We start from the raw sequence: 56,642 nt of genomic DNA, 5'->3' as shown, positions 1-56,642 counted from the left end.
CGACGATCACGACGTGCGGGAGCGATGCGTCGGAGGGCGTGGATGAGTGCGTCACAGGAACAACGGTACAGACCCCGCCGCCGCACGTGGTTTCCGGGCTGCGCGGCGACCGGTGCGGTCAGCGACGCGAGGGCCTCCGGTCAGCGACGCGGGGGCCTCCGGTCAGCGACGCGGGAGCGCGAGGATGCGGTCGAACGCGGCATCCGCATCGGGATCGATGCGCTGGAGTTCGGGCGTCGCGTCGAGGAACGAGACGATCTCGTGCGCCCCTCGATCGAACGTGATCGTCGTGGCGAACTCGGGCACGAGTGCCTTCACCTTGGCGTTGTCGAAGACCATGGAGTGCGCCTTGTCGCCCAGCAGCCCCGGTCCCCACTCGGGATGCACGGCGGCGATCGTCTCGGACGCGACGTGCACGAACTCGGGGTCGCGCACGCCCGCGGCGTCGGCGAGCCATCCGTAGATCTGGTTCCAGGTCGGCGCGTGGTCGCCCGTGATGTGGAACGCGTCGCCGACCGCGAGCGGGTTGCCGAGCAGCCCGACGAAGGCGACGGCGAAGTCGCGGTGGTGCGTGATGGTCCAGAGGCTCGTGCCGTCGCCGTGCACGACCACCGGTCGGCCCGCCCGCATCCGCGCGATGTCGGTGTAGCCGCCCATGGTCGGCAGCAGCGTGCGGTCGTAGGTGTGCGACGGGCGCACGATGGTCGCCGGGAACCCGCGCTCGCGCACAGCCTCGACGAGCAGGTCTTCGCAGGCGATCTTGTCGCGCGAGTACTGCCACTCGGGGTTCACGAGCGGGGTCGACTCGGTGACCGGCAGCCGGCTCGGCGGGGTCTGGTACGCCGAGGCGCTGCTGATGAAGACGTACTGGCCGACGCGCCCCTCGAAGAGCTCGAGGTCGGTGCGGATGTGCTCGGGCGTGAACGCCAGGAACTCGCACACCACGTCGAACTCGAGCGGCGAGGCGGTGTCGTATCCGAGCGCGCCGCGCACCGAGTCGGGTTGGCGGATGTCGGCGGCGAGCTCGCGAACGCCGTCGGGCAGGGGCCGGTGCCGCGACGACGTGCCGCGGTTCAGCACCGCGACCTCGTGGCCCACCGCCACCGCTCGAGCCACGCACGCGGAACTGATGACGCCGCTGCCGCCGATGAAGAGGATGCGCCTGCCGCCCGCGCGGCCGTTGCCACCCATGGCGGTTACAGCGACTCCTCGTCGGGATCGGACTGCACCGGATCGCTGTCGCCCGCGTCGAAGCGGTACTCCACGACCTTCTCGTCGTCGACCACGCGCTCGTCGCCGGCGACGTACCAGAAGATCGACTCGAGGCCGCGAACGGCGGCGATCGACGCGATGCGCTCGTCGACTTCGCCGTCGATCAGCGCTCGGCGCTCGGTCGTTCCGGCCAACGGCCCGTCGACGTACTCGACCAGATACTCGACCTCGGTGCTGTTGCTGTCCGTCATGCCTCCAACGTACGCCTCGGCGCCGCAGATGCCGAGGGGCATCCGCTCAGCCGGTCGCATCGCGCCCGGCGCCGAGGCGTGACCTAGACTGCTGCGGCGACACCCCCTACGAGCCGCACCGTCGCGGCCGGCCACGAGGTGATCCACCGATCGGAAGGCGGCACATGGGGTTCGGCGATTTCCTCTTCGGGCTCGCGGCACGTCGGCCGGGCGAGTACCGGCGGCTCCGCGGCATCCGTCGTCGCATCTACACCCGCGTGGCGCCGTTGCGCGCCGAGGTCGTGCGGTCGCCCGAGCCGATCGCGTTCGCCGATCTCGACCGGGCGGCGTTCGAGCCGATGCGCGCGGGCTCGTCGTGGGGCGGCGTGTTCGACTGCGCGTGGCTGCGGATCACCGGGGAGGTGCCCGCCGGGCTGCGTGCCGAGGTACGTGCCGGGGTCGCCGACCCGGTCGTGCTGCTCGGCATCCGCGGCGAGGGGCTGGTGTACTCGCCCGACGGCGACCTGCTCGACTCGGTGAGCACGGTCTTCCAGCAGGGCGACCACCCGCACAGCGGCGGCAAGTACCGCCCGGTGCAGGGCGTCGACCTCTCGACCGGTCGTGTCGAGTTCTACGCCGACGTGGCCCACAACGGCTTCATCCTCTACGAGGCCGGTCGCGGCGTGTTCCACGGCGCGCATCTCGCGACGCGCGACGAGACCGCCTACTCCTTCTATTACGACTACCTGACGCTGCTCGTTCTCGAGGACGCGACCGACGACCCGGCGCTCTCCGGCGAGCTGCGCGACGCGCTCGACGCGGCGTGGGCGCTCTTCACCGCCGACGACCTCGCGGGAGCCAGGGCGGAGCTCGCACCCGCACTCGCGGCGCCGTCGACGAGCGACTTCACCTACGACGCCGTCGGGCACGGGCACCTCGACATGGCTTGGCTCTGGCCGCTCCGCGAGACGCATCGCAAGGCCGCCCGCACCTACGTGCGCGCGATGAACGCGATCGAGCGGCGGCCCGACTACGTCTACGGCACGAGCCAACCGCAGCAGATGCACTGGATGCAGCAGGAGCATCCGGCCCTGTTCGAGCGCATGAAGGCCGCGGTCGCCGACGGGCGCATGGAGCTCCAGGGCTCGTTCTGGGTCGAACCCGACACGAACCTGCCGTCGGGGGAGTCGCTCGTGCGGCAGGCGCTCGTCGGCCGGGCGTTCCTGCAGGAGCAGTTCGGGCTCACCGACGAGCAGCTGCGGCTGTGCTGGCTGCCCGACACGTTCGGGTACAACGGCAACCTGCCGCAGATCCTCAAGAAGAGCGGCATGGACTGGTTCCAGACCATCAAGCTCGCGTGGAACAAGACGAACGACTTCCCGCACCGCACCTTCCAATGGCAGGGCATCGACGGATCGAGCGTGCTCGTGCACATGCCGCCCGAGGGCGACTACAACAGCCGCGCCGGCGCGGATAACCTGCTCACGGGGTTGCAGCGCTACCCCGAGCAGGTGCTCGAGACAGCACTGCTCGTGTACGGCTCGGGCGACGGCGGCGGCGGACCGAACGAGATCCACCACGAGCTGCTCGATCGCGAGCGAGGTGCCGACGGGCGTGGCCTGCGCGGCCTGCCGAGGGTGCGCACGTCGACGGCCGGCGACTTCTTCCGCCGTCTCGAGCAGCTCGAGATCGAGCACACGCACGTCGGCGAGCTCTACCTCGAGACCCACCAGGGCACCTACACGACGCAGGCGCAGATCAAGCGGCACAACCGTCTCGTGGAGCGCAGGCTGCACGAGGTCGAGGCGCTCGCCGTGCTCGTCGGCGACGACTCCCGGCCCGTGCTCGCCGGGCACTGGCGCGAGGTGCTGCTGAACCAGTTCCACGACATCATCCCCGGGTCGTCGATCGCGCGCGTGAACCGCGAGGCGATCGCGACGTACGAGCGCATCGAGGGCGAGCTCGACGCGTACACGGTCGAGCTGATCGAGCGGATGCCGCGGGCTGCCGGCGAGGCGACGGCCCTCAACCTGACGAGCTTCGCCCGTGACGAGGTCGTGAAGGTGGGCGACACGTGGTTCCGGGCGGAGGTGGGCCCGTACGCCGCCGCCGAGTTGCGGCCGCTCGAGCCGCGGCCGGCCGGCGCGGCATCCGAGCTCGCCTTCACCGACGACTCGCTGGGCAACGGCGTCGTGACCCTGCGCTTCGACGCCGACGGCGTGATCGTCTCCTGCCGCGACCGCGCCGGCGCCGAGCACGGCGGGCAGGGGCTCAACCGGTTGGTCGTGCACCGCGACCCGTACGTCTGGCCGTTCAACGCGTGGGACATCGACCCCGACTACGTGAAGAAGCCGACGCGCGTGCTGCCGATGCGGCTCATCACGAGCAGCATCGACGGGCCGACCGTCACTCGCACGCAGGAGTACCGTTCGAAGTCGGTGACCGTGCGGCAGCGCATCGTGCTCGAGGCCGGCAGCGACGTCGTGCGCTTCGACACCGAGGTCGACTGGCACGAGAAGCACCGCATGCTGCGCGCCGAGTTCCGGCCGACGCACTACGGCGACACCGTTCGCTGCGAGATCCAGTTCGGGCACCTCGAACGCGTCACGACCGAGCGCGACTCGGTCGAGCGGGCGCAGTTCGAGGTCTGCGCGCACAAGTGGATCGCGACCGAAGACGCTGCGGGCGGCTTCGCGCTGCTCAACGACTCGAAGTACGGCCACCGGGCCAAGCACGGGCTGCTGAGCCTCAACCTGCTGCGCGCGCCCACCTTTCCCGACAAGACCGCCGACCGCGGGCACCATCGGTTCACGTACGCGTTCACGCCGTTCGCCACCGGCGAGCTCGCGAAGGTCGTGCGCGAGGCGTACCGCCTGAACACCCCGCTGCAGGTGACGGATGCCGCGCCGTTCGGGCCTGCGGCATCCGTCGACGATCCCGGGGTGATCATCGAGACGGTCAAGCGGGCCGAGCACGGCGACGGCGTCGTGCTGCGCCTCTACGAGAGCCTCGGGCGGGCGACGACGACCGCGCTGCACGTGGCTATTCCGGCGCTGACGGATGCCGCGGCATCCGTCGCCGCACCGGTCGACGAGGTCGGGTTCGCCGCCGTCGAGACCGACCTGCTCGAGCGCCCGTATGGCATGGCGGACCAGGTCGACCTCGGCCGGCTCGAGTTCGCCCCGTTCGAGATCAAGACCATCCGACTGGAGGTGCGACGGTGACCCGGGCCGAGAGCACGACCCTTCCGGCCCGCACGCAGGCGAGGGCCGTCGTCACCGCTGGGTTCGGGCAGAACTTCGTGCTCACCACGGTGTCGACGTTCATCCTCGTGTACCTGCTGCAGTACGCGGGCATCAGCAGCGGCGGGCTCGCGGCCGTGACGGTGATCATCACGGTGTCGAAGTTCATCGACGCCGTCACCGATCCGCTCATGGGCAGCATCGTCGACATGACGCGGTCGCGCTGGGGCAAGCTGCGGCCGTACATCCTGTTCTCGGCCGCACCCGTCGCGGTGCTCTCGGGGCTGCTCTTCTCGGTGCCCGACGTCGACGAGCCGACGAAGATCGTGTTCTTCGGCGTCACCTACATCCTCTGGAGCCTCGCGTACACCGTGTGCGACGTGCCGTTCTGGGGGCTCATCGGCTCGGCGTTCGTCGACCCCGACCGGCGCAACCGCGTCATCGGCAGCGTGCGCGCGTTCGGCTCGATCGCGCTCGGCCTCTCGACGCTCGGCATGCCCTGGCTCGCGAAGCTGCTGAGCTTCGGCCCCGAGACCACCGGCAGCGGGTGGACGCTCGCCGTGTTCCTCACGTCGTTCCTCGGCATGGGCGTGTTCCTGCTCGCGTTCTTCTTCACCCGCGAGCGCGAGACCGCCGCGGCATCCGACGGGCTCAGCGTGCGCCAGCTCTTCTCGACGCTGTTCAAGAACCAGGCCCTGCTCACCGTGCTGCTCGCCTCGGTGCTCGGCTTCGGGCGTTTCATCGTGCAGGCCGGCGGCGCGCTCTTCGTCGTGATCGCGTACGGCGACGAGGGCGCGTTCACGCTCGTGGGGGCGGCGATCATCGCGGGCATGGTCATCTCGTCGTTCACGAGCCCGGTGCTGCTTCGACGGATGTCGGCCCGACACGTGATGGTGTGGAGCTCGTTCGTCGCAGCGGCCCTCTACCTGCTGATGTTCGTCGTCGGGTTCGCGAACCTCGCCGTGCTGCTCGTGTTCATCTTCCTGACCGGCCTCATGCTCGGCGTGTTCCTCGTGACGCAGGCGAGCATGATCGCCGACTCGGTCGACGAGGCCGAGCGGCGGCTCGGGGTTCGCAACGACGGCATCTCGTTCGCGTCGCTGACCTTCGTGTCGAAGATCATGAACGCGCTGGCCGTGCTCGTGTTCGGCGTGTTCGTGGTGGTCGCGGGCTACGAGCGCGGCGTCGAGGTGACCCCCGAGATGCAGCAGACAGTGTACCTCGCGCTCACGATCGTGCCGGCCGTCAGCTGCGTGCTTTCGGCTCTGCCGTTCCTCGGGGGGCGTCGCGTCGGTGGCGCCCCGGCGGGGCCCTCCGCGGCGGGGGCGGAGGGGGAGCAGCCATGACCGACCTGACCCGGCCGGTCGAGACGGAGGACTCGGTGCCGACGGCCCTCAAGACCGATCGGTACCTGCGCCTGTCGCTCGTGTTCCTGATCGTCGCCCTCTTCGTCGGCGTGGTGCTCCAGACCGTGGTCGTCTCGTGGGAGCCGCTGCGGTTCGGCTGGCACGTGCTCCCGTCGATCAGCCACTACTTCTACACCCCGGCGAGGCTCGTGTTCGTCAGCGTGCTCGTCGCAGCGTCGCTCGCCATGCTGGCGGTCTCGGGGCGCCGGCGCCCGACCGTCTTCCTCGATATCGCCGCCCTGTTCGCACCCCTGATCGCGATCGTGCCGACCGGTCTCGAGAAGCCTGCGGACCCGGCCGAGGCGGTCGGCCTGCACTGCGTCGGGTCGGCCTGCGTGCCCGAGGAGCTCCTGCCCGACATCCGTGCCAGCGTCGCCGCCTACGCCGTCATGGTCGTCGTGATCGTCGTCGCGATGTTCGCCGTGCGCCGTCGCAAGCGCATCGCCACCACCCCGGCCCACGTCATCGTGTCGGTGGTCGCCCTCGTCACCGCGGCGGGTCTCGCCGCCCTGACGTTCGCGCCCGGCCTGAGCGACGGGTTCCCCTTCAACCTCTGGCCGCTCGGCGAGGTCCACTTCGCCGCGGTGCTGCTCTTCTTCGGCGCGTTCGCGGCGGTTCCGATCATCTACGGATGGCGGCCGGCCGAGGCCGACGAGACCGCACCCACGCCCCGGCAGCAACTGAGCTACCGAATGGTGGCGTGGTTGCTGGGGGCCGACCTCGTGTTCCTCGTGCTCGTGTTCTTCGACGACACCTTCGACTGGGGGTGGTTCGGCGCCGTGCCGGTCGTGTTCATCGGCGAGTCGGTCGCACTCATCCTGTTCGCCTGGTTCTGGTGGGAGCAGACGATGCAGCGCTGGGACGACCTCTTCCACCCGCTGCGGGCTGCGACGATGGTCGGGTGACGAAACGCAAGCCGCGCCGGGCGGATGTCTCGACGCTCGACCTCGTCGGAGGCCCCGAACGCGTCGTGGTCGGGCTCCACGAACCCGACCGGCAGTGGGCCGAGGCGTTCCGCGAGCACCGGCGGCGCATCCTCGAGGCGCTCACCGAGGCGGATGTCGAGGTCGAGCACATCGGCTCCACCTCGGTGCCCGGCCTGGCGGCGAAGCCGATCATCGACATCCTCGTCACCGTCGACGACATCACCGCCGAGGAGGACTACCTCGATGCGCTGCTCGCGGCCGGATACGAGCTGCGGGTGCGGGAGCCCGGGCACCGGCTCGTGCGCACGCCCGCGCGCGACGTGCACGTGCACGTCTTCGAGCACGAGGATGCCGCGGTGCAGGAGTACCTCCTCTTCCGCGACCACCTCCGCTCCGACGCCGCTGACCGCGACCTGTACGAGCGCACCAAGCGGGAGCTGATCGCGCGGTCGTGGGACGACATGAACGACTACGCCGACGCCAAGACCGAGGTGATCCTCGCGATCAAGGCGCGAGCGCGGGCGGCGCGCGACGCGAGGCGGGACGACGGCACGGCGCAATAGCGCCGTGGCTGCATCCGGCCGGATCGGAATTTCTGCACGGATCCTGCGTTGGCCTTCTTCATGGGTTGGAATGAAGACGTCATCGAGAAGTTCCGCGACAGCAAGGGCACCGAGAACTACTGGGGTCCGAAGCTCGTCATCCTGCACTCGATCGGAGCGAAGTCGGGCGCCACGCACCTGAACCCGGTCGTCGGGTTCCGCAACGAGCAGGGCTGGCGCGTGGTGGCGTCGAAGGGCGGTGCGCCCGAGAACCCCGCCTGGTACCACAACCTCCTGGCGAACCCGACGTTCGAGCTCGAGGCGCTCGTCGACGGCGAGATCGTGACGCAGACCGTGACGGCGACCCAGGTTCCCGATGACGAGTGGCGCGAGGCGTACGACGCGATCGTGGCCGAGGAGGCGCAGTTCGGCGGCTACCTCGAGAAGACCGATCGCCGGATCCCGGTGCTGCAGCTCACGCCGACCGTCGGCTGAATCGGGCCGCTTTCAGCCTCCGTCTCCGATCGGGGTCCGTGGTGGGATCACCGACCGGGCGGGCGCTCCGAGGTGGTCCTCACCATTCGTTTCGCGAATGCCAGTTCCGCCTCATCGATGAGGCGGAACTGGCACTTCGATTTCGGACCTGCCGAGCGAGACCGCGGCACCGCGCCTGTGCCGACCTTCGAGCCTGCGTTGACGGGCCGTCTCGGCCTGAAGCCCGATCGTGTGCCGCGCAGCCGTTGTTGGTTGACTTGAGTCGTGTTGACTGACGACGGTCCCTCCGACTCTGAAGTAGCCGTCTGGGCGGCTCAGGCCGGTGCGGCCGTTGTTCGCGGCCGTTTCGGCGGCGAATCTCGTCGCTTCGCCCATGCCGGCGTCGATTTCTCGACTGATGCCGACTTCGAAGCCGAACGCGCGATCCGCGCGGTGCTCATGGAGCATCGGCCTCTCGACGGAGTCCTCGGCGAGGAGTTCGGCGCAAGCGGGTCATCGACGCGGCGTTGGCTCGTGGATCCCGTCTGCGGCACGCTCAACTTCGCGGCGGGCGTGCCCCTGTTCGCAGTGAACGTCGCGTTGGAGATCGACGGTGCGGTTGCGGCGGCCGCCGTCGTGGACCCGATCGCGCAGCGGGTGACCTGGACCGACGGGGAGCGGGCCTGGCAGCGAGCGGACGCGGGCGTCGATGGCGCAGGCGACCCCGACACCCCCATCGAACCCTCTCCGTCATCGACCCTCGTCTCCGTCAACCTCGAGAGCGAATACCCCGGCTCGATCGGCATGCGGCTGTTGTTCGACGAGGGATTCCGTTCGCGATTCAGCCCACGGTGCTTCTCGACGACGCTCGCGCTGTCGTGGGTGGCCGATGGCCGACAGGCGGCCTACATCACCGGCGGCGACCTCCGAGGCAGCGTGCACTGGGCCGCCGGCATCGCGCTCTGCCGGGCGGCCGGCGCGGTCGTCACCAACCTGGCCGGAGGTGCTCTGCACACCGGCGGGCACGGCCTCGTGGCGGCAGCGGATGCCGAGACCCACGCCCAGTTGCTGGCGGATCTGGATTCCGCCCGCCAGGTCGCCGAGCAGACCTGATCCCCTGGTGGCGCAGGTCACGGGGAGGGAGAGGATCGGTGGCGGATGCCGCGGGGAGGCGGCCGCCCGCGGCATCCGTCACCGTTCGGAACTAGCCCGCGAGCGTCTCGGTGTCGATGACGAAGCGGTAGCGCACGTCGCTCTTGAGCACGCGCTCGTAGGCGTCGTTGATCTGGTCGGCCGAGATGAGCTCGATCTCGGGGGCGATGCCGTGCTCGGCGCAGAAGTCGAGCATCTCCTGGGTCTCGGCGATGCCGCCGATGGTCGATCCGGCGAACGAGCGGCGGTTGGTGAACAGCGTGAACACGTTCACCGGCAGCGGCTCGGCCGGGGCGCCGACGCTCACGAAGGTGCCGTCGAGCGCGAGCAGCGAGAGGTACTTGCGCATGTCGATGGGGGCGCTGACCGTGTTGATGATGAGGTCGAAGCGGTTGCGGAGCTCGCCCCAGGTCGCGTCGTCGCTCGTGGCGTAGTAGTCGGTCGCACCGAAGGCGAGGCCGTCGTCGCGCTTGGAGAGCGTCTGCGACAGCACGGTCACCTCGGCGCCCATGGCCGCGGCGATCTTGACGGCCATGTGGCCGAGCCCGCCGAGGCCGACGACGGCGACCTTCTTGCCGGGGCCGGCGTTCCAGTGCGCGAGCGGCGAGTACGTCGTGATGCCCGCGCAGAGCAGCGGCGCGGCGGCCTCGTAGGGGATCGTGTCGGGCACCTGCAGCACGAAGTCCTGGTCGACGACGATGTGCGTCGAGTACCCGCCCTGCGTGATCGAGCCGTCGCGGTCGCGCGCGGCGTAGGTCTGGATGTTGCCCTCGACGCAGTAGTTCTCCATGCCGGCCTTGCAGTTCTCGCACTCGCGGCACGAGCCGACCATGCAGCCGACGCCCACGCGGTCGCCGACGGCGTGCTTCGAGACCTCCGCCCCGACCTCGACGACCTCGCCGACGATCTCGTGCCCGACGACCTGCGGGTAGGCGATCTCGCCCCACTCGCCGCGCACGGTGTGGATGTCGGAGTGGCAGATGCCCGCGTAGCGGATCGCGATGAGCACGTCGTTCGGGCCGACGTCGCGGCGTTCGATGGTCGTGGGCACGAGCGGCTCTGTGGCGGACGGGGCGGCGTAGGCGTGGACGGTGCGCACGGCGGACTCCTTCGGGGTCGAGCGGTGGGTGCTGCGCGCTGAGTGCGCGGGTGTCCAGCCTATGTCGGAGGCCCGGGTGATCGAACCGATTCGAGTGAAGTCGGGAGGCTCGTCGGAATGGGTCAGCGGTCGGCGAGCCGTGGGCAGGCGCGCCGGACGTGCGTCAGCGCGGCATCCGCTCCCAGCGCTCGCGGGGCATGAACGCGAGCTGCCCCTGCTTGTTCGGCAGGTCGATGACCGGGCCCGCGACGAAGCCGATGAGCGTCATGCGGTTCACCGCGCCGTCGTTGTGCACGTCGGGCTCGACGATGATGCGTCGAGCACCGGGCGACGCGAACAGGAAGTCGCCGATCACGCGCGCGATGCGGGTCGTGAAGGCGTCGACCGGGGCGCCACGGTCGCCGATGAAGAAGTGCAGGCCCACGTCACCGGGTTCGACGTCGTAGCACTCGCCGACCGGATCGTGCTCGGGCTCGTAGGTCTGCAGCAGCACGACGGGCGTGCCGTCGCGGAACACGAGGAACGCGTGGTGCGTGTCGAGCCCGTCGACGTAGGCGTAGAGGTCGCGCAGCTCCTGCCGCGACAGCTCGCCGAGGCCCCAGAACTTCGCGCGCGGCTGCGTGACCCAGGCGTGGATCACGTCGAGGTGCGCGTCGGGGTCGAGCACGAACACCTCGATCGTGCCGAGCGCGGGGTCGTGCGCCGTGTGCACGAGCTGCCCGGCGGGGCCGGTCGTGAGCCGGTCGCCCGGTCGCGTCGCGGGGCTGGGCGCCGTCGTGGTGGCACTCGGGGCGATGGTCTCGATCATGCGGGTTCCGTTCGGTCGGGGGCGGATGTCGTGGGCGGGCGCTCGTGGTCCGCTGCGACCGGTACTGCGACCTGTGCTGCGACCCGTGGCGGCGAGGCGCCGACCCACGCGGCGAGCTGGTCGGCGAAGTGGGGTGAGGCGGGATCGCCGGAGGCGCCGAACGGCACGCTCCAGCGGCTGCGGTCGCGATCGGCGAGGTCCCACGCCCAGCGGGCGACCGATCCGCGCCAGCTGCGGCGCGTGATGCCCGGCGTGGATCCGGTGCAGCGCACGGACTCGCCGTCGCCGCTCAGCGGGGCGTCGAGCGAGCGCCCGGGGTCTGCGACGCCGGGCACGTCGACGAAGACGTGGAGCGGCAGCAGCCGGTGGTCGTCGCCCCAGCGCTCGATCGGGCGGGCCGCGGCTGCGGCCAGGGCGTCGCGCACGAGCGCGTCGCGCCGGTCGGCGAGGGCCGGTGCGAGCAGCAGCGCCGGAAGCGCGGCGGCGATGCGGCCGCGGACGCCCATCCACGGGTCGAAGATCGCGCCGAACGGATGCGGTTCGTGCAGGCGCTCGAACTCGGGCAGGGCGGCGACGCGCTCGACCAGCGCCTCGCGGAAGGCCGCGAAGCGTGCGGCCGCGGGGGAGTCCGCGCCCATGACGCCGTCCCACGCGAGGAGTTCGTCGCGCGCTCGCCGCAGGTCGGCCGGCAGCTCGGCGGGCAGGTCGGCGGTTCGCGCGGCGGGCACGGCGGGCACGGCGGCGGTCTCCCCGCCGGTCTCCCCGTCGGGCTCGGCGCCGTCGAGCCCGACCCCGCTCGGCAGGAGCGCGAGCCAGTCGCCCAGTCCGCCGAGCAGTGCGTCGCCCCAGATCGGCTCGAACTCGTCGGTGCTCGCGGGGCGGCGGGTCTCGAGCAGCTCGCGGATGCGGCGTGCCCGGTGGGGTGCGGCGTAGGCGCGGCCGAGGTCGACGTCGTCGCGCGCCGGGCGCTCGTTGGCATCGACGGCGATGGTGTCGACGGCGACCGCCCGCGGCATCCGACGATCCTCGGCCGGGCGTGCGACCCGGCCATCGAGGGGCAGGCGGCGCTCGGCGTGGGGTCGGTCGGGCGCGCGCCCGACCGTCGCCGAGAGCACCTCGCCCTGCCGATCCGCGGCGAGCAGCCGGTTGACCGGGTCGACCCAGCGGCCGAACGCCGCGACGACGTCGGCCGCCGAGCGTGCGCGCAGCAGCGGGAGCAGCGCGGCGAACCCGAGGTCGTGGCCGGTGCGCGCCGGCATCCGCACGCTCCAGGCCTCGAACTCGGCGAACCCGCCGAGCCGGGCGCCGGGCAGCGGAGCGAGGTCGGTGACGACCGTGCCGCGCTCGGTCTCGATCGCCTCGACCCAGACCGGATCGCCGCCTCGCACCTCGATCAGCGAGTGCTCGACGGATGCCGCGCGCCATCCGTCGGGGCCCAGGGCCTCGATGCGGGCGTGCTCGCCGTGCCCGCCGCCGACGCGTCGCAGTCGCTCGTGGAACACGTCGACGCTGTGCGCCATCGCGTTCGTGATGCCCCACGCGGCGTGGCCCGTGTGGCCGAAGTGCGCGATGCCGGGAACGCCCGGGAACGCGAGGCCGATGACGTCGAACTCGTCGCACGCCAGCCCGACCTGCTGGTAGACGCCGGGAAGCTCGAAGAGCCGATGCGGATCGCCGGCCAGCACGGGCAGGCCCGACGACGTCAGCGACCCGTGCACGGCCCACGCGTTGCTGCCCGACGACGGGTCGACGTCGTCGGCGTACGACAGCGCGTCGACCCAGTCGCCACCGAGGGTGCGGCCGACGTGCTCGGCCCAGAGCAGGCTCGGGAACGACGAGAACAGGGCGTGCGCCACGTGCAGCACGCCGAGCGGCGCGTGCTCGGGCCAGTCGTCGAGCGGGGCGGGCCGGCCGAAGAGCGCATCGAGCTCGGCGAACTCCGCGGCGGAGGCGCCGGTGCCCGCGGTGCCCGCGGTGCCCGCAACACCCGCGCGCATGCCGCGCCGCACGCCCTCGACGTACGCCACCACGAACGCGCGGTCCTCGTCGCCGAGCGCGGCGAACGCCCGCCGAGCCGTGTCGTCGAGTCGCGCGCGGCGCGCGAACACGTCCCAGTCGAGACCCGCAGGACCGATGAGGGCGGCCAACGTGCCCTCGGCGCGACGCCGATCGACCTCGATCTGCCATCCGCGGTCGTGCGCGGTCGCCTCGCCCTGCGCGGCGGCGAGCTCGAACACGTCGCCGCCGCGCAGGTACGGGATGCCGAGCTCGTCGCGGGTGATCACGGCGGCCGGCTCAGACCGTTGCATCGGTGGTGACGGATGCCGCGGCATCCGCCCCGAACCGACGCGACCTCGCGATCGGATTCACCATCCGACCAGCGTAGATGAGCGACTCCGACTGGTTGGCGATGTCGACCATCTGCAGGGTGTTGCGCAGCTGCAGGCGGTTCAGGCACGAGTGCGCGAACGTCTCGGCGCGCAGGTCGATGCCCGACTCGAGGTGCGGGTGGGCCACCTCGTGCTCGTCGATGCACTCGGCCACGAGCGCCCAGAACGTCTGCTCGTCGAGCGTGCCGTCGCGGTGCAGGATGCCGGCGAGGTGCCGCAGCACGCCGTCGAACACGTCGGTGAAGATCGCCAGCGCCTTCTCGGTGTCGTCGACCTCGGCGATGATGCGCTGCACGTCCTCGGGCACGGGCGGCACCGCGGGCGCAGCGGGCACGCTCGTCGCGGCGGGTACCGAGGCCGCGCGCGGAGCCGACAGCAGCGCGACCTCCTCGCCGATGTCCTTCATGAACACGCCGACGGGCACGGCGTCCTCGAGGATGAGGATCAGGTTCTCGCCGTGCGGCATGAAGGCGAGGTCGTAGGCACGAAGGCAGTGCACGAGCGGCCGCAGGTAGGCGCGCAGGTACGCCCGCACCCAGTCGACGGCGGGCAGGCCGGATGCCTCGACGAGGGCGCTCGCGACCGAGGCACCCGCGGCATCCCGATGCAGCAGTGCGGCCATCGTGCTGAGCCGCTGGTTCGGCGCGAGCAGCGGAACGGGGCTCTCGCGCCAGAGCGCCGCGAGCATCTTGCGGTGCGGCGAGACGGTGCGCGTGCGGTGGTACGCATCGCCGGTGTAGCCGATCGAGGCGTGCTCGCGCAACACCCGGAACCCGGCTTCGCCGAGGGTCTGGTCGGCGCCGACGAGCCCGGCCACCCAGTCGTTGATCGCCGGCGTCACGCGCATGTACGCGGGGGAGAGGCCGCGCAGGAACCCCATGTTCTGAATGGAGAGCGCCGTCTTGACGTAGTCGCGGCTCCAGTCGTCGGCGTTGAACATCGTGCGCAGCGACTGCTGGGCGAGGTAGCGGTCGAAGCCCTCGCCGAGGAACACGAGGTTCCGCTTGGCCAGGTCGGGCGCGAACGTGATCGCCACGCGGTGCTCCCACTGCCACGGGTGCACCGGCAGCAGCAGGTAGTCGCTCGGCTCGAGTCCGGCCGAGACGAGGCGCGCCTCGAAGACGTCGAGCTGCGGCCGGCCGAGCTGCTCGCGCAGGAAGGACTGCGCCTCGAGGCCCTCGCCGAGCGCGAAGTGCGTGAACTCCCGACGCGCGGCGAGCCAGACGAGCCTGAACGGCTCGCCGGCCTCTGGCGCGTACGCCGAGTACTCGGTCACACCGAAGCCGATGCGGCCGTTGTTCGCGACGAAGCCGGGGTGGCCCTCGGTCATCGCCGATTCGATGGTCTGGAAGTCGGCGCGCGCGAGCTCGGCGGCGGTCGGCCCGCCATGCTCGAGCTTGAAGGCGCTGCTCGCCAGCGTCGACGCGATCTCCTCGAGGTAGGTCGCGAGCAGGCCGTCGGGAATCGCGAGCAGCGGCTGCAGCTCGATGATGAACGCCTGCGCGTCGAGCGGCGTCGGCGTGCCGTCGACCAGGCGTTCGAGGCTCGGCTCGTCGAGCACCCAGTGCTCGAGCTCGAAGCGGTCGGCATCGAAGCGGTACTCGACCCGTCCGCCGTCGAGGGCGAGGCGGTAGGAACGAGCGGATGCCGCGGGGCCGGCCGGCTCGGGCACCAGCAGTCGCTCGTGTGTGAACTCGGCGATCGCCTTGGCCACGAGGTGGCGCTGCGCGGTCGCCATGGCGGCCTGCGTGAGGTGCGCGGCGGGGTTCGCGGCGATGCTCGCCGGCGGGGTGAAGTCGGTGCGGGTGAGGTCGGTGCGGTGGGTCATGAGCGTCATCCGAGTCGGTCGTGGTCGGGCAGGGTGCCGAGGGCGGATGCCGCGAAGTCGGCGCGCGTGCACACCGAGAGGTTCGCGCGCTTCACGTGCTCGCCCTCGGGCACCTCGATCTCGCCGAGTACGCGGAAGCCCGCCCTGGCGTTCTTCGCGGCGATCGCCGCATTGCGCACGTCGGGCTCGACGACCACGCGCTCGGCGCCGAGCTCGTCGAAGCACCAGCGCATGACGGCCGCGAACACGGCGTCGGTGAGCCCGTGCGTCGCATGGCCCTCGGCCGGCGCGATGAGCACGTGCATGCCGAGGTCGCCGGGCTGCGCCTCGTGGATGCCGACGAGCAGCACGCGCGCGGGGTCGTAGGTCTCGGCGAGGAACGTCGCGCCGCCGTCGACCGACCCGAGCCACGAGTCCTGGTGCGGGTGGGTCGCGACCTCGCCGAGGTAGTCGGCGACCTTGTCGACGCCGAGCTCCTGCATGCCCCAGAACGCGGACTTCGGATGCGACAGCCACCGCTGCACGGTCGCGGCGTCGCCGGAGGCATCCGTCGGCCTGATCGCGATCTCGAAGTCGGTCACGACGGTCATCGGAGCACCCCCTCGGCGAAGGAGGCATCGGCTCGGCCCGCGGCACCCGGCCTGCCCGCGGCACCCGGCCTGCCGGCGACGCCCGGCCCGCCCGCGGCATCCGTCGGCACCCCGAACTGCTGGAACGCGATGCTGCGCTCGAGCGGGTAGATCTCGTGGCCGCAGATGTTGGCGATGATCTGCGCGTTGCGCCAGGCGCCGAAGCCGAGATCGGGGGCGGTGAGCCCGTGCGTGTGCTCCTCGCCGTTCTGCACGAACACGCGGCCGCGGCCGCCGTCGATGCTGTAGTCGCGGGCGACGTCGAGCCGGCCGAGCGCATCCCAGTCGAGGCGGTCGCGCACCGGGTCGAGGAACGCCGGAACCCGCGCCGAGTACCCGGTCGCGAGCACCAGCGCGTCGGTCTCGCGCTCGTGCTCGACCCCGAGCTGGGCGTGCCGCAGGCGCAGCCGGAACTGGGTGCCGTCCCACGAGGCCTCGAGCAGCTCGGTGTCGGTGAGCAGCGTCGTGGGCACCGGGCCCGAGGCGCTGAGCTCGTAGAGCGTGTCGTAGATCTCGTCGATGAGGTCGCCCGAGATGCCCTTGTAGAGGGAGCGCTGCTCACGGCCGAGCTGCTGGCGCATGGCGAGCGGCAGGCCGTGGAAGTGGTCGGTGTACTCGGGGCTCGTCATCTCGAGCGTGAGCTTGGTGTACTCCATCGGGAAGAAGCGCGGCGACCGGGTGATCCAGTCGAGGTGGTAGCCGTCGCCGGCCTCGTGGCCGGAGGTGCTGCCGGAGCCGCGCGCCTCGCCGAGCAGGTCGCGGTAGATCTCGGCGGCCGACTGCCCGCTGCCGACGACCGTGATCGACCCGCCGGCCTGCAGGCGCTCGCGGTTCGGCAGGTACTCCGAGCTGTGCACCACGACGCCGGGCAGGTCGCGCAGCGCGGCCGGGATACTCGGGGTGGTGCCGACGCCCAGCACGACGTGGCGCGCGCGGTAGGTCTCGACGTCGCCGGTCTCGAGGTCGAGCGCGCGCACGGTGTAGACGTCGGCCGCCTCGTCGTGCTCGACCGACACGACGTCGCGTCGCCAGCGGAGCGACGGCAACTGCTCGCTCGCCCACCTGCAGTACGCGTCGTACTCCGCGCGCAGCGGGTAGAAGCTCTCGCGGATGTAGAAGGGGTAGAGCCGCCCGCTCTGCTTGAGCCAGTTCACGAACGAGAACGGCGACGTCGGGTCGGCCATGGTCACGAGGTCGGCCATGAACGGCACCTGGATCGTCGCGCCGTCGAGCATCATGCCGTGGTGCCAGGCGAACCCGTCGGCGCGGTCGAGGAACACCGCGTCGAGCGCGAGCGGCTCGACGAGGCAGGCGAGTCCGAGATTGAAGGGGCCGATGCCGATGCCGACGAGGTCGTGCACGCGAGCCTCCTCGGCGGGGCGCAGCGCGTCGCCGGCGCTCATGCCACGACCTCCACGTCGCGCAGGTCGACGAGGGCCGCCGCGGCATCCTTCACCAGGTCGAGCACGTGACGGATGTCGGTGACGGATGCCTCGGGGTTCAGCAGCGTGAGCTTGAGGCAGGGCCGCCCGTCGATGACGGTCTTCGCGACGAGCGCCCGGCCCGACTCGAAGAGCACCCGCCGCACCTGGGCGACGAGGGCATCCTGCGTCTGCTCGTCGGCGCCCTCGGGGCGAACGCGGAACAGCACGGTGCTGAGCTGCGAGCGGCCGACGAGCTCGAGCTCGGGGTCGGCCGCGATCTCGTCGCCGACGACGCGCGCCAGCTCGATCACCTGGTCGAACAGCTCGCCGATGCCGTCGGCGCCCATCGCACGCAGGGTGGTCCAGAGCTTCAACGCGTCGAAGCGTCGGGTCGTCTGCAGCGACTTGTCGACCTGGTTGGGCTCCTCGTTCTCGAGCGGGTTCAGGTAGTCGGCGTGCCAGGCTGCTGCGGCGAGGTCGACCGGCTCGCGCACGACGATCGCGCTCGACGAGACCGGCTGGAAGAAGCTCTTGTGGAAGTCGACGGTGACCGAGCGGGCGCGCTCGATGCCCGTGATGAGCCCGCGGTGGCGCTGCGAGACGAGCAGTCCGCAGCCGTACGCGGCGTCGACGTGCAGCCAGACCTCGTGCGCGTCGCACAGCTCGGCGATCGCGGCGACCGGGTCGATGACGCCGCGGTCGGTCGTTCCGGCGGTCGCGACGACGGCCATCGGGATGCGGCCGGCCGCGCGGATCGCGGTGAGGGAGGCGGCCAGCGCCGCGGCATCCATTCGCCCCTCGCCGTCGTCGGGCACGCTCACGACGGCGTCGTCGCCGAGGCCGAGCAGCAGTGCCGACTTCTCGACGCTGAAGTGGCTCGACGCGGTGGCGAGGATGTTCAGGCGCGGCAGCAGCTCGGCGCGCGAGCCGCCGTGCTGGGCGAGGGTCCACTCGCGGGCGAGCAGCAGGGCGTGCAGGTTCGACTGCGTGCCGCCCGAGGTGAAGACGCCGTCGCCATGCTCGAAGCCGATGCGCTGCGCGGTCCAGGTGATGAGGCGACGCTCCATGAGCGTGCCGATCGCGGACTGGTCGTAGGTGTCGACCGAGGGGTTGACCGCGGCCAGGATCGCCTCGGCGGCCACTGCGGGCAGCGCGACCGGGCAGTTCAGGTGTGCGGTGTACGCCGGGTCGTGGAACCAGATCGCGTGCTCGAGGAAGAGCTCGTCGACCTCGCGCAGCGCCTCGGCCGTGCCGACCCCCGCCGACTCGAGGTCGACCACGTCGACGAGGTGCTGCAGTTCGGCGCGGCTCGCGCCCGAGAACGGCTGCGTGACGGATGCCACGCGAGCGGCCACGAGGCCCGTCGCACGGCCCAGAAGTTCGGTGTACTCGGGCACGGTCGAATTCATCAGCAGATCGCGCATGCGGTCGGCTCCCCTTGTCGGTCGCGGTCGGGCCGGATTGGCCGGGGGTTAGCATAGCCTTACCTAATAAGAGCCGTGCAACATGACGAAGTGTTCCGTCCCCCGTTTGCGGGGTATTCCGTGGTGAAACCCCTGATCAGACGGATGTCGCGGCGCGCCACGCCCGGGATGTCGAGTGGTCGCGATCTGCTGGATGCCGGGCACTTGAAGCCGCAGATCGTGACCACTCGCGGATCGTCGGCGGCGCGTCGGAGCGAGTCTTGCGCGTCATGCGCGGCAACATCCGGATGGGTGCTCGCGGGCCTTGATTAGGCTCCCGACGTGACCGAGACCACCGCTGCAGCACCGGCCGACGACGGCATCATCCTCGACTGGTTCATTCCGCTCACCGGCGACTCGCGCACCGACCTCAGCCAGGGCTCGGCGATGACCTACGCGGGGCAGTCCGCCGCACCGGCGAGGCGCGAGCCCGACATCGCCTACCTGTCGCAGATCGCCCGCTCGGTCGAGCAGCTCGGCTTCCATGCCGTGCTCATCCCGACCGGCGGCCGGAGTGAGGAGAGCTGGGTCGCGGCGAGCTCGCTCTCGCAGCACACGCGCGACCTCGACTACCTCGTCGCGTTCCGCCCCGGGCTCATGTCGCCGACGCTCCAGGCCCAGGTGGCGGCCACATTCCAGCGGTACAGCGGCGACCGACTGCGCGTGAACGTCGTGGTCGGCGGCGACGACGCCGAGCAGCGCAAGTACGGCGACCGCATCGGCAAAGACGAGCGGTACGCCCGCGCCGCCGAGTACCTCGGCATCGTGCGGCGGCTGTGGAACGGCGAACGCGTCGACTTCGACGGCGAGTTCCACACGATCGAGGGCGCGCAGATCCCGAAGCTCGACGTGCAGCCCGAGATCTACCTCGGCGGATCGTCGGATGCCGCGATCGACGTCGCGGCCGAGCACTGCGACGTCTACCTGACCTGGGGCGAGCCCCCGGCGCAGGCCGGCGAGAAGATCGCCCGCGTGCGGGAGGCCGCCGCCGCGCGCGGACGCACACGTCATCGCCCGCCCGACGAGCGAGGAGGCCTGGCGGCTCGCCGACGAGCTCGTCGCCGGCCTCGACCCCGAGGTCGTCGCGAAGGCCCGCGAGTCGTTCCTCTCGTCGGCCTCGGTCGGCCAGCGCCAACAGGCCGAGCTCGTCGGCGGCGGCCTGCGCCGTGAAGACCTCGAGGTTCACCCCGGGCTCTGGGCCGGCATCGGCCTCGTGCGCGGCGGGGCGGGCACCGCGCTCGTCGGCAGCTTCGAGGAGGTCGCCGCGCTCATCCGCGAATACCGAGCCGTCGGCTTCACCGAGTTCGTGCTGTCGGGCTACCCGCACCTCGAGGAGGCGTACTGGTTCGCCGAGGGCGTCGCGCCGCTGCTCGACCTCGCGCCGCGCCGCGCCTGACACGGACTGATGCCTTAGGCGCTCGGCTCCACGACGGCGAAGAAGTTCTCGGACGTGGTGGTGAGGATCGCGCCTGAATCGATCGCGATGACCCTGCCATCATCGTGCTCGTCGAACCCCCTGAGCGCTCGGCCGCTCGGAACGTGCTCGATGCGCGTCGACTGCCCATCCTTCGCCACGTACCGCAGGTCGACGACCGTTCCCTCGAGACGCGTGACACGCAACCCCTCGAGATCGTGGCGCGTCACGTGCAGGCCGCCGTCGGGGGCCACGATGCAGGTCCACGCGACCGCGTCGCCGCGATGGAGGGACTCGCCGCAGCACGCGTGCTCCCAGCCGCCGACGAACACCTCTACGCGCATGCGACCAAACATACGCGGGCCGAAGAACGCGGTGCGCCGTGCAAATTCTCATCCCGACGTTGATCACGGGCCGCACCCCGGTCTCGACGCTGACGGTCGGCCCGTTCGGCTCGTGGCTGTTCGCGCCCTTCGGGTTGTTCAGCACGGGGCCTGCGGTGGCATCCGACTCACCGGTCGTCGCGGTGTTCCTGCTCTTCGCCGGAATCTGGCTCGTCGCCACGGTGATCCCGGGGTTCACGATCGCGATCCGTCGCCTGCACGACTCGAATCTCTCCGGCGGATGGGCGCTGCTCGCCGTCATCCCGCCCGGGGGACTCGTGCTCCTGCTCCTCGCCACCAGGCGGTCACGTCCCGAAGGCGCCCGATTCGATCTCTGAGTCAAGGTTCTTCCCGGGACGGATGATTCTCGGCGCCGGCTCCACAGCCTCGACAACCGATCGGCCGACTGGGGCAACCCTGTGCGTACCTGATTCGCGAACACGAGATCGAGCGAAATCCCACCGTCTCCTGTGTGGCGACGCGGGTGGCATCCTCGGGCTTGCTCACGGACGCGCCCTACTATTGGCGCGTGCGCCCGAACACCGCCCTCATCATGACGGCCTGCCTGATGCTGCTCGCCCTCACTGGATGCGCTGCCGCTGAGGAACACTCTCCGGCGGTATCACCCAGTTCGGATCCTTCGCCGACGGCCTCCCAGGCGCCGCCCCCGGAAGCTGCATCCGCGACTTCGGAGAGTTTCGCCGCTGTGCTCGCATGCATGGAAACGGCAGGATGGGAAGTCGTCGCCGTTGGAGCCGAGCAGTTCACCGTTCCCGGCCAGACCCCGGAGCAAACACCAGCGATCCGCGAGGACTATCAATCCTGCAGTGCATCGACCGGATGGTCAGCCGAATGAGCACCGGTGGCAAGGTCAGCACTCGGCGAAGCGGATGACGCTCCACTGCCTGATCCAGCGCCGGCACGAGGACCTCCGATGATGGCCATCACTGCGCAGACACGGTTGGCGCGCGGACGAAGCCTCGGGCTGACCGGGGCAGCAGCGATCGTCTCGGCTGCGGCGTTCTGCTTCTTGTGGGGCGCCCTCTTCCTGATGTTGCTGACCTCGGGGGTACCCGCAGACGATGATGCGCTCGCTGGCGTCATAGGGGCAACCGCGATCCTCGCCGGCCTTGCGTTGTGCGCCTGGGCATCATGGACACTCAGCGTCTACCGGGCTGTCGGACCCGCATGGGCGATCCTGCTCCCTATCGCGCTGAGCGCAGGATGGGCGGCAGCCACGCTCGGCATCGAGTCGAACTCGGATTTCTTCATCGCAATCGGTCCCCTTCCGGCACTCCTCGCGTTCTGCGTAGTCAGCGGCATGACCATACCCATCGGGCTTGGGTTGACGCTCGTCTACCTGATCCTGAGGTTCTCGCCGGGATCCCCCAGCTAACGAGTGGGTCACAGCACCGCCGCCCGACAGACGGTCCCTCACCGTGCACGCATGAGGATCCCTTTGCGCGCACGAATCGCGCCGACGACAAGCAGCACGACCCCTCCGGCGAGCGGCCCGGTGTTCATGCTGATTCCTCGGCCTACTCAGGTGGTCCGGCTGATTTGTTCGGAGACCTGTCAGCGGGCCAAAGCAGCGAGTTCACGCGCTGCGGAACATCGAATCGTCGAACAAGCACCGCGACCGTGACGAACACCACTTCGAGCACCAGACCTGCCACGACGAGGCCCCAGCCGAACGGCGTGACGGTCAACGCGATCATGAGACCGCCGAAGATGATGACCCCGCACATGATGACGTTGAAGAGCGATCCGAGTCGACCGATGGGGCCGAGCAAGAGGTCGCGACGGGACTCGGCCGAGATTGGCGGGATGACGCGTCGGGCGAGTTTGAACTCGGTTTCCGACCACTCCGCCCCGTCCCACCACCGCAACATGTCGTTGGCCACGGGGTCCACATACCAACCGGGAGCGGTGGATGCCGACGGTGGCGGGAGCGAGTTCACGGGATGGATTCTCCCACGCCGCCCGGACGCGCGCGGTGGCCGATTATTCAACTCCTTGGAAGCCGCTTTCGACTGCCCCGCGCAGATGCGGAGCGCACATAAGGCGATCCTTCGCCGTGCACGAAACTGATCCTTCAGTAGCACCCTCGTTCATGGTCGGTAGTCCTCGAACTCCCAGGCACCGAGTCGGCCGAGGCGTTCCGCGATCTCGGCCCAGTTGTCCCCTTTCACGCGCTCGACTCTGAGTAGGAGCCAGTCGTGAAGGGCCCTCTTGTCGAACTCGTCCAGGTTGACGATGACGTGATGCCTGGCGTCGTAGATGCCACCGGTGGCGCTGCACGCGCGTGCGAGCCATTCGGGAGTGCAAACGGTGATGTCGAAACTCTCCTCGCCGGGGCCGTCAGCAGGGCCGACGGTCAACCGGGTGTGGAGCCTGAACTCCGTTGGCTCAGCCGCCAAACTCGCCGGATCTGGCTCGAACGCAAGGTTTCTCAAGGTCGCGCGCATGAGTCGATCGTGCCAGGTGCGGGCGCCTGGTCAGAACGTCGCGAGATGGCGCGCATCTCGATTCGCGGAGCGCAGAAAGGTCACGCGTCGCGCGCGCAGCGGAACCCGATGTGCGACATGCCCGTGTCTTCGGCCTGCGGTGAGCGGGCCGCGGGCCGGAACCGCAGGCAGTAGTCGGGCGAGCAGAGGTGCGACCCGCCCTTGAGTACGCGGCGCGGGGTGCCCTCGAACCCCTCCTGCGCGCTCGCCGCGGCGAGCAGGTTCTCGCGCTTGCCCGCGTCGACGGGGGAGTCCGAGAGGCGCAGGTGCCTGGGCGTGTAGTAGTCGCTCGTCCACTCCCACGTGTTGCCGATCATGTCGAAGAGGCCGTAGCCGTTCGCCGGGTACGACCCGACCGGGGCCGTGCCGCCGACGCCCTGGTTGTCGTACGGGAACCGCCCGAGCCACGAGTTCGCCTGTGGCACGCCATCGGGATACGGCTCGTCGCCCCACGCGAAGCGCGCCCCGTCGACGCCGCCGCGGGCCGCGTACTCGTGCTCGGCCTCGGTGGGCAGGCGCTTGCCGGCCCAGGTCGCGTACGCCGTGGCATCCTCGAAGGCGATGTGCACGACCGGATGCCGCAGCCGATCGTCGATTCCCGAGCCCGGGCCGAACGGGGCGCGCCAATAGGCGCCCGGCTGCCAGCGCCACCAGTTGCGCCAGTTGCGGAGGTCGACGGGCCCGGCGGTGGGCGTGAAGACCATGGCGCCGGGCACCAGCGAAGCAGGGTCGGCACCCGGGAAGTCGCGAGGGTCCATCGGCCGCTCGGCGACCGTGACGTAGCCCGCCTCGTCGACGAATCGCGCGTAGTCCTCGTTCGTGACCGCGTACCGGTCGATGCGGAAATCCGCGACCGCTCGCTCGTGCACCGGGCGCTCGTCGGGGTAGAACTCGTCGCTGCCCATGCGGAACGTTCCCCCGGTGATGAGCACCATGTCGTCGGCCACATTTCCACCGTAGCCGCGACCGGGGTGCCGGTGCTTGACTGGCCGTCGGGGGATCGACGACGTTCGCCCGACCGACATCGAATGAGGGGAACGCATGTCAGACAAGCCGAACATCCTGATCATCTGGGGCGATGACATCGGCATCACCAACCTGAGCGCGTACTCCGACGGGCTCATGGGGTATCGCACCCCGAACATCGACCGCATCGCCGACGAGGGCGTGCGGTTCACCGACTACTACGGCGAGCAGAGCTGCACCGCCGGCCGCGCCGCGTTCATCACGGGGCAGAATCCCTACCGCACGGGCCTCACGAAGGTCGGGATCCCGGGTGCCGACCTCGGCCTCCGGCACGAGGACCCCACGATCGCGACCGCGCTCAAGGAGCAGGGCTACGCGACCGGGCAGTTCGGCAAGAACCACCTCGGCGACCGCGACGAGTTCCTGCCGACCCAGCACGGGTTCGACGAGTTCTTCGGCAATCTCTACCACCTGAACGCCGAGGAAGAGCCCGAGCACCCCGACTACCCGACCGACGAGGAGTTCCCGGGGTTCAGCGAGAAGTTCCGTCCGCGCGGCGTGCTGCACTGCTGGGCGAACGACGACGGCACGCAGCGCATCGAGGACACCGGACCCCTCACGCGCAAGCGCATGGAGACCGTCGACGAGGAGTTCCGCGACGCGGCCGCCGACTTCATCCGCGCCAGGGCCGACGAGGACACGCCGTTCTTCGTGTGGTTCAACTCGACCCACATGCACTTCCGCACCCACACCAAGCCCGAGAGCAAGGGGCGTGCGGGGCGGTGGCAATCGGAGTACCACGACACGATGCTCGACCACGACGACGTCGTGGGGTCGCTGCTCGACCTGCTCGAAGAGCTCGGTCTCGCCGAGAACACGATCGTCATGTACTCCACCGACAACGGGCCGCACATGAACAGCTGGCCGGATGCCGGCATGACGCCGTTCCGCAACGAGAAGAACTCGAACTGGGAAGGCGCCTACCGCGTGCCCGCGATGGTGCGTTGGCCTGGCCGCATCCCGGCGGGCACGGTGCTCAACGGCATCGTGAGCCACAACGACTGGTTCGTCACACTGCTCGCCGCCGCGGGCGACCCCGACGTGGCCGAACGGTTGGCCGCGGGCACCGAACTCGCAGGCAGCGAGTACAAGGTGCACCTCGACGGGCACAACCAGCTCGACTACATCACGGGAGCGGTCGACGAGAGCCCGCGCAAGCACTTCTTCTACTGCTCAGACGATGGCGACCTCACCGCGATGCGGTTCGACAACTGGAAGATCGTCTTCCTCGAGCAGCGCGCGGAGGGCACGCTGAACATCTGGGCCGAGCCGTACACGCACCTGCGCGTGCCGCGCCTGTTCAACCTGCGCACCGATCCGTTCGAGCGTGCGATGCAGACGTCGAACACCTACTACGACTGGTTCCTCGACCGGGTGTTCCTGCTCGTGCCCGCGCAGGCCTACGTCGCGAGGATGCTCCAGTCGCTCGTCGAGTTCCCGGCCCGCCAGAAGCCGGCCTCGTTCACCATCGACCAGGTGCTCGAGAAGCTGCAGGAGGCCACCTCAGGATCGTCCTGACCTTCGATGCCGATGGGTCGCGTGCGGCGGATGTCTCGCGCGACCCATCTCCTGCAGCCCGGCCTACTCGACGGGCTGACGGATGCCGCGGGCGGCCGCCTCGGGGCCGGTTCCGTCGCGGGCGGGCGACGCCGTAGAGTTTCGGGCACCAACCCGAGGAGTCGCCCGTGCCCGACCTGACCGCCCGACCCGACCCGATCGCGCCGATGACGATCGACGAGATCGACCCGAGCCTGCATGCCGCACTCGCGAAGGTGCCGACGCTCAAGCTCGAGAACCCGCTGATGCTCGCGATCATCGGTCGTGCGTCGAAGCTGCAGCCGGGCGCGCACGTCGACGGCGTCGAGCGTCGGGTTGTGCACGACGGGGCGGTGCGGGTGCGCGTCTTCACGCCGGCTGGGCCGAACGGGTCGGCGCTCCTCTGGATCCACGGCGGCGGGCTCGTGATGGGCTCCGCCGCCGGCGACGACCGGTTCTGCGGCGAGACCGCGCGCGAGACCGGCGCCGTCGTGGTGTCGGTCGACTACCGGCTCGCGCCGAGGCATCCGTTCCCGGCGGCGAACGACGACGTGCGCGACGCGTACGCCTGGATCGTCGGGCACGTCGCAGAGCTCGGCGTCGACGCGGCCCGTATCGCGATCGGCGGGGCGAGCGCGGGCGGCGGGCTCGCCGCCGCGCTCGTGCAGCGCCTCCACGACGAGGGCGAGCCGGTGGCCGCGCAGTGGCTGTTCTGCCCGATGCTCGACGACCGCACGGCCGCCGATCGGTCGCACGATCTGCGTCACCATCTTGTCTGGAACAATCGCTCGAACCTCGTCGGATGGCGTTCGTACCTCGGCTTCGAGCCCGGCGCCGCCGAGGTCCCGGCATACGCGGTGCCCGGCCGCCGCACCGATCTCGCGGGGCTTCCGCCCGCCTGGCTCACGTGGACCGACCTCGAGCTGTTCGCCGCCGAAGACGCGGCGTATGCGCAGGCGCTCGCCGAGGCAGGCGTCGACGTGTCGTTCGAGATCGTGAGCGCCGCCCCGCACGGCTTCGACGTCTGGGGCGGGCAGACCGAGCTCGCCCAGCGGCTGTTCGTGGGTGCACGCGAGTGGCTCGCGCGGCAGCTCGCGGTCGGCGGGCCGACGGGTGCCGGAGAGCTCGACGCCCGGCCCGAGGCATCCGTCGACTGAGTGAGCGGATGCCGCGTCAGCGCGCGAGCTGCGCGAGGTGTGCCGCGAGCTGTTCGGCGACGTCGACGCTCGTCGGGTCGTAGAGCCACTGCAGCTGCAGGCCGTCCCACAGGGCGATGAGCCAGACCGCCTCGAACACCGGATCGAGGTCGGCGCGCAGCACCGGCGCCGCAGCCTCGAAGAGTGCCGTGAAGCGGGAGATGCCCCACTCGAAGCGGCGCTCGAAGTACGCGTGTCCCGGATGCGTCGGGGCTGCCGCCTCTGCCGAGAGCACCGCGTAGAGCTCGATGAGTCCGGGTTCGAGGTCGGCGGCGATGCGTGCCGACTCGGCGAGGCCGTCGAGTGCGCTGAGCGGGTCGACGACGGCGGCGAACTCCGAGCGGATGTCGATGGTGGCGTCGCGTCGGGCGATGACGGCGGCGAGCAGCTCCTCCTTGCTCGAGAAGTGGTGCACGAGGGTCGACTTGCCGATGCCGACCTGGTCGGCGATCTCGCGCAGGCTCGTCGCGTGGAACCCGCGGCTCGCGAAGAGCGCCGAGGCGTCGGCGATGATCTGCAGGCGGCGCACGCGGCCGGGCGCGTATCCGACGTCGACCGGGTCGGACTCGAAGAGGGGGAGTGACGGCGACGACGGCACGAGCCCTGGCGGCACCGACTCGCCGCGCAGTTGTGCGAGGTGGGCGTCGAGCAGCGTGGGCAGGTCGAACCGACCCGGCAGGTAGAGGGACATGAGCTGCAGGCCGTCCCACGCGGCCGCGAGCCGGATGGTCTCGCCCATGGCATCGGTTCCGGGCGGCAGTTCGCCGGCATCGATCGCGGCCTGGAACAGCACGGAGGAGCGGGCGCGCAGTTCTGCGTGGCGCTCGCGGAAGTGCTCGTGGGCCGGGTGGGCGTCGCTCGTCGCCTCGCCCGCGAGCACGGAGAAGAGCGGGAGGTAGCCCTCGATCCCGGCGTTGCGCCTCGCGACCTCGCCGAACGTGCGCAGGCCGTCGCCGTCGGGGCCGAGCATCGAATCGAGCTCGGCCTCGGTGATGGCGGTGAACTCCGCCACGACCGCTTCGAGGATCTCGTCCTTCGATGCGAAGTGACGGATCACTCCAGGATGCGAGAGGCCGGCCTCGGCCGCGATGTCGCGCACCGAGACCGCCCCGAATCCCCGTTCGATGAAGAGGCGGGATGCCGCGGCGACGATGTTCGCGCGGGTGCGGGCGGTGGCGGCGGCACGGGTGACGGGCGCGACCGCGCGCGCCGCGGCATCCGTTGAGATCACCTGCGTCATGCCAGCCCCCGATTCGCCTTCTCCCCATCCTCGCACAGCTCGTTACCAGCCGTTCGAATTTCAGTTACCAATCGGTCGAGTTTCGTGTACCCTCATGCGAGAGCCAAAGACGGCTCGGTTTTCGCGGAAGGAAATCACCATGACAGAGTCGTCACTCATCACCCCGGGTGCGCCCGGCCCCGAACTGCCCGGCGCGAGTGCCGACAGCACCGGCGCGGCAGGTCAGTCCGGCAAGACGCCCAAGGGCTACATCCCCACGCTCGCGCTGTCGAACTTCGGCCTCTTCCTGGCCCTGCTCACGCCCGTCCTCGTCTCGCTCGCCTTCAAGGTGCAGCACATCACCGGCTCGGCACAGGAGGCCACGAACGCGCTCGGCCTCATCATGGGCGTCGGCGCGCTCTTCGCCCTCGTGTGCAACCCGCTCGTCGGCCGGCTCTCCGACCGCACCGTCTCGCGGTTCGGCATGCGCCGCCCGTGGATGTTCGGCGGCGTGCTCGTCGGCCTCGCGGCCTTCGCCCTGATCGGCGTCGCGACCGACGTGTGGGTCGTGCTTCTCGGCTGGTGCATCGTGCAGGCCGCGCTCAACGGCGTCATGGCCGCGTCGACCGCGACCGTGCCCGACCAGGTGCCCGTCAACTCGCGCGGCAAGGTCTCGGGCATCATCGGCCTGACGACCCCGCTCGGCATCCTCGGCGGCAGCTTCCTCGTGAACTTCCTCGCCGACGACCTCAGCCGCTTCGTCGTGCCCGCCCTCATCGCGACCGTGTTCGTGATGGTCTTCGTCTTCACGCTGAAGGACCGCGTGCTCACCGAGAAGCCCACTGAACGCTACGGCGTCAAGGAGTTCTTCGGCTCGTTCGTGTTCAACCCGCGCAAGCACCCCGACTTCGGCTGGACCTGGCTCACGAAGTTCCTCATCTTCTTCGGGTACGCCGGCATCGCCACGTTCCTGCCCTTCTACCTGACCGAGCAGTTCGGCCTCGGCGAGCAGGAGGCGATCTCGACGATCCTCATGGCGAACCTCGCGTCGATGGCCGCGATGGCGCTCTCGGGCCCCATCGGCGGCATCCTCTCCGACAAGATCGGCAAGCGCCGCCCGTTCGTCGCCGTCGCCGGCGGTGTCATGGTGCTCGGCCTCGTCGTGCTCGCGTTCGCCCCGAGCATCCCCGTGGTCCTCGTCGCGCAGGCGATCATCGGCTTCGGCGCGGGCGCCTTCATGTCGGTCGACACGGCGCTCGCGACCCAGGTGCTGCCGAACCAGAAGGACACCGCGAAGGACCTCGGCGTGCTGAACATGGCCAACGCGCTGCCGCAGTCGATCGCCCCCGTGATCGCCCCGGGAATCATCGCCTTCGGTGCCACCACGTCGCTCGGCGGCTACAGCACCTTCTACCTCTTCGGCGCCCTCGTCGCACTCGCCGGCGCCGTGCTCGTCTACCGAATCAAGGGAGTGAAGTAACACCATGACCGACACCATCGAGACCCCTGCCACTGAGAACGCGGATGCCGCGGCATCCGCTTCGACCGGGGCCCCCGTCGACCCGACCTACCGCGACGCTTCGCTGCCCGTCGACGAGCGCGTCGAGAACCTGCTCGGCCAGATGACCCTGCAGGAGAAGGCCGGCCTCTTCTTCCAGACCATGATCGCGATGAGCCAGGACGGCGAGCTCGCCGAGGCGAACCCGATGTTCGGCCTGCCCTCGAACCACGACCAGGTCATCGGCAAGGGCATGACGCACTTCAACGTGCTCGGCTCGGCGCCGTCGGCCGAGCTCATGGCGAAGTGGCACAACGCGCTCCAGGAGCTCGCCGCGTCGACCCGCCTCGGCATCCCCGTGACGATCTCGACCGATCCGCGCCACTCGTTCAGCGACAACCCGCTCGCGGGCATGCTCTCGGGCCCGTTCTCGAGCTGGCCCGAGACCATCGGGCTCGCGGCGATCCGCGACGAGGCGCTCGTCGAGCGCTTCGGCGATATCGCACGCCAGGAGTACACGGCCGTCGGCATCCGCGTCGCCCTGCACCCGCAGATCGACCTCGCCACCGAACCGCGTTGGGGCCGTCAGGTCGCGACGTTCGGCGAGGACGCCGAGCTCACGGGCAAGCTGGGCGCCGCCTACATCCGCGGCTTCCAGGGCGAGTCGTTCGGGCCGGGCTCGGTCTCGACGATGACCAAGCACTTCCCGGGCGGCGGCCCCCAGATGGACGGCGAAGACGCGCACTTCGCGCACGGTCGCGAGCAGGTCTACCCCGGCGGCGAGTTCGAGCTGCACCTCAAGCCCTTCGAAGACGCCTTCGCGGCGGGCACCCGCCAGATCATGCCGTACTACGGCATGCCCGTCGGCACCGAGTACGAGGAGGTCGGCTTCGGCTTCAACAAGTCGGTCATCACGGGCCTGCTGCGCGAGCGCTACGGCTTCGAGGGCATCGTCTGCACCGACTGGGGACTCATCAGCGACGCCGAGATCTTCGGCGAGCCGTTCCCGGCACGCGCCTGGGGCGTCGAAGACCTCACCCCGCGCGAGCGCGTCATCAAGGTGCTCGAGGCCGGCGCCGACCAGTTCGGCGGCGAGGCGATCCCCGAGCTGCTCGTCGAGCTCGTCGAGTCGGGCGCCGTCAGCGAGGAGCGGTTGGATGTCTCGGCGCGCCGCCTGCTGCGCGAGAAGTTCGTGCTCGGGCTCTTCGACCAGCCCTACGTCGATGTCGAGCACGCCGGGCGCGTGGTCGGCTCCGACGAGTTCGTGGCCGCCGGCGAAGACGCGCAGCGCGCCTCGATCACGGTGCTCACCAACACCGTGCCCACGGGCGCCGGTTCGCCCGTGCTGCCGCTCGCGACCGGTCTGAAGCTCTACGTCGAGGGCATCGACGCGGCCGTCGCCGCCGAGTACGGCACGGTCGTCGAGACCCCGGGCGAGGCGGATGTCGCGGTGATCCGCACCCACGCCCCCTTCGAGGAGCGCTCGTCGACGTTCGAGAACTTCTTCCACCAGGGGTCGCTCGACTTCACCGACGAGTCCGTCGCGCACCTGCGTGAGGTCGCCGCGGCCGTGCCGACCGTCATCGACGTGCACCTCGACCGCCCGGCGATCCTCACGCCGTTCGTCGACGACGCCGCGGCGATCGTGGGCAACTACGGCGCGAGCGCCCGCGCGGTGCTCGACGTGCTGACGGGTGCGGCGAAGCCCCTCGGCAAGCTGCCGTTCGACCTGCCGTCGAGCATGGCCGCCGTCGAGGCCAGCCGAGAAGACGTGCCGTTCGACACGGAGGACCCGCTGTTCCGCTTCGGTCACGGACTGAGCCTGTAGCTGTTCTTGCCCGTGCGGTCGAACGGCCGCACGACCGCCCGATCGGGGGGCTCCGGACGCGTTCCGGAGCCCCTCGACCGTTCTTGTAGAGTCGCAGCACGGTTCGGCCCGCCGAGGTGCCGGCGACACGGAGAGGTGCGCACCCGCATGTCCATCGAGATGCAGACCGCTGAACGCGAGATCACCGAACGGGTCGCGCTGTGCGGGGCCGACGGTCGCCTGAACCCCGCCGCCGTCGGGTGGAGCCGCACGCCGCTGCACGACACCTCGGGCATCGGCCTGGGCCGCACCACATGGGGCCGCAACAAGCGCTGGGAGTACTGGGCGGTCATGACGCCCACGCACGTGTTCGCCCTGACGCTGTCGTCGCTCGACTACGCGGCCGTGCACGCGATCCTCGCGTACGACCGTCGCACCGGATCCGTGGTCGCGAACCGCGAGGCGACCGTGCCGCTCGGGCGCGGTGCGACGCTTCCGGCCTCCCTGGGCGACGGTCCGGCGCAGGCGGTGGCGGCGAACCTGCGCATCGACATCGAGGAGGGCGCCGACGCGACGCGCCTGCGCGCGACATCCGACGGCCTCGACCTCGACCTCACCGTCGACCGGCCGACCGATCACGACTGCCTGGCCGTGGTGGTGCCGTGGTCTGCGACGCGGTTCCAGTACACCGTGAAGGACCTCGGGCGGCCGGCGCACGGCCGGGTCGTGCTCGGCGACGAGGTCATCGACGTGACGGCGGATGCCGCGTGGGCCGCCCTCGACCACGGCAGGGGCCGTTGGCCCTACAGCCTCACCTGGAACTGGGCGGCCGCCTCGGGCACGGCGTCGACCGGCGAGCCGCTGCAGCTGCAGTTCGGCGGGCGGTGGACCGAGGGCACCGGATCGACCGAGAACGGCGTCATCGTCGGCGGGCGCCTGCACAAGATCGGCGAGGAGCTCGCCTGGGAGTACGACCCGGGCGACTTCATGCGGCCGTGGCGCATTCGCGGCTCGCGCCTCGACGTGCAGTTCGCGCCGTTCTGGGATCGCGTCAACGACACCGAGCTGCTGGTCATCAGCACGCACGGCCACCAGTGCTTCGGCACCTTCTCGGGCTGGGTCGAGGTCGACGGTCGGCGCATCGAGTTCGCCGGGCTCGAGGGGTGGGCCGAAGAGGTGCGCAACCGGTGGTGACCGTCGGCTGAGATCACCCCTTGTGGTCGGGGTTGCGCACCGAGATCGCGTCGCGCGGCTTGAGGATGACCAGCTCGGGGGCCTTGGTCACGAGGAGCCACACCGGCAGCACGATGAGGCACATCGGGGCGATCACCGCGGTGTCGCCCGTGAGCGCGGCGCCGATGAAGATGGCGATCCAGCCGTCGCGCGTCGCGGCCAGCACGATGCCCATCACGGCGCAGGCGACCGCGAGCGAGATCGGGAGGTCTGGGATCACCGCGGTGGCGAAGAGCCCCAGCGCCGTGCCGACGAACACGACCGGGAAGATGCGGCCGCCGCGGAATCCGGCGCTCGCGGCGACGAGCATCGCGACGATCTTGATGCCCGCGAACGCCGCGAGCTGCCCCGTCGCGTAGGCGCCCGGGTCCTTGAGCAGCTCACCCGTCTCCTCGAGGCCCTTGAACAGGGTGATCGGCCCCCCGAGGATGCCCAGGAGGCCGAGCACCATGCCGCCGAGCGTGGTGAAGACGATCGGATTGCCGAGGGCGTGGAACGCCCGGTGCAGCACGGGGAACAGCCAGGCGGCCGCGATGCCGAGCAGTGCGGCGCCCGCCGCCACGACCAGGCCGGTGAGCAGGTAGATCGGCTGCAGCGCGCCCATCGGCTCGAGCGTGAAGGCGAGCTTCTGGCCGCCGAGCAGGTCGGTGGTCAGGGCGCCCGCGCCGGCGGCCGCCACCGGCAGGAAGAGGCGGTCCCACAACGAGCCGCCCGACTTCATCGCGCCGACCATGCCCGTAAACACGAGCGCGGCCGCGACCGGGGTGCCGAAGAGCGCGCCGATCGTGCCCGCGACGGCCAGCGCCGCGATCTGCTGGGGCGGCACCTGCTTCGCCATGCGGCCGATGAGGGTCATCGCGAGCACCGCGTTGATCGCGATGATCGGGTTCTCGGGCCCGAGGCTCACGCCGCCCGCGAGGCTCAGCGTCACGACGATCACGAGCGAGGGCAGTGCCTTGAGCTCGGGAAACGGGCCCGAGAGCTCGGTGGTCGCGGAGTCGGGTCCGGCATGACCCGGCATCAACCACACCACGGCGCCAACGGCGAGGCCGGTGAAGGTCAGCACGGTGAAGATCCACCACGGCGTCGCCTCCGAGGCGCCGAAGGCGCCGGGCAACGTGTCCCAGAGGAACGATTCGAGCAGTTCGGCCAGGCTGCTGACCGCCCAGAGGCACACGGCCGAGCCCACGCCGATCAGGATGGCCGGAATCGACAGCAGCACCAGCTGTCGTACGCTCGGCCCGGTCGCCTCGGCATCCGTCATGTCGCCCTCCCCGCGTCAGGCCCATCCTGCCCGACCCGGGCGCGCGGGCGCGAGAGCTCCGGCCTATTCGGTAGGTGACCTAGGCGAGGTCGACCTCGACCGAGACGGGCGGGCCCTCGCGGTAGTCGCCGAACCGCGCCCAGTCGAGGCGCACGAGCACGAGCTCGAACTCGGGCTTCGTGAGCGAGCCGCCGAACCACGGGAAGGCGGCTGCATACGCTTCGGCAGCCCGGCGCGCCTCGTCGCTGCCGGGCTCGAGCACCTCGGCGATGCCCTGCGCCTGCAGCGTCGTCTTGTCGGCGCCGCCCACGACGACCGCGATGCGCCCGTCGCGGCGCAGGTTCGCGATCTTGCGCGAACCGCCTCGCGCATTGAACACGAGCTCCCCGCGATCGGTGGCCGTGATGCTGAGGTACGCCGACTGCGGTGCGCCGTCTGCTGCGAGGGTGCTGACGACGGCATCGCCGTGGGCGCGGACGTAGTCGATCATCTCCGGGCGATCCATAGCGTCATCGTAGGACCGGATCGCCTCGAGCGGCATGGGCCCGGACCCGCCGCGGGCTACGACTCGAGCGGGTCGATGAGCGTCGGGTCTGCTGGGTCGACGGCGCGGGAGTTGTTCACCCGACGGTCGACCTCGTAGGTCGAGATCGTGGGCGCGAGCTTGTCGGACTCCGCCGCGAGCTGCTCGACCATGTGCGCCTTGCCGCCTTCGTCGAGCTTGGCCGGGTCGAGGTATTCGCTCCAGAAGTCGGCCTCGAGGAACACGGGCATGCGGTCGTGGATCTCGCCGGAGGCATCCCGTGCCTCGCGCGTGATGATCGACGTCGAGACCTGCCACTCGTCGTCGACCTTGCGCACCGTGTAGATGCCCGCGGCCGCGAGCAGCGGCGTCTCGCCGTGCAGGAACCAGGCGCGCTTCTTGCCGGGCTCGCCCGTCCATTCGTAGTAGCCGCGCATCGGCACGAGGCACCGCGACGACGCGAACGCGCCCTTCCAGAGGCCGTTGGTGGCGACCGTCTCGATACGCGTGTTGAACTGCGGCCGCTTCGCGTCTTTCAGGAACGCGGGATGGAAGTTCCATGCGGCGGCGTCGACCATGCGGCTGATCTCGCCGGTCTCGCGGTCGGCGCGCTCGCGCACGATGGGGATGACCTCGGTCGGCGCGATCGAGTACTGGGGCCGCCAGTCCCTGTAGTCGCCGCCTGCGGCCACGAACTCCTGGATGAGTTCGTCGACCTTTGCGTCATTCGCGAAGCGCCCGCACATGCGCCAAGTCTGCACCCGACCGCCGACATCCGTGTGCCGTGTTCTGGCGTTCTGCGCAGGCTGTCAGCGGGCGGGGCCAGACTTGAGCCCGTGATCGCGGAGCAGACCCACTCGTGGAGCCCGCGGCATCCGACCGATCTCGCGCGGACCGTCGGCGTGCTGCGGCGAGGGCCGGGCGACCCCACGTTCCACCGGGGCGTCGACGGCGCGTTCTGGCGCACCACCCGCACGGCCTCGGGGGCGGCGACCGTGCGGTACTCCCAGGCTGCGGCCGGCGAGTTGCGCGCGCAGGCGTGGGGCGAAGGTGCGGCCGAGGCGGTCGCCGAAGCGCCGGCCGTGCTCGGCGAAGACGACGACCCGAGCGGGTTCGCCCCGCTCATCCCGCTGCTCGACGAGGCGCACCGGCGGTTCCCCGGCATCCGCATGCTGCGCACGGGGCGCGTGATCGAGGCGCTCGTGCCCGCGATCCTCGAGCAGAAGGTCATCACGCTGCAGGCCCACGACTCGTGGCGGTTCCTCCTGCACCGGTTCGGCGAGCCGGCCCCCGGCCCGGTCCCGCCCGGGCTCACTCGCCCGTTGCGGGTCGCGCCCACGGCCGACGTCTGGCGGCGCATCCCGTCGTGGGAGTGGCACCGCGCCGGGGTCGACCCGCAGCGGTCGCGCACGATCGTGATCGTCGCCCGTCACGCCTCGCGCCTCGAGGAGGCCGCCGCGATGAGTCCGACGGATGCCGCGGCGCGCCTCATGCTCATGCCCGGCGTCGGCGTGTGGACCGCCGCTGAGGTCGCCCAGCGCGCCTTCGGCGACCCCGACGCCCTCGCGGTGGGCGACTACCACCTCTCGAACTACCTCGGCCACGCGCTGTGGGGCCGCGACATGACCGACGACGAGATGGTCGAGGCGATGCGGCCGTGGGCCGGGCAGCGCCAGCGCGTCGTCCGACTGCTCGGGGCCGCCGGCGTCGCCGGCAAGCCGAAGCGCGGCCCGCGCATGCCGTTCGTCGACCACCGCGCGATCTGACTCCTGTCCGCGCGCCCGCCCGCGCATGCCGTTCGTTCACCACCGCGCGATCTGACACCTGTCGCCCGTGCGCCTGTCCGCGCGCGCCTGTCCGTGTCCGTGTCCGTGTCCGTGTCCGTGTCCGCCCTACGGCTGAGCCTGCGGGCAACGACCGGCGACCCGGTGATCGCCCCTCGCTCAGCGGTATGCCAGTTCCGCCCCATCGATGAGGCGGAACTGGCATAGAGAAGAAGGGAAGGGAGCGCCGTGGGACGGTGATCGCCGCGCCGCGGGAAGGCGAACGCCGCGCTCGCTCGGCATCCGGGGCCGATGCGCGGGGCCGCTCAGCGGTCGAAGCGTGCTCCGGCCGCGTTGCTCGGCAGCATCGCGATGATGTACACGATCAGTCCTCCGCCGAACGGGATCAGGGCGAAGAGGAAGTACCAGCCCGGCCGGCCGGTGTCGTGAAGTCGTCGCCAGAAGAGCGCGAGGTTGGGCACGACCACGGCGAGCGACCATCCGAAGTACAGGAGGAACGCGGGGATTGCGCCGGGCCCGAGAACCGTCGCGCCGGTGGCCGGGTCGGTCGTGCTCCCGGCGTACGCGAGGAACATCAGGATGAGGTAGAGCGCGAACGTGATTGCGAAGTACGAGAGCTGCCACCACCAGAACTCGCTGCGGCTCGCCCGCCCGCTGAAGACCGCGTACTTCGTGAAGAACCGGATCGTCGCTTCGGCGAGGGTCGCCCCGGGGAGCGGCGAGGACAGCCGTGCGTCGTTTCGAGGGTGGGTCAGGGGCTGCGCGGGCGGGGTGAGGGTCATGCTGCTCCGTCGGGTCGGGTGGTCGGGCATCGGGCAGTTCATCGTGGCAGAGCGCAACCGTCGGTGGAAGGACTCCTCTCCTTCCGCGATGGACCCAGTTCGGGGCACGTTCCGGGCGTGCCCGGCCCCCGACAGCGGTGCCCGCTCGGATACGCTGAGCGTCGCCGTGGAACCCCGCCGCGGCGTCCGCCGGAGTCTGCCCGAGAGTCCGTACGGGTTCCGTTCGAGAGGACCGCAATGCCCCGCTTCGACCTCGCCCCCGACGAGCTGCGGGCGTACCGGCCCGAGATCGCCGAGCCCGACGACTTCGACGAGTTCTGGCGTGCGACGCTCGCCGGGGCGCGCGCGCTCGCCGAGCCTCCCCGGCTGACCAGGGCCGAGAGCCCGCTCGCCACGGTCGAGGTGTACGACGTCGAGTTCAGCGGGTTCGGCGGCGACCCGGTCGGCGGGTGGTTCATCGTGCCCGCGGGGGCCGCGGCATCCGCCCCGCTGGCGACCGTCGTCGAGTTCAACGGCTACGGCGGGGGCCGGGGCCTGCCGCACGAGCGGCTCGCATGGGCGAGCGCGGGGTACGCCTACTTCCTCATGGACACGCGCGGGCAGGGCAGCGTCTGGGGTTCCGGCGGAACGACGGCCGACCCGCACGGCACCGGTCCGTCGGTTCCGGGGTTCATGACGCGCGGTATCGACGACCCCGAGGGCTACTACTACCGGCGCGTGTTCACCGACGCGGTGCTCGCTGTCGACGCCGTGCGCTCGCTGCCGCAGGTCGACGCCGAACGCGTCGCCGTGTGCGGCGGCAGCCAGGGCGGCGGCATCGCGATCGCCGTGGCCGGTCTCGTCGAGGGGCTCGTGGGCGTCATGCCCGACGTGCCGTTCCTCTGCCACTTCGAACGCGCCGTGGGGCTCACCGACAGCGACCCGTACCAGGAGATCGTGCGGTACCTCGCCGTGCATCGGGATGCCGCGGCATCCGCCTTCGACACGCTCTCGTATTTCGACGGCGCGAACTTCGCGACCCGCGCCACCGCACCGGCCCTGTTCTCGGTCGCCCTCATGGACCCGGTCTGCCCGCCGTCGACCGTGTACGCCGCGCGCAACCGATGGGGTGCGGATGCCGCGGCCGACGCGGATACGCCCGAGACCGTCGCACCGGTCGCCGACATCGTCGAGTACGCGTTCAACCAGCACGAGGGCGGCGCCGGCGCGCACTGGCCGCGGCAGGCGGCGTGGCTCGCCGAGCGACTCGCGGGCTGAGTGATCCGGCGCTGTCAGGCGGTCAGCCGGCGTCCCGTGCGCTCGACTCGCCGTGCGCGACATCCCACTCGACGAGGGGCTGCAGCGCCTCGACGAGCTGGATGCCCGCGGCGCTCGGCGTGTAGGTGATCGTGACGGGGGTCGTCGGGCGCACGTGGCGCTCGATGAGCCCGCCGACCTCGAGTTCGCGAAGTCGTGCGGCGAGGAGCCGGTCGGAGATGCCGTCGACGGTGCCGCGGTACTCGCTGAACCGCCGTGCGCCGCGCACCCCGGCGAGCAGGATCGACGCGTTCCACTTGCGGCCCGCGAACTCGACGATGCGCGTGAACCGGCGGCAGGCGTCGTCGTCGATGTGCCCGAGCCGTTCGAGGCGCGATCGATGCGCCGGGAGATCGGCGACGAGATCCGTTTCGGACTTGCTTACCATGAGTAAGTAGCTTACACCCGGTTGTCGAGTGCGGCGCCGATGGGCGACGATCGAAGCAGTCCACTCGACAGGAGCAGCATGCACTACGGACACGACCTGCAGTTCGGCACCTTCATCACCCCGAGGAACGACCCGCCGCAGGCCGCCGTGCGCCTGGCCGAGCTGAGCGAGGCGTCGGGCTACGACCTCGTGACCTTCCAGGACCACCCGTACCAGCCAGCGTTCCACGACACGCAGACGCTGCTCACCTGGGTCGCGGCGCGCACCGAGCGCATCCACGTCGCGGCCAACGTCGCCAACGTGCCGCTCCGCCCGCCGGCCGTGCTGGCCCGCGCCGCCGCGAGCCTCGACCTGCTCTCCGGCGGTCGCTTCGATCTCGCGCTCGGCGCAGGCGGGTTCTGGGACCCGATCGCCGCGATGGGCGGCCCGCACCTCACGGCTGGCCAGGCGGTGACCGCGCTGGGCGAGGCGATCGACGTCATCCGGGGCACGTGGGACGTCGACGAGCACGCCCGGTTCGTCGTCGACGGCACCTACCACCACGTGAACGGCGCGAAGCGGGGGCCCGCGCCCGCCCACAACATCCCGATCTGGATCGGCGCCCTGAAGCCCCGCATGCTGCGGCTCATCGGTCGCAAGGGCGACGGCTGGCTGCCCTCGTACGGCTACCTCCAGCCCGGCGACCTCGGGCGCGGCAACCGCACGATCGACGAGGCCGCGCTCGCCGCAGGCCGCGACCCGCGCGAGATCCGGCGCCTGCTCAACATCAACGGGCGCTTCACGAGCGGTCGGGCCGGCGGCGCCGGAGCGTCGCGCGGCAACGCGTTCGACGGCCCGGCCGAGCAGTGGGTCGAGCAGATGCTCGCGCTCGTGCTCGACGAGGGCATCGGCACGTTCATCCTCGCGAGCGACGACCCCGGCACCATCGTGCACTTCGCCGAGGAGGTCGCGCCGGCCCTGCGAGAGGCGGTGGCGCGCGAGCTCGCGAGCGCGGCGGCATCCGGCGGCCCCGATGCCTCCGACGTGTCGGCCGGCGACGGGCGAGCGGATGCCGCGGGCGGCCCCATCGCGACCGCAGGCCAGCTGCGCAGCACCGCGGTGCGCTCGAAGCGCCGCGACGGCATCGACTACGACGCGGTGCCGCCGTCGCTCGCGGCCCACGCCATCGAGCCCGGAGACGCCGGGTACTCGCGCGTGAAGTCGACCTACATGCGCGGCGGCTCGCCCGGACTGGTGCTGCAGGCGGGCACCCCCGAGGAGGTCGCCGACGCGCTCGCGTTCGTGCGCGCCAACCCCGACGTGCCGTTCGGCGTGCGCAGCGGCGGCCACGGCATCAGCGGCCGCTCGACGAACGACGGCGGCATCGTGCTCGACCTCTCGCGCATGAACGCGATGGAGGTGCTCGACGAGTCGCGCCGCCTCGTACGCATCGAGGCCGGGGCGCGCTGGATGGACGTCGCCGCGTTCCTTTCGCCGCACGGCTGGGCACTGAGTTCGGGCGACTACGGCGGAGTGGGCGTCGGCGGGCTCGCCACGGCCGGCGGCATCGGCTGGCTCGTGCGCGAGCACGGCCTCACGATCGACCACGTGCGCGCCGTCGAGCTGGTGCTCGCCGACGGCTCCATCGTGCGGGCCGATGCCACGCAGCATCCCGACCTCTTCTGGGCCGTGCGCGGCGCGGGCGCGAACATCGGCGTGGCCACCGCCTTCGAGTTCGAGGTCGACGAGATCGGCGAGATCGGGTTCGCGCAGCTCGCCTTCGACGCGAGCGACACCGCCGCGTTCCTGCAGGCGTGGGGCGACTGGCTCGTCGACTCGCCGCGCGACGTCACGAGCGCCCTGCTCATGGGCGGCCCGCGGCCGGGGCAGCCGCCGATCGCGCAGGTGATGGCGGTCATCGACTCGGCCGACCCCGACACGATCATCGCCCGCCTGCAGCCCCTCGCCGAGGCCGCACCGCTCGTGGGGCAGCAGGTGAGCCTCACGACCTACGAGGCGGTCATCTCGAATGCATCCGACCAGGCGCACGCCGGTCAGGGCGAGCCCACGGCCAAGTCCGGCCTCGTCGGGCGCATCACGCCCGAGTTCGCGCGCGACACCGCCCGGTTCCTCGAGAGCGGGGCGACGCCCTTCTTCCAGATCCGGTCGGCGGGCGGTGCCGTGCACGACGTGCCGGCGGATGCCACGGCCTACGGCCACCGCGACGTGGAGTTCTCGGTCTCGGCGATCGGCTCGACGCGCAATCGCACGAGCGAGCTGTGGAAGCAGCTCATGGCCCCGCACATGTCGGGCGCCTACCTCAGCTTCGAGACCGAGCAGGGCCGCGAGCAGCTGGAGGCCGCGTTCCCGCCCGCGACGCTCGCGCGCCTGCGCGAGATCAAGCGGCGGGTCGACCCCGACAACCTCTTCCGCGACAACGCGAACATCGTGTGAGCGGCGTGCCGCGGCATCCGCTCGCCGTGGCATCGCTCGCCGCGGGCTGGTGCGCGGCGGAGGCTTCCGCGTGTCGGGCCCGCCCGGTACGGTGTAACCGGCAATGGGGGCCGACGCGGAGGACGGGTGAGATGGCCGAGACGGCGACGCACGTGATCAGACCGCTCACGCCCGAGACCTATCCGGCGTGGCTGGCGCTCGCCGAGAAGCACAACGGGGTCTGGGGTGGCTGCTACTGCTCGTACTTCCACGACGACACCGAGCACACCGCGAAAGACGACGTCGACCGGCCGACGTTCAAGCGCCGGCTCGTCGAGGAGGGCGTCGCCCACGCCGCGCTCGTCTTCGACGGCGACGCCGCGATCGCGTGGTGCGAGTTCGGCAGCCCGATCGAGCTGCCGAACATCTACCACCGCAAGCAGTACGACGCCGGCGAGGCCAACCCTGCGCCGTGGCGCATCACCTGCTTCTTCGTCGACCGCGACCACCGGCGCTCGGGGGTCGCGCGCGAGGCGCTCGACGGTGCGCTCGACCTGATCGCGCAGGCCGGCGGTGGCGAGGTGGTCTCGTTCCCGAACGAGCTCGTGCCCGGCAAGAAGACGTCGTCGTCGTTCCTGCACAACGGCACGCGGGCCATGTTCGAGAAGGCCGGGTTCACGTTCGAGCGCCACATCGGCAAGAGCAAGACCGTGATGCGCAAGACGATCCCGGCCGCTCGCGGCTGACCGCCGGCTCCGGCGCGTGCGGAAGCATCGCCCGACGTGGCTAGGCTGCCCGGCATGGGCAAACTCTTCGACTCCATCGACGACCGGCTGCAGGCGTGGATCGAGGCGCAGCCTATGTGGTTCGTGGCGACCGCGCCGCTCAGCGAAGACGGGCACGTCAACCTCTCGCCGCGCGGCCACGACTCGTTCAGCGTGCTCGACGAGCACCGCGTCGCGTGGGTCGACTACACCGGCAGCGGCATCGAGACGATCGCGCACCTGAACGAGAACGGGCGGGTGTGCATCATGTTCAACTCGTTCGACGCCCGACCGCGCATCGTGCGGCTGCACGGCCGAGGCACGGTGCACCTTGCGGGCTCTGCGCTCTTCGACGAGGTCGTCGCGATGCACCCCGAGCATCCGAGCACGCGGGCCGTGATCGTCGTCGACGTCACCCGCGTGAGCGACTCGTGCGGGTGGGGCGTGCCCGTCATGGAGCAGACGGGCGAGCGCGACCTGATCCGCCTGCACGCCGAGAAGAAGGGCGTCGACGGCATGGACGCCTACCGCGTCGAGAAGAACTCGTGGAGCGTCGACGGGTTGCCCGGCCTCGTTCCCGACGAGATCGCCGGGTAGCCGCGGCATCCGCACGCCGTCGCCTGAGCGAGCGACGGATGCCGCGGCATCCGTTCACTCCATGGTGTCGAGGATGCCCACGAGCTGCTCGAAGGTCGTGAGCGGGTTCACGATCGCGAAGCGCGTGTTCGGGCGGCCGAGGTGCGAGCTCGGGGTGACGAAGGCGAGCTGGTCGTCGAGGAGCTTCGCCGACCAGGCCGCGTACTGCTCGCGCGTCCAGCCGTCGCGCTCGAAGACCACGACCGACAGCTGCGGGTCGCGCACGAGCGAGAAGCCGGGGCGGCGACGGATCTCGGCGGCGATGTCCTGCGCGAGCTGGAGCGACGAGCTGATGGCCTCGCGGTAGGCGCCGCCGCCGTAGGTCGCGAGCGAGAACCACATCGGCAGGCCGCGCGGGCGACGCGTGAGGTGGATCGCGTAGTCCGACGGACTCCACTCGGTCGTCTCGGTGAGCGTGTCGAGATACTCGGCGTGCTGTGTGTGCGCCGCACGCCCGCGGTTCGGGTCGCGGTAGATGAGCGCGCACGCGTCGAACGGCGCGAAGAGCCACTTGTGCGGGTCGACGATGACCGAGTCGGCGCGGCCGACGCCCTCGAACCGGTCGCGTGCCAGGGGCGAGAGCATCGCGGCGAGGCCGTAGGCGCCGTCGATGTGCAGCCAGAAGTCGAACTCGTCTTTCAGGGCGGCGATCGAGGCGACGTCGTCGACGATGCCGAAGTTCGTCGATCCGCCGGTGGCGACGACCGCGAAGACGGATGCCCCGTGCTCCTCGAGCGCCGCGCGCACGGCGTCGCCCCGCAGCTGCCCGTCGGGGCCGGGCGTGACCTTGATGATGTCGACGTCCATGACACGGGCGGCCGACGCGATCGAGGAGTGCGCTTCGGCGCTGCACACGACCTTCCAGCGCGGGGCGGATGCCTCGGGGTCGGCCTCGGCGAGCTTCGCCCGCGCCGCCTCGCGGGCGGCGACGAGCGCCGACAGGTTGCCGAGCGTGCCGCCCTGCACGAACACGCCGCCGGCGCCGGCGGGCAGGCCGAACTCGTTCGCGAGCCAGCGCAGCACCTCGTTCTCGGCGTGCACGGCACCGGAGCCCTCGAGCCACGAGCCGCCGTAGATGGCGGATGCCGACACGACCAGGTCGAACGCCGATGCCGCGTTGGTCGGGGCGATCGGGATGAACGAGAGGTACTGCGGGTGGTCGGTCGTGATGCACGCGGGGGCCAGCACGTGCTCCCAGATCGCGAGCGCACGGCGGGCGCCGATGCCCTGCTCGTCGATGGTGCGCCCCGCGAGGCGGTTGAGCTCGGCGGGGGAGAAGGGCTTGTCGAGCGGGGTGTCCTCCAAGAGCATGCGGCGGCGCGAGTAGTCGAGCACGAGGTCGACGATGGCCTCGGCCTCTGCGGTGTTGGCGTGCATGCGGGTGGGGTCGGCCGGTGCCGAACCGGTGGCGGTGCGGTGGTCGGAGTTCATGGTGCGTCCCTTCGGATTCGCGCGGGGTTCGGCGAGCTGAGAGCAGCGTCGCATACGCGCGAGATGATTGCAAAAACACGCGCAAGAACACCATTAGCCGCACATTTCACGCGTTTGATCCGAGTAGATCGAACGATAGTGCGCGTCATGGCGCAACTTTGCGCACGGCCGTTTCGGCGCTCCGCGTCTCCGGATGGGTGGCCGGATGCCTGCCGGATGGGCGGCCGGGGGCGGCGGTCGCGTGGCGGGCGCGGGTTCGCCGACGCGTGGGCCGCGGCTCGCGCCGACATCCGTGGCATCCCTGATCCGGCGGGTGCACGATGGGCGTAGAACGCGTGCTGAGGAACTCTCACGAAAGGAGTGCGCCATGCCGGTCACCATCGGCGGAGTCGACCTGTACCTCGGTCCGACCACGGTCGGAGGCCCCGACGACCTCGACCTCGCGATCCGCACCTTCATCGAGGGGGCGAAGCACACGCTCGCGATCGCCGTGCAGGAGATCGACTCGCGACCCATCGCCGAGGCGATCGTCGACGCCACGAGACGCGGCGTGCGCGTGCGCCTCATCCTCGAGGGCGACTACCTCACCGAAGACAAGGCCATCGCCGACCCGTGGAACTCCGCCGGGGCGCACGACGAGAACCGGTTCCTGCTCGCGGCGCTGCTCAAGTCCCGCGTCGACGTCGTCAGCGACCTGAACCCGAAGATCTTCCACCAGAAGTTCATCGTGCGCGACGCGGGCAAGCCGACGGCCGCCGTGCTCACCGGCTCGACGAACTTCACGCGCACCGACACCGGCACCAACGCGACATCCGGAGCAGGTAAGGGGCAGAACCTCAACCACATCGTGGTGCTGCACGGTCGCCGACCCGCGGCCGAGTACCTCGTCGAGTTCGAGCGCATGCGCTCTGGCACCTTCGGCGACCTGCACGAGCGCGTCGAGCCGAAGCCCTCGGAGTTCGGCCTGCCCGCCGTGCGCATCAAGCCGCTCTTCGCCCCGAGGCACGGCCCCGAGATGGAGATCATGAAGCAGATGCTGAAGGCGAGGCAGTCGATCGACTTCGCGATGTTCACGTTCGCGCAGTCGTCGGGCATCGACGACACGATGATCCGCCTGCGGCCGCTCGTCGCGCGCATGCGGGGCGTGCTCGACCGCGGCCAGGGCGCGGCCAAGTGGGCGGCGACGAAGGGCCTTGCGGGCGGGGCCGTCGAGCTCTACACGACCAAGCTCGGCACGGGCGTGCGCAAGCTGCACCACAAGCTCATGGTCATCGACGAGCGCGTGCTCATCGTCGGCAGCTTCAACTACACGGCCCCCGCGAACACCCTGAACGACGAGAACATCGTCGTCATCGGCGACCTCGAGGAGCCCGAGGGTACGCCGACGGATGTCGCGCAGCGGGCGCTCGCGACCTACGCGCTCACCGAGATCGACCGCATCATCGCCCAGCTCTCCGAGCCGATCCCGGCGTGAGCCGGTTCGAGAGCGGGCGGATGCCGCGGCCCGCCGTGTCGCGGCGTTCAGCCGATGGGGACTCGCCCTCCACACCCGGGCCACCGCCAGTCCGTGCCCCGGCGCGTGTGCGCCTCCGGAGCGGCGCGCGCGACGCTCAATAGACTGCGCGGATGGCGTCCACCTGGAGTGAGCAGTCGGCGGTCTACCTCACCGCCACCGACGAGTGTCCGCGCTGTCGGGCGGTGCTCGCCGCGGCGGTCTGCGCGAACTGCGGCGCCGACCTCCGCGGGCCCGAGGCGATCGCCGTCATGCAGGCCTCGCAGGCGGCCGCCGCGGCGCTGCGCGAGCGCGAGCGGCTGATCTCGGCGCTGCCGACCGCTCCGGCGGCCGCGGGTGCTGCGCCTGCTGTGCCCGCTGCGGTGCCTGCGGTGCCGGCCGTCGCGGTGACGCCGGCCGCAGTCGTCGCACCCCAGGTCGGCGGGCCTCCCGCATGGGTCGCGTCGGTCGATGCCTCCGCGATCGCAGGCTCCGGAGCGGCTCCCGCACGTGCGGCAGAGCCCGCGGCGCCGGTGATCGCGCCCGCGGCGCCCGTGACCCCGCCCGTCGCGCCCGCGGCATCCGCCCCTCGCCCCGAGAGCCAGACGAGCGTGCAGTCGGTGCTCGCGGTGGCCGGTGCGGCGCTGTTCGCGGTTGCGGCGATCGTCTTCACGTTCCTCAACCCCGAGATCACGCAGGTCGTGCGCACCCTCGTGACCGTCGGCGTCACGATCGCGTTCTTCGTGGTCGCGTGGGTGCTGCGTTCGCGCGGAGTCGTCTTCTCGGGCGAGGCCATCGGCGCGCTCGGCATGGTGTTCCTCGCGCTCGACGTGCAGGCGCTCGCCGAGGTCGCGCCGGCAGGCGTGAGCGGGTGGGTCTTCGCCGCGCTCGGCACGTTCGTCGCCTCGGCGATCATGCTCGCGGTGAGCCTCGCGACGCGAATGCGCACGTGGTTCTGGTCGGCACTCGTGGGCCTCGTGCTCACCCCGGCGTTCCTCGGTTACGCGGGCGCCGAGTTCGCAGTCGCCTGGGGGCACGTCGTGGCAGGTGCGGTCGCGCTGGTGGCGAACCTGCTCGCGCCACGGGCCGCGGGTCGATTCGGCGGCAGCATCCGCACCGAGCGCGCGACCATGACCGTGCTGCAGCTCCTGTCGATCGCGCTCGTGCTCGTGCAGCTGCCGTTCCTCGGCAACACCCCCGAGCGCGAGCTCGGGCGGGTGCTGCTGCTGGTCGCGCTCGGCGCGTGCGCGCTCATCGCCGTCGGCACCGGCGCCCGCCGCTTCTGGAGCGCGGCGGGAGGCGTGCTCTGCGCGAGCGCCGTCGCGATCACACCCCTCCTGCTCGGCCTTCCGAGCGAGCACTCGATGTGGCTGCTCACGCTCATCCCGGTCGCGGCCGCCGTCGCTCTCGCCGTCACCTCGTTCGTGCCGGCGGCCGGCGGGCTGCTCGCACAACCGTTGCGCGGGGGAGCCCTCGGCGTGCTGCTCCTGAGCGCGAGCTTCGGTGCGTACCTGCTCACGCTCGTGCTCGCCCGCGTGGGCGTGCTGTTCGTCGGCTCGCTGCCCGAACCGGGCCGGGGCGAAGAACGCCGCTTCGGGAGCGAGCTCTTCACCGAAGACGCCTCGACCTGGGCGCTCGCCGCGCTGATGGGCGTCGCGGCATCGGCGGTCGGCGTCGGCGTGCTCGCCTGGCGCACGCGCCGCGATCGACTGGCCGGGGTCGGAACCTGGACCGGCACCGGGCTCGCAGCGCTCGCGCTCTGGCTCGCCGGAGCCGCCGTGCTGCAGTTCGTCGCGTGGCCCGCGCTCTCGATCGTCGCGCAAGTCGGCCTCGGCATCGGGGTCTCGGTGCTGGCCTCGCTCGCCGTGGTCGTTCCCGCCTCGCCGATCGCGCGCGCCCCGCTGCCCGTCCGAGCCCCGTTCATCACCGCGGCGCACCTCGCGCTGTTCGTGGCGGCGCTGCTCAGCTGGGCCGACGCCGCGGTAACGGTGCCGCTCGGTGCGGTGATCGTCGCCGCGATGCTGCTCGTGTCCCGTACGGTGCCGGCTCCGGTCCGGGCCGTGCACGTCGGCGTCGCCTACGCCTACGCCCTCGTGCTGCTCGCCACCGCGCTCGTTCGAGGGGGCGTCGACACCGTGGCCGTGCTCTGCCTCACGACGACCACGGCAGCGCTCGTCGCCCTCGCCGCGACGCTCGTGCGTCGGCTCGACGCGCGCTCGTGGTACGCGATCCTCGTCGTCACGCTCGTGCCGTTCCTCGTCGGCATCGCGACCGTGCTCCTCGAACGCAGCGCGTGGACCGCGCTCTCGACGGCCGTCATCGCCGCGCTCGCCGTCGCGCTCGTGTTCACGCGCCGCCCCGGACTCAACCGGTTCGTGCGGGGCGCGGCCGCGGCCATGATCGTCCCGGCGCTGTCGGTCGTCGTGATCTGCCTCGGCGCAGCGACCCTCGATTCGAGCGGGTCGCCGGTGGCGCTCCCCATCGTCGCCGTGCTCGTCGCGGTCGCACTGCCGCTGACGTCGCTCCTCGAGCGCGCGATGCTGCGCAGCGGCATCACCGCGGCGGACGCCGCAGTCGCTCGGCTCTGGTTCGAGGTCGGTGCGCTCGTCTCCGCGGCCGTCGCCGTGCTGCTGTCGATCCTCCGCGATGCGGCCGGCCTCGGCACGGCCGCCGTCGTGCTCGTCATCATCGGCCTGGGCGCCGCGGCCATGCGCGTGGTCGCCGGGCGACGATACGGCTGGTGGCTCGCCGCGGCCGCCTGGACCGGTGCGCTCTGGTGCGTCTGGGCCATCCGCGGCGTCGCGGTCATCGAGCCGTACACGCTTCCCCCGGCGGTCGCCGCGATCACGGTCGCGACCGTCATGCTCGCACGGCGCGGCCGAGGGCGCGAGCTCCTCGCCAGCGGCCTCGCGGTCGCCGTGCTGCCCTCGCTCGTCGCGCTCGCGGCCCTCGGCTCCGAGTCCGACGTCGCACCGTGGCGCACGCTGGGCCTCCTGGCCGGTGCGCTGCTCCTGCTCGCCGCTGCCGCGTTCCTCGGCACCGACACGGGCGAGCGCATGCGGCGACTGGGCGTCGTGCGCCCGCTCGTGTTCACGGCGGCGGTCGTCGCGGCCTCCGCCGGCGCGATCCAAGGCGTGCGCTGGGCGCTGGGGGCCGACCCGGCACCCGACTGGACGACGCCCGTCATGGTGCCGGTGCTCGCCGTCGCGGTGATCGCGGCGCTCCTCGCGGGCCTCGCCGCGGTCGGTCTTGCCGGCTCCGTCGGCACGGCCGCCGCTGCCGGTACCGACCCGACCGATGCGTCGGGCGACGGACGCGAATCCGTCGACTCCCGCTCGCTCGGTGAGCGCAGCCGGTGGTTCGGCGCACCGGCCCTCGTCTACCTCGCGCTCGGGCCGATCTTCGCGACCCAGCGCGACTGGTTCTCGATCTGGACGCTCTGGGCGCTCATGGCGGTGCTCCTCGTCACCGCCGTGGTCTTCGCCGCACGCGATCGCCTGCACCGGCCGGTGATGCCGCCGTTCTGGTTCGTCTACGTCATCGCGTGGGCCGCCGGCGTCTCGGGCTGGAGCCAGCGCGACCTCCGCGTCGAGGTGTTCTCCCTGCCGTTGGGGGTCGCCGTGCTCGTCGCCGGGGTATTGTGCCTGCGCCCGCGCGACGGATGGCGCGAGCCGAGGGCGACCTTCGACTCATGGCCGGTCGGGTTCCGCGGCTCGTGGCGGCTGCTGGCGCCCGGCATCATCCTCACGCTCCTGCCGTCGGTGCTCGCCACGGCGACCGATCCGCAGCTCTATCGCCCGATCATGGTGATCGCGCTCGCCCTCGTGCTGATCCTCGTCGGCTCCGCGCGCAAGCTCGCGGCGCCGTTCATCCTCGGACTGCTGGTGCTGCCCATCGAGAACATCGTGGTCTTCGCCGCGCAGATCGACCGCACCGTCGGCGCGATGCCCTGGTGGATCACGCTCGCGACCGCCGGCGCGGTGCTCCTCGCGATCGCCGTCGGGGCCGAACGCAAGACCACTCAGGGCCGCGGGGTCGCCGCGCGCCTGCGCGAGCTCGAGTGAGGCCAGCCGACGACGGGCGGCTGGCGCGTCGGCCCCACCATGTCGGCGGCCTGTGATCTGGTTGGCGCATGGGCTTCGATGAACGCTTCCTCGGTGTCGGCGCCGCGCTTCCGCGCGTGATCGGGGCGGAGGCCGCGGCATCCGTCAGCCTCGACTACGTGCACTTCACCGTGGTCCTCGACTCGGTGCGGCGGCTGGCGCGCGTCACGGGAGTGAACATCGACGGCGCGACGCTGGTCGATGTGGCCCGAGGCGACGACTGGCGCTTCGACGAGCGCGTGCCCGAAGACTGGCAGACCGGCCCGGCCGTCTACGCGTCCAACGACCTCGACCGCGGGCATCTCGTGCGTCGACGCGACCCGGTGTGGGGCACGCCCGAGGTCGCGGCGCGCGCGAACAGCGACACGTTCCACTACACGAACGCAGCGCCCCAGGCGGGCGGGTTCAACCAGTCCGAGGAGCTGTGGCTCGGGCTCGAAGACCACGTGCTCGAGCACGCGCAGGCCAACCGGCTGCGGCTCAGCGTGTTCACGGCGCCCGTGCTCGGGCCCGATGACCCGCCGTACCGCGGCATCCGCATCCCCTTGCGGTTCTGGAAGATCGCCGCCTGGAACCGCGGGGCGGGCGCCTCCGGCGACGGCGACGGCGAACTCGCCGCGGCCGGGTTCGTGCTCGACCAGACCCCGCTCGTCGACACGAGCCAGGTGGTCTCACCGGCACCGGGCGAGGTGCCGCCGCTCGGGCCGTTCCGCACGTTCCAGGTGCCGATCGCCGACATCGCGGCGATCACCGGCCTCGTGATGCCCGACCTCGTCGCCGCCGACGTGCTGCCGCAGACCGCGGTCGCCACCGGGTGGCGGCGCCTGCACGCGGCATCCGACGTGCTGCTCTGAGTTCCGGAGCCGTCACTCGGCGCCGGCGGTCGGCATGAGCGACGGGCCGCCCGGTGCGGCGAGCGTGAGCGACGCCAGGCCGACGCGGGGGTCGGACTGCAGGCGGTCTTCGAGCGCTCGGAGTTCGCGCGCGGCATCAGCCTCGCTGCGATCGCCCACGAGGTCGACGGCCGCGATGAGCAGCACTCGGCCCGGACCGATGTACTCCAGGTGCAGGAACGCGACGCGTTCGATGGAGGGCGAGCCGAGGAGATCGCGCAGCGCCGCGTCGCGCACTTCGTCGGAGACGGCCTCGCCGATGAGGAACGCACGATTGCGCGCGATCAGCAGCACCGCGACGACGCCGAGCAGCACGCCGACGCCGATCGACCCGAGCGCGTCGTACACGGGGGACCCCGTCAGCTGGTGCAGCAGGATGCCCGCGAACGCGATCGCGAGGCCGATGAGCGCCGCGGCGTCCTCGGCGAAGACCGCCCGGAGCGTCGGGTCGGAGCTGCGGGCGACGTGGTGCAGTGTGCCCGTGCGCCGTCGATGGGCATCGACGCGGGCCTGGCGGTACGCGCGCGTGAACGACACTCCTTCGAGCACGAACGAGATGCCGAGCACGAGGTACGCGATGCCGTAGTCACCCGCCGGCTCGGGGTCGATGAGCTCCGCGATGCCGTGCTGGATCGACACGGCCGACCCGACCGCGAACAGCCCGAACGCCGCGAACATCGACCACACGTAGGCGTCCTTGCCGTAGCCGAGCGGATGCCGCGCGTCGGCCGGCCTCGCCGACCGCCGCTCGGCGATCACGAGCAGCACCTCGTTGCCCGTGTCGGCCCAGGAGTGCGCCGCTTCGGCGACCATCGATGCCGATCCCGTGAGCGCCGCGGCGACCGACTTCGCGACCGCGATGAGCGCGTTCGCGATGAGCGCCACGATGACCGTGACGAGCGAGTCGCCGGTCTTCGCCGGCTCGGAATCCGTGTCCCCCACCCGTGAGAGTCTGGCATCGAGGGCTCCGCCGGTGCGAGAGTGGAACCCATGAGCCGCGAGGTTCGAACCGACGTGCTGATCGTGGGGGCCGGCCCCAGCGGTCTCATGGCCGCGGTCTGCCTGGCCCGCCTCGGCGTCGATGCGGTCGTCGTCGACGGCAAGTCCGGCCCCACCCGCGAGTCCCGTGCGCTCGTCGTGCAGGCGCGCACGATGGAGCTCTACGAGCAGCTCGGGCTCGTCGACCGCGTGCTCGAGCGGCGTTCGCCCGCGACGACGTTCATCCCAGGGGCAGGGCATCGCGAACTCGGCCGCCTCGACCTCGGCCTGGCCGGCCGCGACGTCACGCCGTTCCCCGAGATCACGGTGTTCGAGCAGTCGGCCAACGAGCGGCTGCTCGTCGACGCCCTCGGCGAGCTCGGTCGCGAGGTGAGGTGGGAGCACCGTCTCGATCGGCTCGAGGTCGAGCAAGGCGGGTCGGGCGATGTCGGCCGGGCTGCGGCATCCGTCATCGCGACCCTGTCGACGCCGTCGCATGCAGGCGACGGCGCAGGCCGTGGCGCCGGCTCCGGCGGCGCCAGCGGCACAGGCGCCGGCACCGGCGAGACCGTCGTGGTCCGGGCGAGGTACTGCATCGGGGCCGACGGCGCGCACTCGGCGGTGCGGCGTGCGCTCGGCATCCCGTTCGAGGGGGAGACGAACGCGTTCACGTTCACGCTCGCCGATGCCGTCGGCGCCCGCGGCTTCGAGCCGCAGGCGATCAACGTGCGGGTGAGCGAGCGCCACCTCATGCTCGGGTTCGGCATGGGCGGCGACCGCGCGCGGCTCATCGGGGTCGTGCGCGACGAGGACCTCGGCGCCGACGGCGAGGCATCCGAAGACGAATCGCGCGCGGTGTTCCGCCGGGAGTTCGGCGTCGAGTACGACGAGTCCGACTGGTTCACGACCTATCGGCTGCACCACAGGCTCGCGGCGAGGTTCCGCGAGGGGCCGTGCTTCCTCGTGGGGGATGCCGCGCACATCCACTCGCCGGTCGGCGGGCAGGGCATGAACACCGGCCTGCAGGACGCGCACAACCTCGCCTGCGCGTTCGCCGACGTGCTCGTCGGCCGCATGCCGGAGTCGCGGCTCGACCGGTTCGAGGCCGAGCGACGACCGGTCGGCAAGACCCTGGTCGAGACGACCGACCGGCTCTTCGGCCTCGTCACGAGCGATTCGCCGCTCGCCCGGAGGGTCCGGTCGCGCGTGATCCCCGCGGTGGGGCCCGCCGCGCTGCGCGTGCTGCCGCGACTGGTCGGCCTGCCGCGCGCGTTCGGCTTCGTGTCGCAGACCCGCATCAGGTATCGGATGCCGGAGGTCGCCGTGCAGCCGAAGCGACCCGACGACGGCGTGCTCGGCGTGCGGCTGCCGTGGTCGGGCGCGAACTTCGAGGCCCTGCAGACGATGCGCTGGCAGGTGCACGGCTACGGCGTGCCCGAACGCGCGGTTGGCCGCGTCGCCGACGAGCTCGGCGTCGAGGGGCACGCGTTCGGCGTCGACCCGCACGCGCGGCTGCGGCACGACCGCCTCTACCTCGTGCGACGCGACGGGTTCGTCGTCGCCGAGGTGCCGTCGCCCGGCACCGGTACCGCGCTCGCTGCAGCCAGGGCGCGGTTGGCCGGGCGCTGAGCGCAGGGAGCGTCGCCGCAGGAGGTCGCCGAGTCGACGGATCGCCCGGGCGGCCAGCCCCCGGCGAGGACCCGCGGCCTACACTGGCGCAGTGGACGAGACGCTGGACGACGGGCCGTTCTATCACGGCACGAAGGCCGACCTGGGGGTCGGCGACCTGCTGACGGCGGGCCACCGATCGAACTACCGGCCCGAGGTCGTGATGAACCACATCTACTTCACGGCGCTCCGCGACGGCGCGGGGCTCGCGGCCGAACTCGCGGCGGGCGACGGCGAGCCGCGCGTCTACGAGGTCGAGCCGACGGGCCCGTTCGAGAACGACCCGAACGTCACCGACAAGAAGTTCCCGGGCAACCCCACCCGGTCGTACCGCAGCGCAGCGCCCCTGAGGGTGGTCGGCGAGGTCGTCGACTGGACCCGCCTCACCTCCGAGGCGCTCCAGACCTGGCGCGACCGGCTCGCCGAGCTCCGCGCCGACGAGCGCGGCGAGATCATCAACTGATGGGGGAGACGACGCCGCGGAAGCCCGTGGCCGTGGTCGCGGGCGCGAGTGGATTCGTCGGGGCGGCGATCGCCGAGTCGCTCGCGGACGACGGGTACGTCGTGCGACGGATCGGGCGCACGGGCGAGCTCACCTGGTCGGACACCGCCGGCATCGCTGCGGCGATCGACGGCTCCGACGTGCTCGTGAACATGGCCGGCAAGTCCGTGAACTGCCGGTACACCGATGCGAATCGCGACGAGATCCTCCGATCGCGGGTCGACACCACGCGGACCCTGCGGGAGGCGGTGCGCGACGCCGACGCGCCCCCGGCGGTGTGGTTCAACGCGTCGACCGCGACGATCTACCGACATGCCATGGATCGCCCCAACACCGAGGCGGGCGGCGAGTACGGCGAGGGATTCTCGGTCGACGTCGCACGCGAGTGGGAGCGGGAGTTCTTCGCCGGCGACCTCCCGGGCACCCGCCGGATCGCGCTCCGGATGGCGATCGTGCTCGGCGACGGACCGGCGACGAACACGCTGTCCCGGCTCGCGCGCATCGGGCTCGGCGGTCCGCAGATCGACGGGCGCTGGTTCGCGCATCGCCGGTACCGCGGTATCGGACCGCATCCCACCGGCGACGGCCGGGCCGGGTGGCATCGGACGCGCGGGTTCCAGAAGTTCAGCTGGATCCACCTCCACGACGTCGTCGAGTCGATCCGGTTCCTCCGCGAACGGCCCGACCTCTCCGGGCCGGTGAACCTCGCCAGCCCCGAGCCCGCCGACAACCGCACCGTGATGCGGCTCATGCGCGAGACCGTCGGCGCACCGATCGGGCTCCCGGCCCGGCGGTGGATGCTGGAACCCGCGATGTGGGTGCTGCGCACCGAGCCCGAACTGGTGCTCAAGAGCCGGTGGGTCCTGCCGGGCACCCTCGCCGAGGCGGGCTTCGCCTTCCGGTACCCCGATCTGCGCGCGGCGCTCGCCGACGTGACGGCTCGCTGAGCGGTCCGGTCCGCACGCCCTTCGCTGCGCGGCATCCCGCGCGGCCGCTCGACGGCACGAGCGCCCGCCCGTGACATCCGCCCTCCGGAATTGCACGTATCGTCGTCTGGTGCCGAACCAGACCCACACGACGATGACGGATGCCGCGCTGCAGCGCCGACGGCTCACGGGCGCGGCGACCCAGCTCGGCACCGAGGTCTCGATCAACTTCGGATCGTCGCTGGCGGGGCTCGTGATCCCGGTGGTCGGCTCGTTCGTCGTGGTCGCGGTGCGCCAGCTCGTGATGCTCGTCGTGGTGCTGCCGTTCTACCGCCCCAAGCGGGCCGAACTCAACTGGTCGCGGCTGTGGCCCGCCATCGCCCTCGGCGTCGTGCTCGCGGTGATGAACGTCTCGTTCTACGAGGCCGTACACCTGCTCGGCCTCGGCATCGCGGCGACGATCGAGTTCCTCGGGCCGCTCGCCATCGCCCTGGCGACGTCGCGTCGCTGGCTCGACGGCATCTGCGCGCTCGCGGCCGGGCTCGGCGTGGTGCTGCTCATCGGGCCCGGATCGTCGGATGCCGCATCCATCGACCCCTGGGGCGTCGCGCTCGCCCTGACCGCCGCCGCAACCTGGGCGCTCTACATCCTGCTGACGCGACGGGTCGCCGTCGGGCTGCCCGGACTCGAGGGCCTCACGGTCGCGAGCATCGTGAGCCTCGCGCTGCTCGTGCCGTTCGCCGTCGCCACGTTCGATGCGCGCGCGATCGACTGGACGGTCGTGCTGCTGCTCCTCGGCGTCGGCGTGCTGTCGTCGGCGCTGCCGTACAGCCTCGACACGTTCATCCTGCGGCGCATCTCGCCGCGGCTCTACGCGATCATCACGAGCTTCGGCCCCGTGATCGCGGCGATCTTCGGCTGGCTCGTGCTCTCCGAGACGTTCACGTTCGTGGAGGTCGTCGCGATCGCGATCGTGTGCGGCGCGGCGGGCACCGCCATCGCGACGCAGCGCGACCGCCCGAAGTCCGAGCTCGAGCAGACTGCCGAGGGCATGGCCTAGACGCGTGCTCGCGAAATTCAGGAGATCCCGGGCGATGGCCTCCGTGGGGCCGGCTTCGGGCCGGATCTCCTGAATTTCGTGAGGCGCGGGCGCCGGATGTCGGTGCGCGTCGCGATGGGTGCAGGGCGCGGGGCGCTGGGTGCAGGGCGCGGGGCGGTGGGTGCTGGGCGCGTCGCGTCAGGCGCCGGGCGCCACGTGCAGGGCGGTCGGGCCGGCCTCAGCCTCGCGCCGCGTGCCGACGGCTGACCCAGCGGTCGTACTGCGCCCACGGGTCGTCGACGCCGAGCGCCAGGGCCTCGATGTGCTCGTCGAGCTCGGCGTGCTTCGCGAACCACTCGGTGCCCGCGAACCGGCGGTCGGCGAACTGCACGTGCCGACGCTGCTCGAGCCGCCGCCCGCCCGGTTCGAACGCGAGCACCTCGTCGTGCGGGATGCTCGCCAGCCGCTGCCTCGGGTTCGCCGACGTGCCGATCTTGACCTGGTCGCGGTAGCGCACGTAGTAGACGACCTCGACCCGCACGGGCGTCAGCTCGCCGTCGGGCGCCTCGCCCAGCCGCCACTCGCAGTCGGCGCACAGCCACCCCGACGGATAGCGCACGCCCACGCGGCATCCGCAGGCCGAGCACGGCGCCGGCGCGAGGTCGGTGACGCCGACCTCGGCGGCGACCAGGTCGTAGGCCTCGAGCAGGTGGTGCGCGCACAGGGCCATCGCGGGGGTCGCCGCAGGAGCCCCGCAGGCCACGCCCGAGGGGTCGAGGAGCCCGCACGTGCGGGCCGCGGCATCCGCCCGATCCATGCCATGCACGCTACGTCGCACCACCCACACCGGCGGGCTGCCGCCGCGTCACCCGCCCGGGGTAGGCTCGGTCTTCGACCGAACGGACCGTCGAGGAAGGCGTTCGAGAGCGAGGGGCGAACGGCATGGCGTGGTGGGGCAAGCGCAGGCGTCGACGGTTCAAGCCGTTCGACCGGAGCGCGCTGCCCGAGGCCGAGCCGCTGACGTTCGAAGAGACCTACAACGAAGGCCTCCTGGTGGCCGAGGCCGCCGGGCGCATGGCGCTGAAGAACCGCATCATCGTGCGGGCCCTGCGGGGCG

The 56,642-nt window shown here is 71.3% G+C and carries 50 protein-coding genes and 1 pseudogene (2 of these 51 cut by a window edge); 28 read left to right on the top strand and 23 right to left on the bottom strand.

Going from position 1 to position 56,642, the window contains the following annotated elements:
- From ACFVS8_RS15855 to ACFVS8_RS15845, 3 genes are all read right to left on the bottom strand, one after another.
- On the bottom strand, positions 1–55 hold the start of the coding sequence (locus ACFVS8_RS15855) for an NAD(P)/FAD-dependent oxidoreductase (RefSeq protein WP_387064292.1). 1,418 nt of this gene lie to the left of the window's left edge; 55 of the gene's 1,473 nt are visible here — the first part of the coding sequence; the start codon lies at positions 53–55; its stop codon lies beyond the left edge, outside the window.
- Positions 56–162: 107 nt separating this feature from the next.
- Positions 163–1,191: an SDR family oxidoreductase gene (locus tag ACFVS8_RS15850; protein WP_387064289.1), complete on the bottom strand. Its 1,029-nt coding sequence runs from the start codon at positions 1,189–1,191 to the stop codon at positions 163–165.
- 5 nt (positions 1,192–1,196) lie between these two features.
- Positions 1,197–1,463: a hypothetical protein gene (locus tag ACFVS8_RS15845; protein ID WP_387064286.1), complete on the bottom strand. Its 267-nt coding sequence runs from the start codon at positions 1,461–1,463 to the stop codon at positions 1,197–1,199.
- 164 nt (positions 1,464–1,627) lie between these two features.
- On the opposite strand from ACFVS8_RS15845, the gene ACFVS8_RS15840 reads away from it, so the two are divergent.
- From ACFVS8_RS15840 to ACFVS8_RS15815, 6 genes are all read left to right on the top strand, one after another.
- Positions 1,628–4,666: a glycoside hydrolase family 38 C-terminal domain-containing protein gene (locus ACFVS8_RS15840; protein ID WP_387064283.1), complete on the top strand. Its 3,039-nt coding sequence runs from the start codon at positions 1,628–1,630 to the stop codon at positions 4,664–4,666.
- Complete coding sequence (locus ACFVS8_RS15835; RefSeq protein WP_387064280.1) at positions 4,663–6,030, top strand: MFS transporter; 1,368 nt, start codon at positions 4,663–4,665, stop codon at positions 6,028–6,030. The genes ACFVS8_RS15840 and ACFVS8_RS15835 overlap by 4 nt, the downstream gene beginning before the upstream one ends.
- Positions 6,027–6,995, top strand: coding sequence for a hypothetical protein (locus ACFVS8_RS15830; RefSeq protein WP_387064278.1), 969 nt, complete (start codon positions 6,027–6,029; stop codon positions 6,993–6,995). The genes ACFVS8_RS15835 and ACFVS8_RS15830 overlap by 4 nt, the downstream gene beginning before the upstream one ends.
- Positions 6,992–7,579 carry a GrpB family protein gene (locus ACFVS8_RS15825; protein ID WP_387064275.1) on the top strand — a complete coding sequence of 196 codons (588 nt, stop codon included), beginning with the start codon at positions 6,992–6,994 and terminating at the stop codon, positions 7,577–7,579. The genes ACFVS8_RS15830 and ACFVS8_RS15825 overlap by 4 nt, the downstream gene beginning before the upstream one ends.
- A 60-nt stretch (positions 7,580–7,639) precedes the next feature.
- Positions 7,640–8,053 (top strand): nitroreductase/quinone reductase family protein, encoded by a 414-nt coding sequence (locus tag ACFVS8_RS15820; RefSeq protein WP_387064272.1) that lies wholly within the window; start codon positions 7,640–7,642, stop codon positions 8,051–8,053.
- Between the two features lie 264 nt (positions 8,054–8,317).
- Positions 8,318–9,145 (top strand): inositol monophosphatase family protein, encoded by an 828-nt coding sequence (locus ACFVS8_RS15815; protein ID WP_387064269.1) that lies wholly within the window; start codon positions 8,318–8,320, stop codon positions 9,143–9,145.
- 91 nt (positions 9,146–9,236) lie between these two features.
- Here ACFVS8_RS15815 and ACFVS8_RS15810 read toward each other — a convergent pair whose 3' ends face one another.
- The 7 genes from ACFVS8_RS15810 to ACFVS8_RS15780 form a co-directional block, all read right to left on the bottom strand.
- Positions 9,237–10,283, bottom strand: a complete 1,047-nt coding sequence (locus tag ACFVS8_RS15810; protein WP_387064266.1) for an NAD(P)-dependent alcohol dehydrogenase — start codon at positions 10,281–10,283, stop codon at positions 9,237–9,239.
- Positions 10,284–10,446: 163 nt separating this feature from the next.
- Positions 10,447–11,091: a GNAT family N-acetyltransferase gene (locus ACFVS8_RS15805; protein ID WP_387064263.1), complete on the bottom strand. Its 645-nt coding sequence runs from the start codon at positions 11,089–11,091 to the stop codon at positions 10,447–10,449.
- Entirely contained in the window at positions 11,088–13,376 is a 2,289-nt protein-coding gene (locus ACFVS8_RS15800; protein WP_387064260.1) for a penicillin acylase family protein, read from the bottom strand. The genes ACFVS8_RS15805 and ACFVS8_RS15800 overlap by 4 nt, the downstream gene beginning before the upstream one ends.
- Positions 13,377–13,386: 10 nt before the next feature.
- Positions 13,387–15,309 carry an IucA/IucC family protein gene (locus ACFVS8_RS15795; protein WP_387064258.1) on the bottom strand — a complete coding sequence of 641 codons (1,923 nt, stop codon included), beginning with the start codon at positions 15,307–15,309 and terminating at the stop codon, positions 13,387–13,389.
- A 5-nt stretch (positions 15,310–15,314) separates the two neighbouring features.
- Positions 15,315–15,899 carry a GNAT family N-acetyltransferase gene (locus ACFVS8_RS15790; RefSeq protein WP_387064255.1) on the bottom strand — a complete coding sequence of 195 codons (585 nt, stop codon included), beginning with the start codon at positions 15,897–15,899 and terminating at the stop codon, positions 15,315–15,317.
- Positions 15,896–17,341, bottom strand: coding sequence for a lysine N(6)-hydroxylase/L-ornithine N(5)-oxygenase family protein (locus ACFVS8_RS15785; RefSeq protein ID WP_387064253.1), 1,446 nt, complete (start codon positions 17,339–17,341; stop codon positions 15,896–15,898). Before ACFVS8_RS15785 ends, ACFVS8_RS15790 begins: the two co-directional genes overlap by 4 nt.
- On the bottom strand, positions 17,338–18,786 hold the full coding sequence (locus tag ACFVS8_RS15780) for a pyridoxal phosphate-dependent decarboxylase family protein (protein ID WP_387064250.1): 1,449 nt from the start codon (positions 18,784–18,786) through the stop codon (positions 17,338–17,340). Before ACFVS8_RS15780 ends, ACFVS8_RS15785 begins: the two co-directional genes overlap by 4 nt.
- A gap of 426 nt (positions 18,787–19,212) precedes the next feature.
- Here ACFVS8_RS15780 and ACFVS8_RS15775 point away from each other — a divergent pair.
- Positions 19,213–20,221, top strand: a pseudogene (locus ACFVS8_RS15775) (LLM class flavin-dependent oxidoreductase).
- 14 nt (positions 20,222–20,235) lie between these two features.
- On the opposite strand, the gene ACFVS8_RS15770 reads toward ACFVS8_RS15775, so the two are convergent.
- Positions 20,236–20,583: a DUF6578 domain-containing protein gene (locus ACFVS8_RS15770; protein WP_387064247.1), complete on the bottom strand. Its 348-nt coding sequence runs from the start codon at positions 20,581–20,583 to the stop codon at positions 20,236–20,238.
- A 38-nt stretch (positions 20,584–20,621) separates the two neighbouring features.
- Here ACFVS8_RS15770 and ACFVS8_RS15765 point away from each other — a divergent pair, with 38 nt between their 5' ends.
- The 3 genes from ACFVS8_RS15765 (at position 20,622) to ACFVS8_RS15755 (ending at position 22,018) form a co-directional block, all read left to right on the top strand.
- Positions 20,622–20,960: a DUF805 domain-containing protein gene (locus ACFVS8_RS15765; RefSeq protein WP_387064244.1), complete on the top strand. Its 339-nt coding sequence runs from the start codon at positions 20,622–20,624 to the stop codon at positions 20,958–20,960.
- Between the two features lie 191 nt (positions 20,961–21,151).
- Positions 21,152–21,478, top strand: coding sequence for a hypothetical protein (locus ACFVS8_RS15760; protein WP_387064241.1), 327 nt, complete (start codon positions 21,152–21,154; stop codon positions 21,476–21,478).
- A gap of 78 nt (positions 21,479–21,556) precedes the next feature.
- Complete coding sequence (locus ACFVS8_RS15755) at positions 21,557–22,018, top strand: hypothetical protein (protein ID WP_387064238.1); 462 nt, start codon at positions 21,557–21,559, stop codon at positions 22,016–22,018.
- 142 nt (positions 22,019–22,160) lie between these two features.
- Here ACFVS8_RS15755 and ACFVS8_RS15750 read toward each other — a convergent pair whose 3' ends face one another.
- From ACFVS8_RS15750 to ACFVS8_RS15740, 3 genes are all read right to left on the bottom strand, one after another.
- Positions 22,161–22,583, bottom strand: coding sequence for a DUF2510 domain-containing protein (locus ACFVS8_RS15750; RefSeq protein WP_387064236.1), 423 nt, complete (start codon positions 22,581–22,583; stop codon positions 22,161–22,163).
- Positions 22,584–22,733: 150 nt separating this feature from the next.
- Positions 22,734–23,090 (bottom strand): Imm8 family immunity protein, encoded by a 357-nt coding sequence (locus ACFVS8_RS15745; protein WP_387064233.1) that lies wholly within the window; start codon positions 23,088–23,090, stop codon positions 22,734–22,736.
- Positions 23,091–23,170: 80 nt separating this feature from the next.
- On the bottom strand, positions 23,171–24,064 hold the full coding sequence (locus ACFVS8_RS15740) for a formylglycine-generating enzyme family protein (RefSeq protein WP_387064875.1): 894 nt from the start codon (positions 24,062–24,064) through the stop codon (positions 23,171–23,173).
- Between the two features lie 106 nt (positions 24,065–24,170).
- On the opposite strand from ACFVS8_RS15740, the gene ACFVS8_RS15735 reads away from it, so the two are divergent.
- Together ACFVS8_RS15735 and ACFVS8_RS15730 are read left to right on the top strand one after the other, a co-directional pair.
- Complete coding sequence (locus tag ACFVS8_RS15735; RefSeq protein ID WP_387064230.1) at positions 24,171–25,673, top strand: arylsulfatase; 1,503 nt, start codon at positions 24,171–24,173, stop codon at positions 25,671–25,673.
- 167 nt (positions 25,674–25,840) lie between these two features.
- On the top strand, positions 25,841–26,848 hold the full coding sequence (locus tag ACFVS8_RS15730; RefSeq protein ID WP_387064227.1) for an alpha/beta hydrolase fold domain-containing protein: 1,008 nt from the start codon (positions 25,841–25,843) through the stop codon (positions 26,846–26,848).
- Positions 26,849–26,864: 16 nt separating this feature from the next.
- On the opposite strand, the gene ACFVS8_RS15725 is transcribed toward ACFVS8_RS15730, so the two are convergent.
- Positions 26,865–28,127, bottom strand: coding sequence for a TetR/AcrR family transcriptional regulator (locus ACFVS8_RS15725; RefSeq protein ID WP_387064224.1), 1,263 nt, complete (start codon positions 28,125–28,127; stop codon positions 26,865–26,867).
- Positions 28,128–28,266: 139 nt separating this feature from the next.
- Between ACFVS8_RS15725 and ACFVS8_RS15720 the strand changes: the two genes are divergently transcribed.
- From ACFVS8_RS15720 to ACFVS8_RS15710, 3 genes are all read left to right on the top strand, one after another.
- Positions 28,267–29,586, top strand: coding sequence for an MFS transporter (locus ACFVS8_RS15720; RefSeq protein WP_387064221.1), 1,320 nt, complete (start codon positions 28,267–28,269; stop codon positions 29,584–29,586).
- A gap of 4 nt (positions 29,587–29,590) precedes the next feature.
- Entirely contained in the window at positions 29,591–31,432 is a 1,842-nt protein-coding gene (locus tag ACFVS8_RS15715) for a glycoside hydrolase family 3 protein (protein ID WP_387064219.1), read from the top strand.
- Positions 31,433–31,579: 147 nt separating this feature from the next.
- Positions 31,580–32,605, top strand: a complete 1,026-nt coding sequence (locus tag ACFVS8_RS15710) for a DUF2804 domain-containing protein (protein ID WP_387064217.1) — start codon at positions 31,580–31,582, stop codon at positions 32,603–32,605.
- Between the two features lie 13 nt (positions 32,606–32,618).
- On the opposite strand, the gene ACFVS8_RS15705 is transcribed toward ACFVS8_RS15710, so the two are convergent.
- From ACFVS8_RS15705 to ACFVS8_RS15695, 3 genes are all read right to left on the bottom strand, one after another.
- Positions 32,619–33,908, bottom strand: coding sequence for an ion channel protein (locus tag ACFVS8_RS15705; protein ID WP_387064215.1), 1,290 nt, complete (start codon positions 33,906–33,908; stop codon positions 32,619–32,621).
- A 79-nt stretch (positions 33,909–33,987) separates the two neighbouring features.
- Entirely contained in the window at positions 33,988–34,413 is a 426-nt protein-coding gene (locus ACFVS8_RS15700; protein WP_387064212.1) for a pyridoxamine 5'-phosphate oxidase family protein, read from the bottom strand.
- A 56-nt stretch (positions 34,414–34,469) separates the two neighbouring features.
- On the bottom strand, positions 34,470–35,177 hold the full coding sequence (locus ACFVS8_RS15695; protein ID WP_387064209.1) for an SOS response-associated peptidase: 708 nt from the start codon (positions 35,175–35,177) through the stop codon (positions 34,470–34,472).
- 90 nt (positions 35,178–35,267) lie between these two features.
- Here ACFVS8_RS15695 and ACFVS8_RS15690 point away from each other — a divergent pair, with 90 nt between their 5' ends.
- Positions 35,268–36,197, top strand: coding sequence for a DNA-3-methyladenine glycosylase family protein (locus ACFVS8_RS15690; RefSeq protein ID WP_387064207.1), 930 nt, complete (start codon positions 35,268–35,270; stop codon positions 36,195–36,197).
- 323 nt (positions 36,198–36,520) lie between these two features.
- On the opposite strand, the gene ACFVS8_RS15685 is transcribed toward ACFVS8_RS15690, so the two are convergent.
- Positions 36,521–36,997, bottom strand: coding sequence for a DUF805 domain-containing protein (locus ACFVS8_RS15685; protein ID WP_387064204.1), 477 nt, complete (start codon positions 36,995–36,997; stop codon positions 36,521–36,523).
- Positions 36,998–37,234: 237 nt separating this feature from the next.
- Between ACFVS8_RS15685 and ACFVS8_RS15680 the strand changes: the two genes are divergently transcribed.
- A complete protein-coding gene (locus tag ACFVS8_RS15680; RefSeq protein WP_387064201.1) occupies positions 37,235–38,254 on the top strand; it encodes an acetylxylan esterase in 1,020 nt (339 codons plus the stop codon).
- A 22-nt stretch (positions 38,255–38,276) separates the two neighbouring features.
- On the opposite strand, the gene ACFVS8_RS15675 is transcribed toward ACFVS8_RS15680, so the two are convergent.
- The gene (locus tag ACFVS8_RS15675; protein WP_387064198.1) at positions 38,277–38,681 is read right to left on the bottom strand and encodes a winged helix-turn-helix transcriptional regulator; all 405 of its coding nucleotides are present in this window, start codon (positions 38,679–38,681) and stop codon (positions 38,277–38,279) included.
- A 78-nt stretch (positions 38,682–38,759) separates the two neighbouring features.
- Here ACFVS8_RS15675 and ACFVS8_RS15670 point away from each other — a divergent pair, with 78 nt between their 5' ends.
- From ACFVS8_RS15670 to ACFVS8_RS15660, 3 genes are all read left to right on the top strand, one after another.
- Positions 38,760–41,114: an LLM class flavin-dependent oxidoreductase gene (locus ACFVS8_RS15670; protein WP_387064195.1), complete on the top strand. Its 2,355-nt coding sequence runs from the start codon at positions 38,760–38,762 to the stop codon at positions 41,112–41,114.
- A gap of 131 nt (positions 41,115–41,245) precedes the next feature.
- A complete protein-coding gene (locus tag ACFVS8_RS15665; protein ID WP_387064192.1) occupies positions 41,246–41,839 on the top strand; it encodes a GNAT family N-acetyltransferase in 594 nt (197 codons plus the stop codon).
- 54 nt (positions 41,840–41,893) lie between these two features.
- Positions 41,894–42,454 (top strand): pyridoxamine 5'-phosphate oxidase family protein, encoded by a 561-nt coding sequence (locus ACFVS8_RS15660; RefSeq protein WP_387064189.1) that lies wholly within the window; start codon positions 41,894–41,896, stop codon positions 42,452–42,454.
- A gap of 54 nt (positions 42,455–42,508) precedes the next feature.
- Here ACFVS8_RS15660 and ACFVS8_RS15655 read toward each other — a convergent pair whose 3' ends face one another.
- Positions 42,509–43,924, bottom strand: a complete 1,416-nt coding sequence (locus ACFVS8_RS15655; protein ID WP_387064186.1) for a pyridoxal phosphate-dependent decarboxylase family protein — start codon at positions 43,922–43,924, stop codon at positions 42,509–42,511.
- 367 nt (positions 43,925–44,291) lie between these two features.
- On the opposite strand from ACFVS8_RS15655, the gene ACFVS8_RS15650 reads away from it, so the two are divergent.
- From ACFVS8_RS15650 to ACFVS8_RS15640, 3 genes are all read left to right on the top strand, one after another.
- Positions 44,292–45,398 (top strand): phosphatidylserine/phosphatidylglycerophosphate/cardiolipin synthase family protein, encoded by a 1,107-nt coding sequence (locus tag ACFVS8_RS15650; protein WP_387064183.1) that lies wholly within the window; start codon positions 44,292–44,294, stop codon positions 45,396–45,398.
- 152 nt (positions 45,399–45,550) lie between these two features.
- A complete protein-coding gene (locus ACFVS8_RS15645; RefSeq protein ID WP_387064180.1) occupies positions 45,551–49,480 on the top strand; it encodes an SCO7613 C-terminal domain-containing membrane protein in 3,930 nt (1,309 codons plus the stop codon).
- Positions 49,481–49,548: 68 nt separating this feature from the next.
- Positions 49,549–50,373 carry a DNA/RNA non-specific endonuclease gene (locus ACFVS8_RS15640; RefSeq protein WP_387064177.1) on the top strand — a complete coding sequence of 275 codons (825 nt, stop codon included), beginning with the start codon at positions 49,549–49,551 and terminating at the stop codon, positions 50,371–50,373.
- A gap of 12 nt (positions 50,374–50,385) precedes the next feature.
- On the opposite strand, the gene ACFVS8_RS15635 is transcribed toward ACFVS8_RS15640, so the two are convergent.
- On the bottom strand, positions 50,386–51,354 hold the full coding sequence (locus ACFVS8_RS15635; RefSeq protein ID WP_387064174.1) for a cation diffusion facilitator family transporter: 969 nt from the start codon (positions 51,352–51,354) through the stop codon (positions 50,386–50,388).
- A gap of 48 nt (positions 51,355–51,402) precedes the next feature.
- Between ACFVS8_RS15635 and ACFVS8_RS15630 the strand changes: the two genes are divergently transcribed.
- The 4 genes from ACFVS8_RS15630 to ACFVS8_RS15615 all read left to right on the top strand — a co-directional run bounded on the left by ACFVS8_RS15630 (position 51,403) and on the right by ACFVS8_RS15615 (position 55,546).
- The gene (locus ACFVS8_RS15630; RefSeq protein ID WP_387064171.1) at positions 51,403–53,019 is read left to right on the top strand and encodes an FAD-dependent monooxygenase; all 1,617 of its coding nucleotides are present in this window, start codon (positions 51,403–51,405) and stop codon (positions 53,017–53,019) included.
- Positions 53,020–53,110: 91 nt separating this feature from the next.
- A complete protein-coding gene (gene arr, locus ACFVS8_RS15625) occupies positions 53,111–53,521 on the top strand; it encodes an NAD(+)--rifampin ADP-ribosyltransferase (protein WP_387064168.1) in 411 nt (136 codons plus the stop codon).
- Positions 53,521–54,507 (top strand): epimerase, encoded by a 987-nt coding sequence (locus ACFVS8_RS15620; protein WP_387064165.1) that lies wholly within the window; start codon positions 53,521–53,523, stop codon positions 54,505–54,507. The genes arr and ACFVS8_RS15620 overlap by 1 nt, the downstream gene beginning before the upstream one ends.
- Before the next feature lie 109 nt (positions 54,508–54,616).
- Complete coding sequence (locus ACFVS8_RS15615) at positions 54,617–55,546, top strand: DMT family transporter (RefSeq protein ID WP_387064162.1); 930 nt, start codon at positions 54,617–54,619, stop codon at positions 55,544–55,546.
- A 217-nt stretch (positions 55,547–55,763) separates the two neighbouring features.
- On the opposite strand, the gene ACFVS8_RS15610 is transcribed toward ACFVS8_RS15615, so the two are convergent.
- Positions 55,764–56,342 (bottom strand): GIY-YIG nuclease family protein, encoded by a 579-nt coding sequence (locus ACFVS8_RS15610; protein WP_387064159.1) that lies wholly within the window; start codon positions 56,340–56,342, stop codon positions 55,764–55,766.
- A 125-nt stretch (positions 56,343–56,467) separates the two neighbouring features.
- Here ACFVS8_RS15610 and ACFVS8_RS15605 point away from each other — a divergent pair, with 125 nt between their 5' ends.
- Positions 56,468–56,642, top strand: the start of a protein-coding gene (locus tag ACFVS8_RS15605; protein WP_387064156.1) for a hypothetical protein. The gene runs 476 nt beyond the window's last position; 175 of the gene's 651 nt are visible here — the first part of the coding sequence; the start codon lies at positions 56,468–56,470; its stop codon lies beyond the right edge, outside the window.

Origin of the sequence: Agromyces sp. NPDC058110, from assembly GCF_042884735.1 — a bacterium.
Taxonomy (GTDB): domain Bacteria; phylum Actinomycetota; class Actinomycetes; order Actinomycetales; family Microbacteriaceae; genus Agromyces.
This window is presented reverse-complemented; position numbering and strand designations above follow the sequence as displayed.

Coding starts and splice junctions, on each gene's coding strand:
- ACFVS8_RS15850 (WP_387064289.1), bottom strand. CDS start 1,191: ATGGGTGGCAACGGCCGCGCGGGCGGCAGGCGCATCCTCTTCATCGGC.
- ACFVS8_RS15845 (WP_387064286.1), bottom strand. CDS start 1,463: ATGACGGACAGCAACAGCACCGAGGTCGAGTATCTGGTCGAGTACGTC.
- ACFVS8_RS15840 (WP_387064283.1), top strand. CDS start 1,628: ATGGGGTTCGGCGATTTCCTCTTCGGGCTCGCGGCACGTCGGCCGGGC.
- ACFVS8_RS15830 (WP_387064278.1), top strand. CDS start 6,027: ATGACCGACCTGACCCGGCCGGTCGAGACGGAGGACTCGGTGCCGACG.
- ACFVS8_RS15820 (WP_387064272.1), top strand. CDS start 7,640: ATGGGTTGGAATGAAGACGTCATCGAGAAGTTCCGCGACAGCAAGGGC.
- ACFVS8_RS15805 (WP_387064263.1), bottom strand. CDS start 11,091: ATGATCGAGACCATCGCCCCGAGTGCCACCACGACGGCGCCCAGCCCC.
- ACFVS8_RS15795 (WP_387064258.1), bottom strand. CDS start 15,309: ATGACCCACCGCACCGACCTCACCCGCACCGACTTCACCCCGCCGGCG.
- ACFVS8_RS15790 (WP_387064255.1), bottom strand. CDS start 15,899: ATGACCGTCGTGACCGACTTCGAGATCGCGATCAGGCCGACGGATGCC.
- ACFVS8_RS15785 (WP_387064253.1), bottom strand. CDS start 17,341: ATGAGCGCCGGCGACGCGCTGCGCCCCGCCGAGGAGGCTCGCGTGCAC.
- ACFVS8_RS15780 (WP_387064250.1), bottom strand. CDS start 18,786: ATGCGCGATCTGCTGATGAATTCGACCGTGCCCGAGTACACCGAACTT.
- ACFVS8_RS15770 (WP_387064247.1), bottom strand. CDS start 20,583: ATGCGCGTAGAGGTGTTCGTCGGCGGCTGGGAGCACGCGTGCTGCGGC.
- ACFVS8_RS15755 (WP_387064238.1), top strand. CDS start 21,557: ATGATGGCCATCACTGCGCAGACACGGTTGGCGCGCGGACGAAGCCTC.
- ACFVS8_RS15745 (WP_387064233.1), bottom strand. CDS start 23,090: ATGCGCGCGACCTTGAGAAACCTTGCGTTCGAGCCAGATCCGGCGAGT.
- ACFVS8_RS15740 (WP_387064875.1), bottom strand. CDS start 24,064: ATGGTGCTCATCACCGGGGGAACGTTCCGCATGGGCAGCGACGAGTTC.
- ACFVS8_RS15735 (WP_387064230.1), top strand. CDS start 24,171: ATGTCAGACAAGCCGAACATCCTGATCATCTGGGGCGATGACATCGGC.
- ACFVS8_RS15725 (WP_387064224.1), bottom strand. CDS start 28,127: ATGACGCAGGTGATCTCAACGGATGCCGCGGCGCGCGCGGTCGCGCCC.
- ACFVS8_RS15720 (WP_387064221.1), top strand. CDS start 28,267: ATGACAGAGTCGTCACTCATCACCCCGGGTGCGCCCGGCCCCGAACTG.
- ACFVS8_RS15715 (WP_387064219.1), top strand. CDS start 29,591: ATGACCGACACCATCGAGACCCCTGCCACTGAGAACGCGGATGCCGCG.
- ACFVS8_RS15710 (WP_387064217.1), top strand. CDS start 31,580: ATGTCCATCGAGATGCAGACCGCTGAACGCGAGATCACCGAACGGGTC.
- ACFVS8_RS15705 (WP_387064215.1), bottom strand. CDS start 33,908: ATGACGGATGCCGAGGCGACCGGGCCGAGCGTACGACAGCTGGTGCTG.
- ACFVS8_RS15700 (WP_387064212.1), bottom strand. CDS start 34,413: ATGGATCGCCCGGAGATGATCGACTACGTCCGCGCCCACGGCGATGCC.
- ACFVS8_RS15695 (WP_387064209.1), bottom strand. CDS start 35,177: ATGTGCGGGCGCTTCGCGAATGACGCAAAGGTCGACGAACTCATCCAG.
- ACFVS8_RS15685 (WP_387064204.1), bottom strand. CDS start 36,997: ATGACCCTCACCCCGCCCGCGCAGCCCCTGACCCACCCTCGAAACGAC.
- ACFVS8_RS15680 (WP_387064201.1), top strand. CDS start 37,235: ATGCCCCGCTTCGACCTCGCCCCCGACGAGCTGCGGGCGTACCGGCCC.
- ACFVS8_RS15675 (WP_387064198.1), bottom strand. CDS start 38,681: ATGGTAAGCAAGTCCGAAACGGATCTCGTCGCCGATCTCCCGGCGCAT.
- ACFVS8_RS15670 (WP_387064195.1), top strand. CDS start 38,760: ATGCACTACGGACACGACCTGCAGTTCGGCACCTTCATCACCCCGAGG.
- ACFVS8_RS15665 (WP_387064192.1), top strand. CDS start 41,246: ATGGCCGAGACGGCGACGCACGTGATCAGACCGCTCACGCCCGAGACC.
- ACFVS8_RS15660 (WP_387064189.1), top strand. CDS start 41,894: ATGGGCAAACTCTTCGACTCCATCGACGACCGGCTGCAGGCGTGGATC.
- ACFVS8_RS15655 (WP_387064186.1), bottom strand. CDS start 43,924: ATGAACTCCGACCACCGCACCGCCACCGGTTCGGCACCGGCCGACCCC.
- ACFVS8_RS15650 (WP_387064183.1), top strand. CDS start 44,292: ATGCCGGTCACCATCGGCGGAGTCGACCTGTACCTCGGTCCGACCACG.
- ACFVS8_RS15645 (WP_387064180.1), top strand. CDS start 45,551: ATGGCGTCCACCTGGAGTGAGCAGTCGGCGGTCTACCTCACCGCCACC.
- ACFVS8_RS15640 (WP_387064177.1), top strand. CDS start 49,549: ATGGGCTTCGATGAACGCTTCCTCGGTGTCGGCGCCGCGCTTCCGCGC.
- ACFVS8_RS15630 (WP_387064171.1), top strand. CDS start 51,403: ATGAGCCGCGAGGTTCGAACCGACGTGCTGATCGTGGGGGCCGGCCCC.
- ACFVS8_RS15620 (WP_387064165.1), top strand. CDS start 53,521: ATGGGGGAGACGACGCCGCGGAAGCCCGTGGCCGTGGTCGCGGGCGCG.
- ACFVS8_RS15610 (WP_387064159.1), bottom strand. CDS start 56,342: ATGGATCGGGCGGATGCCGCGGCCCGCACGTGCGGGCTCCTCGACCCC.